Annotated in this window: 53 protein-coding genes (1 of these 53 running past the window's edge); 32 read left to right on the top strand and 21 right to left on the bottom strand. The window is 59.0% G+C overall.

The features are described from left to right. Both AEQ67_RS17845 and AEQ67_RS17840 read left to right on the top strand, forming a co-directional pair. Positions 1-398, top strand: the end of a protein-coding gene (locus AEQ67_RS17845; protein ID WP_010460520.1) for an ABC-F family ATPase. 1192 nt of this gene lie to the left of the window's left edge; 398 of the gene's 1590 nt are visible here — the last part of the coding sequence; its start codon lies off the left edge, out of view; it ends in the stop codon at positions 396-398. A gap of 295 nt (positions 399-693) precedes the next feature. Further along, positions 694-1881 carry an MFS transporter gene (locus AEQ67_RS17840; protein ID WP_059405158.1) on the top strand — a complete coding sequence of 396 codons (1188 nt, stop codon included), beginning with the start codon at positions 694-696 and terminating at the stop codon, positions 1879-1881. A gap of 251 nt (positions 1882-2132) precedes the next feature. Here AEQ67_RS17840 and AEQ67_RS17835 read toward each other — a convergent pair whose 3' ends face one another. Beyond that, complete coding sequence (locus tag AEQ67_RS17835) at positions 2133-3170, bottom strand: alpha/beta hydrolase family protein (RefSeq protein ID WP_059405157.1); 1038 nt, start codon at positions 3168-3170, stop codon at positions 2133-2135. A 257-nt stretch (positions 3171-3427) separates the two neighbouring features. Next, positions 3428-4039 (bottom strand): FMN-dependent NADH-azoreductase, encoded by a 612-nt coding sequence (locus AEQ67_RS17830; RefSeq protein WP_059405156.1) that lies wholly within the window; start codon positions 4037-4039, stop codon positions 3428-3430. A gap of 132 nt (positions 4040-4171) precedes the next feature. Between AEQ67_RS17830 and AEQ67_RS17825 the strand changes: the two genes are divergently transcribed. Then, positions 4172-5080 carry a LysR substrate-binding domain-containing protein gene (locus AEQ67_RS17825; RefSeq protein ID WP_059405155.1) on the top strand — a complete coding sequence of 303 codons (909 nt, stop codon included), beginning with the start codon at positions 4172-4174 and terminating at the stop codon, positions 5078-5080. Next, positions 5077-5436, top strand: coding sequence for an MmcQ/YjbR family DNA-binding protein (locus AEQ67_RS17820; protein WP_059405154.1), 360 nt, complete (start codon positions 5077-5079; stop codon positions 5434-5436). Before AEQ67_RS17825 ends, AEQ67_RS17820 begins: the two co-directional genes overlap by 4 nt. Before the next feature lie 5 nt (positions 5437-5441). Here AEQ67_RS17820 and AEQ67_RS17815 read toward each other — a convergent pair whose 3' ends face one another. Continuing rightward, a complete protein-coding gene (locus tag AEQ67_RS17815) occupies positions 5442-5870 on the bottom strand; it encodes a DUF1294 domain-containing protein (RefSeq protein ID WP_059405153.1) in 429 nt (142 codons plus the stop codon). Beyond that, positions 5867-6697: an undecaprenyl-diphosphate phosphatase gene (locus AEQ67_RS17810; RefSeq protein WP_059405152.1), complete on the bottom strand. Its 831-nt coding sequence runs from the start codon at positions 6695-6697 to the stop codon at positions 5867-5869. Before AEQ67_RS17810 ends, AEQ67_RS17815 begins: the two co-directional genes overlap by 4 nt. Before the next feature lie 293 nt (positions 6698-6990). On the opposite strand from AEQ67_RS17810, the gene AEQ67_RS17805 reads away from it, so the two are divergent. The 9 genes from AEQ67_RS17805 to AEQ67_RS17765 all read left to right on the top strand — a co-directional run bounded on the left by AEQ67_RS17805 (position 6991) and on the right by AEQ67_RS17765 (position 15701). Next, the gene (locus AEQ67_RS17805; protein ID WP_059405151.1) at positions 6991-8625 is read left to right on the top strand and encodes a methyl-accepting chemotaxis protein; all 1635 of its coding nucleotides are present in this window, start codon (positions 6991-6993) and stop codon (positions 8623-8625) included. A gap of 281 nt (positions 8626-8906) precedes the next feature. Continuing rightward, a complete protein-coding gene (gene pnuC, locus AEQ67_RS17800; protein ID WP_059405150.1) occupies positions 8907-9470 on the top strand; it encodes a nicotinamide riboside transporter PnuC in 564 nt (187 codons plus the stop codon). Then, the gene (locus tag AEQ67_RS17795) at positions 9467-9991 is read left to right on the top strand and encodes an AAA family ATPase (protein WP_059405149.1); all 525 of its coding nucleotides are present in this window, start codon (positions 9467-9469) and stop codon (positions 9989-9991) included. The genes pnuC and AEQ67_RS17795 overlap by 4 nt, the downstream gene beginning before the upstream one ends. Positions 9992-10325: 334 nt before the next feature. Continuing rightward, a complete protein-coding gene (locus AEQ67_RS17790) occupies positions 10326-10763 on the top strand; it encodes a hypothetical protein (protein ID WP_059405148.1) in 438 nt (145 codons plus the stop codon). Between the two features lies 1 nt (position 10764). Beyond that, positions 10765-11337, top strand: a complete 573-nt coding sequence (locus AEQ67_RS17785; protein ID WP_059405147.1) for a hypothetical protein — start codon at positions 10765-10767, stop codon at positions 11335-11337. Between the two features lie 52 nt (positions 11338-11389). Further along, positions 11390-12817 carry a hypothetical protein gene (locus AEQ67_RS17780; RefSeq protein WP_059405146.1) on the top strand — a complete coding sequence of 476 codons (1428 nt, stop codon included), beginning with the start codon at positions 11390-11392 and terminating at the stop codon, positions 12815-12817. Positions 12818-12879: 62 nt separating this feature from the next. Further along, positions 12880-13560 carry a C39 family peptidase gene (locus AEQ67_RS17775; protein ID WP_059405145.1) on the top strand — a complete coding sequence of 227 codons (681 nt, stop codon included), beginning with the start codon at positions 12880-12882 and terminating at the stop codon, positions 13558-13560. A 33-nt stretch (positions 13561-13593) separates the two neighbouring features. After that, positions 13594-14373 carry a hypothetical protein gene (locus AEQ67_RS17770; RefSeq protein ID WP_059405144.1) on the top strand — a complete coding sequence of 260 codons (780 nt, stop codon included), beginning with the start codon at positions 13594-13596 and terminating at the stop codon, positions 14371-14373. 47 nt (positions 14374-14420) lie between these two features. Further along, positions 14421-15701 (top strand): hypothetical protein, encoded by a 1281-nt coding sequence (locus tag AEQ67_RS17765; RefSeq protein ID WP_059405143.1) that lies wholly within the window; start codon positions 14421-14423, stop codon positions 15699-15701. Between the two features lie 136 nt (positions 15702-15837). Here AEQ67_RS17765 and AEQ67_RS17760 read toward each other — a convergent pair whose 3' ends face one another. Further along, on the bottom strand, positions 15838-17163 hold the full coding sequence (locus AEQ67_RS17760; protein ID WP_059405142.1) for a sigma-54 dependent transcriptional regulator: 1326 nt from the start codon (positions 17161-17163) through the stop codon (positions 15838-15840). A gap of 343 nt (positions 17164-17506) precedes the next feature. Between AEQ67_RS17760 and AEQ67_RS17755 the strand changes: the two genes are divergently transcribed. The 3 genes from AEQ67_RS17755 (at position 17507) to nhaB (ending at position 20930) form a co-directional block, all read left to right on the top strand. Then, a complete protein-coding gene (locus AEQ67_RS17755; RefSeq protein ID WP_059405141.1) occupies positions 17507-17773 on the top strand; it encodes a hypothetical protein in 267 nt (88 codons plus the stop codon). A 286-nt stretch (positions 17774-18059) separates the two neighbouring features. After that, positions 18060-19349 (top strand): hypothetical protein, encoded by a 1290-nt coding sequence (locus AEQ67_RS17750; protein WP_059405140.1) that lies wholly within the window; start codon positions 18060-18062, stop codon positions 19347-19349. 78 nt (positions 19350-19427) lie between these two features. Then, on the top strand, positions 19428-20930 hold the full coding sequence (gene nhaB / locus AEQ67_RS17745) for a sodium/proton antiporter NhaB (RefSeq protein ID WP_059405139.1): 1503 nt from the start codon (positions 19428-19430) through the stop codon (positions 20928-20930). Positions 20931-21029: 99 nt separating this feature from the next. Here nhaB and AEQ67_RS17740 read toward each other — a convergent pair whose 3' ends face one another. The 3 genes from AEQ67_RS17740 to gnd are packed head-to-tail and all read right to left on the bottom strand — an operon-like array spanning position 21030 to position 24351. Beyond that, a complete protein-coding gene (locus AEQ67_RS17740) occupies positions 21030-21854 on the bottom strand; it encodes a Cof-type HAD-IIB family hydrolase (protein WP_059405138.1) in 825 nt (274 codons plus the stop codon). Continuing rightward, positions 21851-23374, bottom strand: a complete 1524-nt coding sequence (gene zwf / locus AEQ67_RS17735) for a glucose-6-phosphate dehydrogenase (protein WP_059405137.1) — start codon at positions 23372-23374, stop codon at positions 21851-21853. The genes AEQ67_RS17740 and zwf overlap by 4 nt, the downstream gene beginning before the upstream one ends. Beyond that, positions 23371-24351, bottom strand: coding sequence for a phosphogluconate dehydrogenase (NAD(+)-dependent, decarboxylating) (gnd, locus tag AEQ67_RS17730; protein ID WP_059405136.1), 981 nt, complete (start codon positions 24349-24351; stop codon positions 23371-23373). Before gnd ends, zwf begins: the two co-directional genes overlap by 4 nt. 271 nt (positions 24352-24622) lie before the next feature. Here gnd and AEQ67_RS33905 point away from each other — a divergent pair, with 271 nt between their 5' ends. The 4 genes from AEQ67_RS33905 to AEQ67_RS17715 all read left to right on the top strand — a co-directional run bounded on the left by AEQ67_RS33905 (position 24623) and on the right by AEQ67_RS17715 (position 29509). After that, positions 24623-24805: a DUF6026 family protein gene (locus tag AEQ67_RS33905; protein WP_082377874.1), complete on the top strand. Its 183-nt coding sequence runs from the start codon at positions 24623-24625 to the stop codon at positions 24803-24805. Positions 24806-24997: 192 nt separating this feature from the next. Further along, a complete protein-coding gene (locus AEQ67_RS17725) occupies positions 24998-26734 on the top strand; it encodes a phosphoethanolamine transferase CptA (RefSeq protein ID WP_059405135.1) in 1737 nt (578 codons plus the stop codon). 218 nt (positions 26735-26952) lie between these two features. Then, positions 26953-29190, top strand: a complete 2238-nt coding sequence (locus AEQ67_RS17720; protein ID WP_059405134.1) for a TonB-dependent siderophore receptor — start codon at positions 26953-26955, stop codon at positions 29188-29190. Between the two features lie 103 nt (positions 29191-29293). Further along, positions 29294-29509 carry a hypothetical protein gene (locus tag AEQ67_RS17715; protein ID WP_059405133.1) on the top strand — a complete coding sequence of 72 codons (216 nt, stop codon included), beginning with the start codon at positions 29294-29296 and terminating at the stop codon, positions 29507-29509. Positions 29510-29689: 180 nt separating this feature from the next. Here the strand turns inward: AEQ67_RS17715 and AEQ67_RS17710 are convergent, their stop codons facing one another. From AEQ67_RS17710 to AEQ67_RS17690, 5 genes are all read right to left on the bottom strand, one after another. Then, positions 29690-30181, bottom strand: coding sequence for a GNAT family N-acetyltransferase (locus AEQ67_RS17710; RefSeq protein WP_059405132.1), 492 nt, complete (start codon positions 30179-30181; stop codon positions 29690-29692). 122 nt (positions 30182-30303) lie between these two features. Continuing rightward, a complete protein-coding gene (locus tag AEQ67_RS17705) occupies positions 30304-30885 on the bottom strand; it encodes a DinB family protein (protein WP_059405131.1) in 582 nt (193 codons plus the stop codon). A gap of 18 nt (positions 30886-30903) precedes the next feature. After that, the gene (gene zapE, locus AEQ67_RS17700) at positions 30904-32022 is read right to left on the bottom strand and encodes a cell division protein ZapE (RefSeq protein ID WP_059405130.1); all 1119 of its coding nucleotides are present in this window, start codon (positions 32020-32022) and stop codon (positions 30904-30906) included. A gap of 365 nt (positions 32023-32387) precedes the next feature. Next, complete coding sequence (locus tag AEQ67_RS17695) at positions 32388-32729, bottom strand: nuclear transport factor 2 family protein (protein ID WP_059405129.1); 342 nt, start codon at positions 32727-32729, stop codon at positions 32388-32390. Between the two features lie 52 nt (positions 32730-32781). Beyond that, positions 32782-33498 carry a helix-turn-helix transcriptional regulator gene (locus AEQ67_RS17690; protein WP_059405128.1) on the bottom strand — a complete coding sequence of 239 codons (717 nt, stop codon included), beginning with the start codon at positions 33496-33498 and terminating at the stop codon, positions 32782-32784. Positions 33499-33702: 204 nt separating this feature from the next. Between AEQ67_RS17690 and AEQ67_RS17685 the strand changes: the two genes are divergently transcribed. Then, complete coding sequence (locus tag AEQ67_RS17685) at positions 33703-34755, top strand: aldo/keto reductase (RefSeq protein ID WP_059405127.1); 1053 nt, start codon at positions 33703-33705, stop codon at positions 34753-34755. A 99-nt stretch (positions 34756-34854) separates the two neighbouring features. On the opposite strand, the gene speB is transcribed toward AEQ67_RS17685, so the two are convergent. Continuing rightward, on the bottom strand, positions 34855-35814 hold the full coding sequence (gene speB, locus AEQ67_RS17680; protein ID WP_059405126.1) for an agmatinase: 960 nt from the start codon (positions 35812-35814) through the stop codon (positions 34855-34857). Between the two features lie 13 nt (positions 35815-35827). After that, on the bottom strand, positions 35828-36919 hold the full coding sequence (locus AEQ67_RS17675) for a polyamine ABC transporter substrate-binding protein (protein WP_059405125.1): 1092 nt from the start codon (positions 36917-36919) through the stop codon (positions 35828-35830). Positions 36920-37020: 101 nt separating this feature from the next. Between AEQ67_RS17675 and AEQ67_RS17670 the strand changes: the two genes are divergently transcribed. The 4 genes from AEQ67_RS17670 (at position 37021) to AEQ67_RS17655 (ending at position 40699) form a co-directional block, all read left to right on the top strand. Next, positions 37021-37914, top strand: coding sequence for a LysR family transcriptional regulator (locus tag AEQ67_RS17670; protein WP_059405124.1), 894 nt, complete (start codon positions 37021-37023; stop codon positions 37912-37914). 208 nt (positions 37915-38122) lie between these two features. Continuing rightward, positions 38123-39595, top strand: coding sequence for a nucleobase:cation symporter-2 family protein (locus tag AEQ67_RS17665; RefSeq protein WP_059405123.1), 1473 nt, complete (start codon positions 38123-38125; stop codon positions 39593-39595). 58 nt (positions 39596-39653) lie between these two features. Then, complete coding sequence (locus AEQ67_RS17660) at positions 39654-40127, top strand: LEA type 2 family protein (RefSeq protein ID WP_059405122.1); 474 nt, start codon at positions 39654-39656, stop codon at positions 40125-40127. A gap of 26 nt (positions 40128-40153) precedes the next feature. After that, positions 40154-40699 (top strand): GNAT family N-acetyltransferase, encoded by a 546-nt coding sequence (locus AEQ67_RS17655; RefSeq protein WP_059405121.1) that lies wholly within the window; start codon positions 40154-40156, stop codon positions 40697-40699. Between the two features lie 130 nt (positions 40700-40829). Here the strand turns inward: AEQ67_RS17655 and AEQ67_RS17650 are convergent, their stop codons facing one another. Beyond that, the gene (locus AEQ67_RS17650) at positions 40830-41753 is read right to left on the bottom strand and encodes a carbon-nitrogen hydrolase family protein (protein WP_059405120.1); all 924 of its coding nucleotides are present in this window, start codon (positions 41751-41753) and stop codon (positions 40830-40832) included. Between the two features lie 86 nt (positions 41754-41839). On the opposite strand from AEQ67_RS17650, the gene AEQ67_RS17645 reads away from it, so the two are divergent. Continuing rightward, positions 41840-42757 carry a LysR family transcriptional regulator gene (locus tag AEQ67_RS17645; protein WP_059405119.1) on the top strand — a complete coding sequence of 306 codons (918 nt, stop codon included), beginning with the start codon at positions 41840-41842 and terminating at the stop codon, positions 42755-42757. Positions 42758-42867: 110 nt separating this feature from the next. Here AEQ67_RS17645 and AEQ67_RS17640 read toward each other — a convergent pair whose 3' ends face one another. After that, the gene (locus tag AEQ67_RS17640; protein WP_059405118.1) at positions 42868-43119 is read right to left on the bottom strand and encodes a hypothetical protein; all 252 of its coding nucleotides are present in this window, start codon (positions 43117-43119) and stop codon (positions 42868-42870) included. A gap of 165 nt (positions 43120-43284) precedes the next feature. Between AEQ67_RS17640 and AEQ67_RS17635 the strand changes: the two genes are divergently transcribed. Next, positions 43285-43602, top strand: coding sequence for a DUF883 family protein (locus tag AEQ67_RS17635; RefSeq protein ID WP_059405117.1), 318 nt, complete (start codon positions 43285-43287; stop codon positions 43600-43602). 140 nt (positions 43603-43742) lie between these two features. Here AEQ67_RS17635 and AEQ67_RS17630 read toward each other — a convergent pair whose 3' ends face one another. Continuing rightward, entirely contained in the window at positions 43743-44795 is a 1053-nt protein-coding gene (locus tag AEQ67_RS17630) for an Ldh family oxidoreductase (RefSeq protein ID WP_059405116.1), read from the bottom strand. 219 nt (positions 44796-45014) lie between these two features. Here AEQ67_RS17630 and AEQ67_RS17625 point away from each other — a divergent pair, with 219 nt between their 5' ends. Together AEQ67_RS17625 and AEQ67_RS17620 are read left to right on the top strand one after the other, a co-directional pair. After that, complete coding sequence (locus tag AEQ67_RS17625) at positions 45015-49790, top strand: dermonecrotic toxin domain-containing protein (protein WP_059405115.1); 4776 nt, start codon at positions 45015-45017, stop codon at positions 49788-49790. 103 nt (positions 49791-49893) lie between these two features. Continuing rightward, the gene (locus tag AEQ67_RS17620) at positions 49894-50895 is read left to right on the top strand and encodes a FecR family protein (protein WP_059405114.1); all 1002 of its coding nucleotides are present in this window, start codon (positions 49894-49896) and stop codon (positions 50893-50895) included. A gap of 71 nt (positions 50896-50966) precedes the next feature. On the opposite strand, the gene pvdQ is transcribed toward AEQ67_RS17620, so the two are convergent. Next, on the bottom strand, positions 50967-53279 hold the full coding sequence (gene pvdQ / locus AEQ67_RS17615) for a bifunctional acylase PvdQ (RefSeq protein WP_059405113.1): 2313 nt from the start codon (positions 53277-53279) through the stop codon (positions 50967-50969). Between the two features lie 322 nt (positions 53280-53601). On the opposite strand from pvdQ, the gene AEQ67_RS17610 reads away from it, so the two are divergent. Continuing rightward, positions 53602-53973: a hypothetical protein gene (locus tag AEQ67_RS17610; protein WP_059405112.1), complete on the top strand. Its 372-nt coding sequence runs from the start codon at positions 53602-53604 to the stop codon at positions 53971-53973. Between the two features lie 19 nt (positions 53974-53992). Here the strand turns inward: AEQ67_RS17610 and AEQ67_RS17605 are convergent, their stop codons facing one another. Further along, positions 53993-54181, bottom strand: coding sequence for a hypothetical protein (locus tag AEQ67_RS17605; protein ID WP_059405111.1), 189 nt, complete (start codon positions 54179-54181; stop codon positions 53993-53995). A gap of 171 nt (positions 54182-54352) precedes the next feature. On the opposite strand from AEQ67_RS17605, the gene AEQ67_RS35970 reads away from it, so the two are divergent. Then, complete coding sequence (locus AEQ67_RS35970; protein ID WP_177333658.1) at positions 54353-54490, top strand: hypothetical protein; 138 nt, start codon at positions 54353-54355, stop codon at positions 54488-54490. A gap of 68 nt (positions 54491-54558) precedes the next feature. Here AEQ67_RS35970 and AEQ67_RS17595 read toward each other — a convergent pair whose 3' ends face one another. After that, positions 54559-55485: a LysR family transcriptional regulator gene (locus tag AEQ67_RS17595; RefSeq protein WP_059405109.1), complete on the bottom strand. Its 927-nt coding sequence runs from the start codon at positions 55483-55485 to the stop codon at positions 54559-54561. 117 nt (positions 55486-55602) lie between these two features. Between AEQ67_RS17595 and AEQ67_RS17590 the strand changes: the two genes are divergently transcribed. Further along, positions 55603-56598 carry an aldo/keto reductase gene (locus AEQ67_RS17590; RefSeq protein WP_059405108.1) on the top strand — a complete coding sequence of 332 codons (996 nt, stop codon included), beginning with the start codon at positions 55603-55605 and terminating at the stop codon, positions 56596-56598. Positions 56599-56819 lie beyond the last annotated feature (221 nt).

Here is a 56819-nt window from a genome sequence, read left to right as displayed (position 1 = left end):
ACTGCAACCTGTTCGACTGGATGGGCCAATGGACCCAGGGCGGCGAGCAAATCGTTCGCGGCACCCTCGGCCGGATGCTGTTCTCCAACGACGAGATTCTCAAGTCGGTCAAGGTCATCTCCGGTGGTGAGCAAGGTCGCATGCTGTTCGGCAAGCTGATCCTGCAAAAGCCGAACGTGCTGATCATGGACGAACCGACCAACCACTTGGACATGGAATCCATCGAGGCGCTGAACCTGGCGCTGGAAAACTATCCGGGCACGCTGATCTTCGTCAGCCACGACCGTGAGTTCGTATCGTCCCTGGCCACCCGCATCATCGAGTTGAGCCCTAGCGGCGTGATCGACTTCAGCGGCACTTATGACGATTACCTGCGTAGCCAGGGCGTTGTGTTTTAAGAGCAGCGATTAGTTTTAAGCTGCAAGCGGCAAGAAAAAAGCCCTGTCCATGTGACGGGGCTTTTTGCATTTCAGGGCTGAGGAATGTTTTGGTGCTGACACCTTCGCGGGCAAGCCTCGCTCCTACAGGGTTTTGCGGCGTTCGAATAATGTGTGAACGACACAAATCCTGTAGGAGCGAGGCTTGCCCGCGAAGAGGCCATCAAACTCGACGAATATAGTTAGCCTGCTTCCTTTTATCCCCCGCCCTTGCCATGATGCAGGTCTCCTACCGCCGCCCGCGAACGAGCCCTCAATGTCTGTGCAGCAACTGCCACCGCAAAGCTCCATGGCGATCACCCTGCAGATCGTCTCCATCGTTTTCTATACCTTTATCGCCTTCCTCTGCATCGGCCTGCCGATTGCGGTGTTGCCGGGTTATGTCCACGAACAACTCGGGTTCAGCGCCATCGTCGCCGGGCTGACCATCGGCTCCCAGTACCTGGCCACCCTGCTCAGCCGCCCCATGGCCGGGCGCATGTCGGACAACATCGGCACCAAACGGGCGATTGTTTACGGGTTGTCGGGGATTGTGTTGAGCGGGCTTCTGACTTTGCTGTCGACCTTGCTGCAAAGCTTTCCGCTGGTGAGCCTGTTGATTCTGATAGCCGGCCGCTTGTTGCTGGGGATCGCCCAGGGCTTGATCGGGGTCGGTACGATCAGTTGGTGCATGGGCCAGGTCGGCGCTGAACACACCGCGCGTTCGATTTCCTGGAACGGCATTGCGTCCTACGGCGCTATCGCCATCGGTGCGCCGCTGGGGGTGGTGATGGTCGCCGAGTACGGGTTTGAAAGCCTGGGGATTGTCCTGTCACTGCTGGCACTGGCGGCGCTGGTGCTGATTCGCAACAAACCGTCGGTGCCGGTGATTCGCGGCGAGCGCCTGCCGTTCTGGGCGGTGTTCGGGCGCATTGCACCGTTCGGGGCCAGCCTGAGCCTGGCGTCCATCGGCTACGGCACGCTGACCACCTTTATTACCTTGTATTACGTGAATCGTGGCTGGACCGGCGCCGCGTATTGCCTGACGGTGTTCGGGGTTTGTTTCATCCTGTCGCGGCTGTTGTTTATTTCCGCCATCAGTCGTTTTGGCGGTTTCACGTCGGCCATCGCTTGCATGACCATCGAGACCGTCGGCCTGGTGCTGCTGTGGCTGGCACCGTCCACCGGGTATGCGCTGATCGGCGCCGGCCTGACCGGGTTCGGCCTGTCGCTGGTGTACCCGGCATTGGGGGTGGAAGCGATCAAGCAGGTGCCCAACTCCAGTCGCGGCGCGGGGTTGAGTGCTTATGCGGTGTTTTTCGACCTGGCGCTGGCGATTGCCGGGCCGTTGATGGGCGCGGTGGCGTTGAATTTGGGGTATTCGTGGATTTTCTTCAGCGCGGCATTATTGTCGATAACCGGCCTCGGCTTGACCCTGCTGCTGAAACGCCGCGCAATGACCTGACACCCCGCTTCCTCGTGTAGGAGCTGGCTTGCCGGCGAAGGCGCCCCCATCAAGGACCATTCGTCGGCAAGCCGGCTCCTACAACGTTGTGGAGCAATGCAAATCGTCGCCACCACGCCCACCTCTGTAGGAGCTGGCTTGCCAGCGAAGGCGTCCCCAAGATCAGTGCAAGCCTCAAGGAACATTCGCCAGCAAGCCGGCTCCTACAGGGTTGTGGCGCAACGCAAATCGTCGCCGACCACGCCGAGGATTTATTGATCAGCGGTCTGCATTCCGGCCCGGGTCGGTTTGCCCAAGGCGCGGGAGAAGAAGCGCCCGGCTTCGGAAATCATGTTGCGGTGAATGTCTTCGCGGTCGACGCCATCGGCATCGGTACACAGCGCCGGCATGGCGATGATCTGCTCTTCGTTGCACGGCGCCATGAAGACGAAGTGCCCTGCTCCGGCCAGCAACTTGAAGTCCGGCGCGATCGGCAGTTTGCGCGCCAGGGCGGCAGCGTTTTTATCGAAGGCCACCAGTTTGTCGCCATCGCCGCTATACAGCAGCACCGGCACATGCACATCAGCCAGAGTATGGCGGCCGAACTTCAGGCTCAGAGGCGCCATCAGCAGCAACGCATGCACGCGTGGATCCGCCACCGGTTGCAGATCATCACGGTCGGCGATCAGCTCGCCTTGAGTGTTGCAGGCATCGCGGTCGTCCGGGCGTTCCTGGCAATAGCGGCGCAGACGGTCGAGGTCAGGCGTCGCCCCGGACAGAATCAACGCGGTCTCGCCACCCGCCGAGTAACCGATCACGCCAACTTGATCGGCATTGACGAACGGTGCGAGCATGCGGTCGCCCAAGGTCGCGGTAATGGCTTCGGAGATCTGGATCGGCCGGCCGTAAAGATTGCTCAAGGTGCCGAGGCGGCTGTGGTCTTTGGAGTTGTCGCCGGGATGAATCACCGCCACCACTACAAAACCTTTGCGCGCCAGCGACGTCATCAGGTCGTGCAAGGCCAGCGGGGTTCCGGTGTTGCCGTGGGACAGCATCAGCATCGGGAAACGACCGATGGCAACTCGCGTATCCTCGCCGGCTTCGACCGTGTAACCCTCAAGTTTGCTGGTGTGTTCCTTGTCGCTGGAGGGATAAAAGGCGATGGCCCGCATCGGCTGCAGATCCAGCGGATCGAGAAAACTCAGCTCATGGAAGCCGACGCTCCAGTGAGGGTGCGGCGCAGGCGCGGCGTGCACTGAATTCAGGCTGCTGAGCAGGCAAATCAGTAACGTTGCACAAAGACGCATCATGGGATGCCCCACCTTTGTTACTTGACCGGGAAGCCCGTTCTCTTCAGACACCGAAGAAGCGGCCTTGTGCCAGAAATGTGCGGCCACCAAGGTCGTTGCAGAACGGGGACGTTAACCCTCGACTGCATAACCTGGGCCAGAATCTTCAACAAATAGAAATGACCAGAAACAAAAAACTCCGTATCTGGCACTTGCGTGATCAGAATACAGAGTTTTTTGGATGTTGCTTGAGCTGTTTGATTTTTTTTACAGAGGCTTTACGCGGCGGCGAACAATTGCTCGCTGATTTGCGTGTGAGCGTCGCTCATGGCTTTGGTGCGCACTTCGTCACCGTACGCCAGACCATGGGCGCGGACGAATTCGATGTCCGTGACGCCGAGGAAGCCGAACAGCACTTTCAAGTATTCTTCGTGAGCGACGCCAGTCGCCTGGCCGGCATGCAGGCCGCCGGAAGTCGAAACGATCACGACTTTCTTGCCACCGCACAGGCCTTCAGGGCCGGCTTCGGTGTAGCGGAAGGTTTGACCGGCAACCGCGATGCGGTCGATCCAGGCCTTCAATTGAGTCGGGATGGTGAAGTTGTACATTGGCGCTGCAATCACCACGGCATCGGCGGCGATGAATTCGGCCAGCGTCGAAGCGCTCAGTTCAGCTTCGTGCTGTTGCGCGGCGTTGCGCAGTTCAGCGGTGGTGCCGGCAGCGACCAGGGTCGTGGCGGAGAAATGGCTGATCGCGTCAGCGGCCAGGTCGCGGTAGGTCACCACGGCGGTTGGCTCGGCGGTTTGCCAGGCTTTGACGACTTCGCTGCTCAGCTGACGGGAAGCCGAGTTGTCACCAAGAATGCTCGAATCGATATGCAGCAGTTTCATGTGGGATCTCCAGGTGAGGATCGCCACGAGGCGATCTGATGGGGACAATCCTACAGACGAAACCAATAGCTGATTAGTCGGTAACAATGCGATAGTTTGTCCTACTGATAGAACAATCACGCTGAGACTCACATGCAAGACCTCAATGATCTCTACTATTTTGCCAAGGTCGTGGAAGCCGGTGGTTTCGCGGCGGCCGGGCGTTTGCTCGGGATTCCCAAGTCGCGACTGTCACGACGCATTGCCGAACTGGAAGAACGCCTGGGCGCACGCCTGCTGCAACGCACCACCCGGCAACTGAAGCTGACCGCTGTGGGCGAGCGTTACTTGCGCCATTGTCAGGCGATGCTGCTGGAAGCCGAGATGGCCGATGAAGCGGTGCTAAGCATGTCCAGCGAACCTCGCGGGCGCTTGCGGGTGTCCTGCCCCGTCGGGCTGGCCCACGAAATGCTGCCGAGCGTGATCAGCAAATTTCTCGAAAAACACCCTCAGGTTCAACTGGAAGTCATGCTGCTCAATCGCCGCGTCGATCTGGTGACCGAGGGCGTCGACGTCGCGCTGCGGGTCCGGGAGTTGGGGGATGAAGACCCATTGTTGGTGACCCGGCGTCTGCGTCAGGCGCAGATGCTGATGGTGGCCAGCCCGGCTTTCCTCCACGGTCGGGAAATCGGTCATCCGGATGACCTCAAGGGCTTGCCGGTGCTGGGTGCCCTGGAAGCCGATCGCATGGTGCACATCCGCATGATCGACCGACAGGGTAAAAGCTGCGACCTGGCACTGGAAGCGCGGTTGGGCATCGACGACTTCATCGTGCGTCGGGCCTGCACGCTCGCCGGACAGGGCTTTACGATGCTGCCGATGATGTATTGCGAACAGGAACTGGAAGACGGCTCGCTGGTGCAGTTGCTGCCCGAATGGTCGCTGCCTGGCGGCTGGCTGCAAGCGGTCTACCCTCATCGTCGCGGTGTGATGCCAGCCGTGCGCGCCTGGATCGACCATTTGATCGAATCATTCAATGCCTGTGGGGACCGACTGATATGAAGGCTGGACGCATGAGCGAAGAGGACGTCGCGGCATTCTGCCTCGCACTGCCCGGTGCGCGGGAAGACTACAAGTGGGGTGGCGTGCGGGTGTTTTCGATCGCCGGGAACAAGATGTTCGCCTTGCAGAACCTGCGTGGTGCGTCCCTGGCGTTCAAGGTCGACAAGGATTTGTTTCTCGGTCATTGCGACCGTCCGGGCATTCACCCGGCGCCTTATCTGGCGCGGGCCCAGTGGATCATCATGGAAACGCCCTACCCTCTGGGGTCCGAAGAGCTACAAGGGTTGTTGCAACGCTCCCATCAACTGGTGGTGAGCAAGCTGCCCAAGCGTACTCAGGTCGGCTTGCTGCTTTAGAACCTTTAGAACAATGCAAACAGATGTGCACCGAGGAACAGTTGGTCGATCCAGAAAACCTGGTGCATCAGCACGATCACCCAGAACACCAACTGAAACGAGAGCTTGCGCGTCTTGTGCCGAAACACCTGCTGCGCCAGTAAAGCACCCGGCCAGCCACCGGCGAGTTCCAGTGCATGCAACACGTTTTCCGGGGTGCGCCAACTGTCGGCGCGCGCCTTGCGCTTGTCGCTCCAGTACAGGAAAAACGCCAGCACGCTGACGATGCCATAGGCCGCCAGGGGAATCACCGAGACCCCACGCAGCCATAACGACATGGAACCAGACAGAGGCAGCGCGCATAGAATCGCGAACACCAGCAGTTTCAAGCGCAGATGCTGGATCTCGCCCCCGGACGGACGCCCGGGGTTGTGGCGCGCGCTGGAGTCGCTCATGGCTTGGCCGCTGCCCAATCGACCCAGCCAAACTGCCAGGTCGCCAGGATGACCAGGCCGAACGCGATCCGATACCAGGCGAACGCCGCATAGCTGTGGCTGGCGATGAACTTCAGCAGGCCCCTGACAGCAATCATCGCGAAGATGAACGCAGTCACGAAGCCGATGGCGAACACCGGAAAATCCGCTGGCACGAACAAGTGACGGTATTTAAAACCCGAGTACACCGCGGCAGCGACCATGGTCGGCATGGCCAGGAAGAACGAAAACTCGGTCGCAGTCTTGCGCGACAGGCCAAACAGCAAACCGCCGATGATGGTCGAGCCAGAACGCGAAGTGCCCGGAATCATCGCCAGGCACTGGGCGAAACCGACTTTGAGGGCGTCTTTCCAGGTGATCTCGTCAACGGTTTCAGCGTGCACTTCATGCTGACGTTGTTCGGCCCACAACATGATGATCCCGCCCACGACCAAGGCCGCTGCCACGGTAATCGGGTTGAACAGGTAGTGGTGGATCAAATCGGAAAAAATCACCCCCAGCACCACGGCCGGCATGAAGGCAATCAGCAAGTTCGCGGTGAAACGTCGAGCGCTGGGCTGTGTCGGCAAGCCGATGACCACATCGAGGATCTTGCGGCGAAACTCCCACACCACCGCCAGGATGGCACCCAGCTGAATGATGATGTTGAAAGCGATGGCCCGCTCGCCACCGAAGTCGAGCAAGTCGGCCACAATGATCTGGTGCCCGGTACTGGAAATCGGCAAAAACTCCGTCAGCCCTTCTACAACCCCAAGTATCAATGCCTGAAAGGCGGTCCAAAGATCCATCAATCCCCCAAGAAGCGATGCGCCACGGCATGCCCCGTTAATATTTTTCAGAGCGTTTGACTGCAACCAGCGTAGTTGAAAACCCGCGAGCGCAAGATCCACGCACAGCCGTAAAAATCCTGTGAAAAATCAACCTGGATTCAGGTTTTTCCGTGCGGGGCCGAAATCCTATCAGACAAGTCCGTTTTACGCTGCCGCGTATTGGACTTAGGCCTTGTAGGCCCGGTTGGCAAAGTGTGGTTGGATGCTGGCGATCATTTATTACAAGAAAAAGAACCCGGAGTGACAGCGTTATGAACAGCTTGCGCAATATGTCGATCAGCCGCCGTTTGTGGCTCATCTTGATCGTGGCCGTCATGATGCTATTGACCTTGGGCGTGTTGATGCTCAAGCAGATACACGATGACCTCTACCACGCCAAGGTGCAGAAAACCCAGCACGTGGTGCAGACTGCCAGTGGCATCCTGACTTATTATCACGATCTGGAAACCGCCGGCACGCTCACCCGTGACGCCGCGCAAAAGCAGGCGCTGACGGCTGTTCGCGGCCTGCGTTATGACCAGAACGATTACTTCTGGATCAACGACCTGACGCCGGTGATGGTCATGCACCCGGCCAACCCGAAACTCGAAGGCCAGAACCTCTCGACGATCCGCGACCCGGACGGTTTTGCGCTGTTCAATGAAATGGTTGCCATCGCCAAGTCCAAGGGTGCCGGCACGGTTGACTACCGCTGGCCGAAACCGGGCGCCAATGCCCCCGTCGAGAAAACCTCCTACGTCAAACTGTTCGAACCCTGGGGTTGGGTGCTTGGCTCGGGCGTGTACGTCGACGACGTTCAGGCCGAGTTTTATGGCCAGGTCTGGAAGGCTTCTTTCGTCGGGCTGGTGATTGCCCTGATCATGGCGCTGCTGGTGATTCTGATTGCCCGCAGCATCGTGCGGCCGCTCCAGGAAACCGTGACGGCCATGGCCAACATCGCCAGCGGCGAGAGCGACCTGACCCGCAGCCTCGATACCCATGGCCAGGATGAAGTCACGCAACTGGCACGCCACTTCAATGCATTTACTACCAAGTTGCGGCTGGTGATCAGTGAATTGCAAGTGTCTGCCAGCGCCCTTGGCCAGTCTTCCAGCGAGTTGGGCAACGACGCTGCCCAGGCCCAGCAACGCAGCCAGCAGCAATCGCAACAGATGGAACTGGTGGCCACGGCTATCAACGAAGTGACGTATGGCGTGCAGGACGTGGCGAAAAACGCCGAACACGCCGCCAGCGAAATGCGCGATGCCGAGTCTCAGGCGCAGCAAGGCCAAGTCAATATTGATGGCAGCCTGCAGCAGATCGACAAGTTGTCTTCGACCATCGATCAAGCGGTGGAAGTTATTCGCACCCTCGCCGCCGAAAGCACGCAGATCGGCAGCGTTCTGGAAGTGATCCGCTCCATTGCCGAACAGACCAACCTGCTGGCGCTCAATGCGGCCATCGAAGCGGCCCGTGCCGGTGAACAGGGCCGCGGTTTTGCGGTGGTGGCCGATGAAGTGCGGCTGCTGGCCCAGCGCACCCAGAAGTCCACGGCCGAAATCCAGTCGATGATCGAGCGCCTGCAGAGCCACTCCGAAGCGGCGGTGAAGGTGATCAGCGACAGCAGCCGTGCATCGCAATTGACCATCGAGCAGGCCGGCCTCGCCGGTGCGAGCCTGAACGCCATCGGCCAGGCGCTGCGCAACCTCAACGGGCTGAACGCCTCGATTGCCAGCGCGACCTTGCAACAGGCGCATGTGGTCGAGGACATCAACCAGAACGTCACCCAAGCGGCCGGTTTGTCCCATAGCACGGCACTGGCGGCGGAACAGTCAAGCCTGGCCAGTGTTCGACTGAAGGAATTGAGTGAACAGTTGAACGGGTTGCTCAAGCAGTTCCGGGTGTAGGAAATGCGATCTCTGTAGCAGCTTGCGTTCTTTGTAGCAGCTGTCGAGCCTGCGAGGCTGCGTTCGGCTGCGAAGCAGTCGTGAAACCAGGCACCGCGGTGTGCCAGACAAAAATCGTATGCTGGATTGACGACTGCTTCGCAGCCGAACGCAGCCTCGCAGGCTCGACAGCTGCTACAGAGCCCAACGCAGGCCCGATGAGGGATGGCGCTTGCTGGTTTTACTTGGCAGCGCCTGCCGGTACAATCCGTCCCCCTCTTTGCTTCCCCCAAGGAACATTCATGTCCGGGCTTGAACTGTTTGCCGCCGCCCTCGGTGTGATTGCCGTGTGGTTGACCGTCAAACAGAACCCCTGGTGCTGGCCGATCGGCCTGGTCATGGTGCTGCTATATAGCTGGATCTTTTTTGAAGTGAAACTGTACTCGGACATGCTGCTTCAGGTGGTCTACGCCGCGTTTCAGCTCTATGGCTGGTGGCAATGGACCCGTGCCGGTGAAGCGCATCAGGGGCGCCGGGTCAGCCAGCTCGATGGCAAATCGGTCGCATTCGGTCTGGCCATCGGCGCGATCGGCAGCCTGTTGTTGGGCGCTGCCATGGCGCACTGGACCGATGCTGCCCAACCCTGGCTGGATGCGGCGCTGACCGGCTTCAGCCTGGTGGCGCAATTGTGGATGGCGCAAAAACGCGTGCAGTGCTGGCCGTTGTGGATCGCTCTGGATGTGGTCTTCGTCGGGCTGTTTATGTACAAAGGCATGTACCTGACCGCTGGCCTCTATGCACTGTTCACTCTGATTGCCGTGCAAGGCTGGCGAGAATGGCGTACCGACCCGGCGTTGCGCACATGAAGGTGTTGGTGCTGGCGGGGCCGGAATCGAGCGGCAAAAGCTGGCTTTCGAGCGAGATTCACGCCAATTTTGGTGGCATATTGGTCGGCGAGTACGTCCGGCATTTCATCGAAAGGGAAGCCCGCGTAACGTGCTATGACGACATTCCAGCCATCGCACAAGGTCAGTTGGCTTGGGAAGATGAAGCACGCGCCAAACAACCGTCACTGCTGATTCTCGACACGCACCTCTTAAGCAATATCCTTTGGAGTCGCACCTTGTTTGGCGCTTGCCCGACGTGGATCGAGCAAGCATTGCTGGCACGGCACTACGACCTGCATTTGCTGCTGAGCCCTGAAGCCGTGGCCTGGCATGACGACGGCCAGCGTTGCCAACCACAACTCGCAGAACGCCAGGCGTTTTTCCAGGCCAGCCACCAATGGCTTGACCTGCACCACCAGCCTTGCCAGGTACTGCAAGGTGATTGGAAACAGCGCAAGGACGCGGCATTCAAGGCTGTGATGCGCTTGCTCAAGGCCTGACCGGGTCACCCCGCCCTCCCCCGAAAATGTCCATTTTTGAAACACCCATCCCTGCGCAAACCCGCGAACTAAAGCGGCCCAAGCGCGCTTGCCAGAAAATGTTAAGCCACTGATACAACCTGCCTTCAGCGCCCTTAGCGAGCAACGCCGCCAGCATGGACGGCGCTTTTTGCGTGGTTCTGTCTCACCGGCGTTACAAATTTTTTTGACCAGCTCGACTATTAAAGCCAACCAGCTGTTTTTAAAAGAAAAACGAAAACCGGCACACCTTCTGCTCTCTTCCTCGCAACGCTGATAAGGGCCCAGCGTTCCACTTACAGAAGGAATTGCCGCCGTGGGGAAATTTGATAAAAGCATCTATAGCCTTCTTCTGATCGGATGCGCACTGGGCTCGACCATCTGCCTGCCTGTACAGGCTGACAACGGCATCATTACCATCAAACGCGATGTCCAGACGCGCAACGCAACGATTCCACCGCTCATCCCCGACCCAAGTCCTACGACCGTCAATGCCAACCCGTCCAAACAGATTCTCAGTCAAACGAACGAGTTGAGCGACGGCGACTTCGCCAGTGTCGCCAGTGGTGCAAGCATCTCCCGCCTGGTCACTCAAAACACCGACAACCTGGGCGGCAATATCAGCAACCAGACCCAGCTTTCCAACCTCCCTGCCGGACGTTCGGGAAATTCGGGCAGCGGCATTGCCAACATGGTCAATTCAAACATCCAGCAAGGCCTGGGTGCTCTGAAAATCATAACGGGAGACCGTTAAGATGAATCGTACGTTGCTGATTATCGCGATGTTTTGCAGTGCTCCGACCTTTGCCCAACCTCCCGTCATCAATAACGCCGACATCGACGGTTCGGGCATGCAATACCAAGGCAACCTCTCGGTCAACCAGGCTGCGGGCGATCAGCAGCAGCAGGCCAACGCCCGAGCCATCGCCATTGGTCATGGCGCCAACGCGACCACACAGATTCGCCAACGGTTGCGTGGCCAAGTCGACCCCACGATCGATGCTCAGTCCAGCATCCAGGGCAACTCCTTCAGTCATGGCAACGGCGTACTGGGTGTCAACCAGAGCGCGGGCGCCAGCAACCAGCAAGCCAATGCCCTGCGGATAAGCATTGGTTCGCAGCCGCAAAGTATCGATGACAGCGTCCTCAGGCAACAGAACGTGGCGCTGATCAACAACTCCGATCCAACTGACTCTGCACCAGGCTATCGCCAGGTCGCTACCAGCGACCAGGCCTTCACCGGTAGCCGCGGGGTGATCCAGTTGAATCAGAGCGCCGGGGTGGGAAACCGAACGGCCAACACCCTGAGCGTACGGGTCACGGATTGACCCAAAAAAGGTAGAAACAACACTTAACCTAAAATAAGTACGGAGAATCACCATGAAACCTTCGATGGCAATCAAGCCTCTGGTTTTCGCAATTGCTGCGGTCATGGCTGTTGCTGTACAAGCTGGGCAGCGTGACGACCACCATAATGGCCACCACAATGGCCATAATAATAACGGTCAGCACACCCCTCCTCCAACCAGGATCCCTACCTACGCCACGGCGAATGCGTGGGACACCCAAAGCAGCACCAACAACCGCATCGGCAATGCCGGGACGGTCAACGAAGCGGAGATGAACAACTCTGCCACAGGCACCAGCGGCAACGTCGGCGTCAACGTGGCCGCAGGCGACGGCAACCAACAAGACAACGCGGCGGCCATTGCCAACGCCGCAGCTGCTGCTCCCGATAACGCCTTCGTATTCGGCACTGCCAGCGCCACCGCTTCCGTCACTCAAACCAGCAACAATAACCGGGTCGACAACTACGGCAGCACTGCTTCTGCTGTGATGAGCGGATCGGCTAATGGCGGCAGCGGCAACATGGGTGTCAACGTTGCTGGCGGCGACCTTAACCAGCAGAAAAACACCATGGCCATTGCCAATACCAATGCTCCACTGGGTAACGCAACAGCCACCGCCTCTGCAAATCAACAAGGCCCTGGCCTGACCGTGAACAACAACGCCGATCGTACTTATCGCGTGGATACAATCACCGTTACCAACACGGCTAGCGGTAGTTTCTCTAAAGATAAGTCGTTTGAGGCCAGCGGCAGTCAAAGCGCTTCTTCAAGCTGGGATAAGAGCGGTTCCAAAAGCTATGACGCCAGCTCTACAAAAAGCGTTGATATAAGCGGTTCTAGCGCCAGTAATGCGAGCGGTTCCAACAGCAGTAATGCCAGCGGTTCCAACAGCAGCAGTGCAAGCGGTTCTTCGAGCGCTTCTTTGAGTGCTTCCTTGAACGCTTCGCTGGACGCTGCTGCGGCGGCTTCCCACTCCACTACCGTCAATAACGGCTGGGGCGATCGCACTCGCAGCAGTTCTTCCGACGCATCGCTTAGCGCATCGCTCGATGCATCGCTTGATGCATCGGTAAACAAATCGTTCGACAGATCGCACGACTCCTCGTACGACAAATCGCGCGACTCTTCGTACGACAAATCGCGCGATTCGTCGTTCGCAAAATCGTTCGATAAATCGGTCACGAAGTCGTCTGACTCCTCGTTCGAAAAATCGGGTAGCAAATCGTCCGAGTCTGCGTACGACAAAGCGAAAAGCTTCAGCGAAAGCAGCTCATTTGATTTGAGCAACACCTACTCTTATCAAGTGCTGACTCCAACTGGCTGGGCCAACCCTGTGACCAACACTGCAACCCTGAGCGGTTCGGTGAATGGCGGCAGCGGCAACCTGGGCGTCAACGTAGCTGCCGGTGTGGGCAACCAACAAAGCAACTCGCTGGCCATTTCCAACAACTCGTTCTAATGGCTGTCTCTTGAGGCCCCCTTATGGGGGCCTTTTTCAACACAACCAGAAGGCGTCCCACTATGCGCATTATCGCCTTGGCATTTTTGCTTTGCGTGGCCAGTGTGATCGAGGCTGCACAAATGCCGCTTTCCGTCCTCCCGGGCGGCGCGGTGATATACAAGCCGATCCAGAGCATACGTGAGCGTAAATTTGCCGACCTGGTGCAACAGAAAACCGACTTCAGTTGCGGCGCTGCTGCGCTGGCAACCATATTGCGCCAGGCCTATTGGCTGGACGTGAATGAAGAACAGATTATCGAAGGCATGCTGGAACACTCCGATCAAAATCTTGTCCGCGTCCAGGGCTTCTCCATGCTCGACATGAAGCGTTACGTGGAAAGTATCGGCATGCGGGCCCGTGGCTACCGGGTAGCGCAAGAAACCCTGAGCGACATCAGGATTCCGGTTGTGGTGCTCTTGGATATCCGTGGCTACAAACATTTTGTGGTGATGCAAAGAGTCAATAAGGGCTGGGTCTATATAGGAGACCCTGTACTCGGTCATAAACGTTTGAAAGTCGAAGACTTTGTCAAAGGCTGGAACGGCATCATCTTTGCCGTCATCGGCCAGGGCTACGACAAAACCAACGCGTTGCTCGACCCACCCATGCCATTGACCGCCAAGAATCGCATCAACACCTTCAACCCGGTGCAAGACGCAGAATTGATGGATTTCGGATTCATCAAAAGCGACTTCTTCTAATAACAAGGGAGCACGACGCTCCGGGAGTATCCAATGAAGACTCCAATCTGGCTGGCCGTGGTTTGCCTGGCCGCCAGCCTGCCGACCCAGGCACAGACGTTCAAACCCATTGAACTGAAGGATCAGGAATTGGCGAACTTGCGAGGTCGCTTTGTCATGCCGGGACGGATTATCAGTTTTGGCGTTGTCATGACCAGCACTTGGCAAAATGCCAAGGGTGACGTGATCGGGGCAACTTCCTCGATGCAAATTCAACAATCGACGGCCAAGCCACAGTTCTATGTGTCGATGATCAACGAAAAAGGTAATGACTCATCGCGTTCGCAAGGAACTAACACCAACACCAGCACCGGCACCGGCACCGTCACTGGCGGCAGCGGTCTCAACAGCACCGAAGGCGTCACGCAGGTCGTGCGTGCTGCCGGCGACAATAACACTGCCTACAACAACGTTGATATCAACGTCACGAAGGCCAGCCAAGCACCCGCAACGCCAGCGCCAGCAACGCAACAGCAGGGCCAGGCATTGGCCGCAGGCTCGACATTGGTCGGCTCCAATGACGCGGGCTCGCTGAGCATTTCCTCAACCGGTACAGGAGTGCAACTCAACATCATCGCCAACAACAACCAGGGCAGCACCCTACAACGCCTGGCCCAAGGTGGGCTGATGCAGAACACGACTTTGCTCGGCGGTAGCAACCAGGTCAGAAACCTTACATCCCTCAATGTCGTACTGCGTGACAGTGCGCCGACAACCGGATCGCTGAACGGCAACCTGGATCAGCTCAGAGGCCTGCGCACTATCGGATTCTGATCTACGCTCAGTCTCATTCAGATGTAGTCAGAAGGGACGGCTAACCCATGCAACGATCTTTAACGTTCAGAGCTATCGTTTGTTTGAGTAGCTTGGCTCCGGCCTCATTGCTCTACGCAGCACCGGATCCCCAGGTCGAAATACTAAAACAAGAACTCATGGAGTTGAAACAGCGTTACGAAGCACAACAGAACGCGCTGATGGTACTCGAGCAGCGCGTTCGCCAAGTCGAAGAAACACCTGCGTCCCCTGCTCCCAAACGCCTGACCAAATCCCCCGCCGAACCGGCCAGGGGTGGCGCAACCGTGGCCGCCGCTGCGCCGGGAACCACCGGCAGTTCATATGGCCAATCGCTCAAGGACGATTCGGAGCCTGCGCAAAGCGTCTCCAACTTGTACGACGAAGCCAGCGGCTTCTTCGGTGGCGGCAAGTTCAGCGTCGAAACCGGCCTGACCTACACGCACTACGATACCCGCGCATTAACGCTCAATGGCTTCCTGGCACTGGACTCGATTTTTCTCGGCAACATCAACCTCGACCGCATCAAGGCCGACAACTGGACCCTGGACCTGACCGCCCGCTACAACGTGGCGCAACGCTGGCAGTTCGACATTAACGTCCCCGTGGTTTATCGCGAATCCACGTATTCCTCCGGTGGCGCCGGTGGCGCAGGCCCAGTGACGTCGGACGCAACCGTTACCCGCGACCCGACCATCGGCGATGTGAACGTTGGCGTTGCTTACAAGTTTCTGGATGAGTCACCCAACCTGCCCGACGCGGTCGTTACACTGCGCGTCAAGGCCCCAACCGGTAAAGACCCTTACGGCATCAAGCTAGTCAATGACCCGACCAACGATAACCTATCGGTACCCGAAAGCTTGCCTACCGGCAATGGTGTCTGGTCGATCACCCCGGGGCTCTCACTGGTCAAGACCTTCGACCCGGCCGTGCTGTTCGGCAGCCTGTCCTACACCTACAACATGGAAGACTCTTTCAGCGACATCAGCCCTCAGGTCAACTCCAAGGTGCCCGGGGACGTGAAACTGGGCGATTCCTGGCAGGTCGGAGCCGGCATTGCATTCGCCTTGAACGAGAAGATGAGTATGTCGTTCTCGTTCAGCGATCAGTTCGCCCGCAAGAGCAAGATCAAACCCGACGGTGGCGATTGGCAATCGATTTCCAACAGCGATTACAACTCGGCTAACTTCAACATCGGCATGACCCTGGCCGCCACCGATAACCTGACGATCGTGCCCAACTTGTCCATTGGACTGACCGACGACTCGCCGGACTTTTCCTTCAGCCTGAAATTCCCGTACTACTTCTAATCCACCACGACAAAACCCCGCTGCGACTTCAATCGAAGCGGGGCTTTAAATCAAAAGATCGCAGCCTTCGGCAGTTCCTGCAGGGTTAACGGACCTGCGCAGGAGCTGCCGAAGGCTGCGATCCTTTGATCTGCGTTTAGCGTATCTGATGTTTGTGCAACAAACGGTAGAAGGTCGGCCTGGATATCCCCAATACCTTGGCGGCGATGCTCAAATTATCGCTGTGGCGGTTAAGTACATCGCACAAGGCCTGGCGCTCTGCCCGGTGCTTGTAGTCTTCCAGCGTGCCCATGGGAGCGGCGAAGGCGTGCTGACTGATCAGCCCCAGGTCTCGCGCTTCGATCTGCCGGCCTTCGGCTAACACCAGCCCGCGGCGAACCCGGTTAGCCAACTCGCGGACATTGCCCGGCCAGTCATGTTTACCCATGGCAATCAGCGCATCTTCGCTAAAGCTGCGAGGACGGCGACCGGTTTCATGGCTGTAGAAATGGGAGAAGTGGTTGGCCAGCATCGACAAATCACCGTGTCGCTCACGCAAAGGTGCGGTGACGACTTGCAGTACGTTCAAGCGGTAGTACAAATCTTCGCGAAAGCGTTTCTTCTCAATGGCCGCCTCAAGGTCAACGTGGGTGGCCGCCAACACCCGCACATCCACCGGAATCGGTTGACTGCCGCCCACCCGCTCGATGTGTTTTTCTTGCAGGAAGCGCAGCAGATTGGCTTGCAGCTCCAGGGGTAGATCGCCGATTTCATCGAGAAACAGGGTCCCGCCGTTAGCCGCCTCGATCCGTCCGACCTTACGTTGATGAGCGCCGGTAAAGGCTCCCTTCTCGTGGCCAAACAGTTCGGACTGGATCAAGTGTTCGGGAATTGCGCCGCAATTGATCGCGACAAAGGGTTTGCTGTGACGCTGGGATTGTCGATGCAATGTGCGGGCGACCAGTTCTTTACCGGTCCCGCTTTCGCCCCGAATCAATACCGGTGATTCGGTGGGCGCCAGTTTGCTCAGCAACTTGCGTAATTCGCGGATCGGTTTGCTGTCACCGAGCAGCTCGTGCTCAGGCTGATCGATGTGAACCGTGCCCTGCCCGCGCAAACGGGCCATGCCGAATGCTCGGCCCAGCGTCACCTGAACCCGCGACACATCGAATGGCAAGGTATGAAAATCGAAAAACCATTCACAGACAAAGTCCCCGACATTCTGCAGCCGCAGGACTTCCTGATTGAGTACGGCGATCCATTCGGTGCCGCTACGGCTGATCAGCTCTTTGACAGCCTCCGGGCGCTCCAGGTGAAAGGGTTGCAATCGCAACAGGCCTACGTCGCAGGTTTTATCGCCGGCGTTTTCCAGCGTGCAGCTGTCAACGTCCCAACCCACAGTGCGCAAACCCGGTAACAGACGATGGCAGTCGTCGCAAGGGTCCACTACTAACAGACGTCGTAACGCAGGCGCTTCGATCATGACTGTTCCTTGGCGCCAAATTTTAGGAAATATTATTAAAAACAGTCATTTGGCGGACCTGGCTGTAACATTAGCAAGAATTTGACATGTCCTTGTATCGTTTGACTATAGGGCTGCTACGTAATTAGTTATAAGAAGTAAATTTGTTAGTTGCCTAACGACTCCTTCCTTTCATTCAGCTTTCAAAACCTGTCTGAACCTTTAACCGATGAAATAAAATTGAAAATTCCTTTAATTGTATGTGACCCGCTCCCCGGTTGAGGGCATCAGTACAAGTAACCAGCCGAACGGTAAGCCCAACCGACGGCACATCACTTGATTGGGCATACAGAGAGAAAATCCCATGAACGCCCCGCTCCGTATCAACGAAGCTCTTTTGATTGCCAACCGCGCATTTCAACCGTTCCAATGCGTGGCCTGGGCTCCACAAGACGGTAATGGCGAACTCTGCCTTTCCGTTATCGATCGCACCAATACCCGCATCGGCCGCGCACAGATTCCAAGCAGTGCGTATTCCGATCCCGCACAACTCGAACACCTGCTGGAACAGGCCCGTGCCGAATTGAGCCAGGAAGGCTACAAACTCCAGTCGTGGTTGATGCCACACTAAGCTTTTTGCGGATTACTTCGCGGTAATCCGCCCCCTCTCCCCCGTTTGTTAGTTAGCTGGCTTTTCCAGGCCAACTGCACTTACAACGCTCGTTTATTCGAACTTGCAGCCTCAATTACTTGGCAGGCTTGCCATTGGTTCGAAAAGACACTCTTCTGGCACATAGCGACTCTCCACCTGTTAGTTTCGACAGTTGTGCACCTGTTCATTCAGGGATTGAATGCTTTTCTTAATACAGTCGCCGCCCCCACTCCTGGATCAGGACGACTCGCAAGGAGATGCGTGCATGTCAATCCAGACGGCTATTGCCTTACCTGCAACCCTGAACGACGCCGGAAACCTCGATACATCTTTTGCTGCCAATGGCAAAACCCAGGTGTATTTCGCCGGCAGCACGTCAAGCATGGCCAACGGCATCGCTGTTGATGCGCGCGGCAGGCTGCTGGTCGCGGCGAAGGTCGGAACGCCAGGCGGCAGCAGCTTTGGCCTGGCTCGCTTGCTGGAAGACGGTTCGGCAGATCTGGCATTCGGCAATCAAGGCAGCGTGATCGGCCAATTTGAACAGCGCTTCGAGGCTATGGCCGGAAGCGTCCATGTACTGCCCGACGGGCATATTCTGGTGGCTGGCCTGCACTACGAAAATGCGCACCGGACTCTGCCCGGCCTCGCTCTGTTTAATCCTCAGGGCCGGCCAGTGCAGGGGTTTGGCGACAATGGACGTTGCGTCGTGCGCTTGCCGGGCGGTCTGTCCCTGGGCATGCGCGATGCCTGGCTCCCGCCCGGTGTACCGGGTGCCGAAGCCTGTGGTGTTTGCGTGCAGGAAGACGGTCGAATCCTGTTGCTGGCCAATCATCACTTCGAGCTGGCAGATCATGTCGGCCTGCTGATACGGCTCAACGCCGATGGCTCGCTGGACAGCTCTTTCAACGGTCGCGGTTTCGTGATCATCAGGCACTTGCTGATGAACACCTGGATCGGCAGCCTGTCGGTGCAACGAGACGGTCGGATCCTGGTCGGTGGTTCGATCAACTTCCCTGAAGAGGGTCTATTGGCCCGTTATCACCCCGATGGCAGGCTGGACGACAGTTTCGCCGTGGATGGTTTCATGTCCTTTGACGCACAGGGGCGCGGCGCTCAGGTGAACCAGATTGTCGAGCATAAAAATGGCGACTTGCATTGCTTTGGCAGCAGCCGCGAACCGATGCACTGCATGGCGCTGAAAGTCCACCCTAACGGTCGCCCGGACAGTCATTGCAACGGTGGCCAAACGCGGCTGCTGAAAATCGGTCACAGCGGCTGCCATTGGACCGCTGCCCTGGCACTGCCGGGTGATTGTGTATTGACCGTCGGGGCAACGATTGGTGGCGTCGAAGCCGACTTCATCGTCGCGCGGCATCTGCCTGACGGACAGCTCGATTACAGCTTCGGTGATGGCATCGGTTGGGTTCGCACCCGTCTGGGTCGCAGCCTAGACACCGCCACCTCGCTGGCCGTGCAGGCCGATGGCGCCATTGTGGTGGCAGGCTATTCGCTGGACGGCAACTACCGGGCCGTTGTGGTGCGTTATCTCGACTGAAACGATGTATTTTTCCTACGCTTGATCTTCCCTTCCGCTTACGGCAAGTTGCGCGCTTCTTAATACAAGGAGTAGCCGATGTCCGGTTCTATGGCCCAGGCGTTCGCGCACAATTTTCTCGGGCAGTCACCTCGCTGGTACAAGGCGAGTATCGTCGGTTTCCTGATTCTCAACGCTCTGGTGTTATGGACGGCCGGCCCGGTAGCGGCCGGTTGGCTGCTGGTGCTTGAGTTCATCTTCACCCTGGCCATGGCGCTCAAGTGTTATCCATTGATGCCCGGCGGCTTGTTGCTGATTGAAGCGCTGCTGCTGAAGATGACCACGCCCCAGGCGCTCTATGATGAACTGGTGCACAACTTTCCGGTGATCCTGCTGCTGATGTTCATGGTGGCCGGCATCTACTTCATGAAAGACCTGCTGTTGTTTTTGTTCTCGCGCCTGCTGCTGGGGGTGCGCTCCAAGGCGCTGCTGGCGTTGATGTTCTGCTTTTTGTCGGCGTTTTTGTCGGCGTTTCTCGATGCCTTGACCGTCACTGCCGTGATCATCAGTGCGGCCGTGGGGTTCTACTCGGTGTATCACCGTGTCGCCTCGGGCACCGATCCACGTCAGGACAGCTCATTCGGTGATGACCAGCACCTGCCCACCCTTCATCATGACGACCTCGATCAGTTCCGCGCCTTCCTGCGCAGCCTGCTGATGCACGGCGCCGTCGGCACTGCGTTGGGCGGGGTCTGCACGCTGGTCGGCGAGCCGCAGAACCTGCTGATCGGCCACGAGATGGGCTGGCACTTCGCGGAGTTCTTTCTGAAAGTCGCTCCGGTGTCGTTGCCGGTGCTGGTGGCGGGCCTGGTGACCTGCGTACTGCTGGAGAAACTGCGCTGGTTCGGTTACGGCACGCTACTGCCGGACAACGTGCGCGCAGTGCTGGCCAACTACGCCGCCGAAGACAATGCCGAACGCACCTCGCGCCAACGCGCAGCGCTGATCGTTCAGGGCGTCGCGGCGTTGATTCTGATTGCCGGGTTGGCGTTTCACATCGCGGAAGTCGGCCTGATCGGCTTGATGGTGATCGTGCTGATCACTGCCTTCACCGGCATCACCGACGAGCACCGCATCGGTAATGCGTTCAAGGACGCCATGCCATTCACTGCGCTGCTGGTGGTGTTCTTCGCCGTGGTGGCGGTGATTCACGATCAGCAATTGTTCACGCCGTTGATCCAGTGGGTGCTGGCGCTGCCGGCGGAGCAACAACCCGGGATGTTGTTCATTGCCAACGGCTTGCTGTCGGCCATCAGCGATAACGTGTTCGTCGCGACCATTTACATCACCGAAGTGAAACAGGCGTTCGTCTCCGGCCACATGAGCCGGGAACACTTCGAGACACTGGCCATTGCGATCAACACCGGCACCAACCTGCCGAGCGTGGCGACGCCCAACGGCCAGGCCGCATTCCTGTTTCTGCTGACGTCGGCGATTGCACCGCTGATTCGCTTGTCGTACGGGCGGATGGTGTGGATGGCGCTGCCGTACACGGTGGTGATGGGTGTGTTGGGGTGGTATGCCGTGAGTTTCTGGCTTTGAGGTGGCAGCTCTGACGTCTTCGCGGGCAAGCCTCGCTCCTACAAGGACAGCGTGCAACCTGTAGGAGCGAGGCTTGCCCGCGAAGAACGATAACGCGGTTCAACCTGCGTTAAGGATATACCGCTCAATTGCCTGGGCGGCGCCGTCTTCGGTGTTGGCGCCGGTGACCACATCAGCCTGACGCTTGACCGCCTCTTCCGCCTGCCCCATGGCAATCGACAACCCGGCGCGATGAAACATCGCCGGGTCGTTGCCGCCATCGCCCAGGGCTGCAGTTTGCGCCAATGGCACGCCGAGAAATTCGGCCAGTGTCGCCAGTGCGTCGCCCTTGTTGGCTTGCATCGCAGTCACGTCCAGATACACCGGCTGCGAACGGGAGACCTGCGCCTGGCCCTCGACGCTGGGCAGCAACTGCGCCTCTAACTCAATCAGCAACGCGGTGTTGTTGCTGGCAGCGACAATCTTGTCGATGCGCTCCAGATACGGTTCGAAACTTTCCACCACCACGGGCGGATAGCCGAGTCCATGCTGCTCGCGCGGCACCATGGGTCCGCTCGGGTCCTTCAACAACCAATCGCCGCCACTGAACACCCAAACCTCGATGTCCGGCTGATCGGCAAACAGCGTCAACGTGGTCAACGCGGCGGTCGCCGGCAAGTAATGCGCGACCAGCAAACTGCCGTCCGGGTTGACGATCGTGCCGCCGTTAAAAGCCGCTGTCGGCAGATCGACACCCAGGGCTTCAATCTGCTGCAACATGGCTTTGGGTGGACGCCCGGTCGCCAGGCTGAACAACACGCCGGCCTCACGCAAGGAGCGGACCGCATCAATGGTGCGCTGACTGAGGCTGTGATCAGGCAGCAACAATGTGCCGTCCATGTCGCTGAGCAAAAACCGCACGGGATGTTGCGTCACATCACTCATCCGAGACCGTGCCAGACGCGACCGTCGCGGGTCAGCAATTCTTCTGCAGACTTCGGCCCGTCTTCGCCAGCCGGATAGCTTTGCACACTCGAGTCCTGCTGCCAGGCATCGAGGAATGGCTGTACGGCGCGCCAGCCGTTCTCGATGTTGTCGGCACGCTGGAACAGCGTCTGATCACCGGTCAGGCAATCGTAGATCAGGGTTTCGTAGCCGGTGGACGGCTGCATTTCAAAGAAATCCTTGTAGGCAAAACCCAATTCGATATTGGCCATTTTCAACGCCGGACCTGGCCGTTTGGCCAGCAGATCGAACCACATGCCTTCGTTGGGTTGAATCTGGATTCGCAGATAAGTCGGCTGCAACTCATCAACTTCGGTGTCGCGGAACTGCGCATAGGGTGCCGGTTTGAAGCAGATGACGATCTCGGTGTCGCGCACGCTCATGCGCTTGCCGGTACGCAGGTAGAACGGCACGCCGACCCAGCGCCAATTGTCGATCATGACTTTGAGCGCGACGTAGGTTTCGGTATTGCTGTCGGGCGCCACGTTGTTTTCCTGGCGATACCCCGGCAACGACTTGCTGTCGACTTCGCCGGCGGCGTATTGACCGCGAACCGAATTGGCCCGCGCCTCCTCGACCGACCAGGGACGAATCGCGCCGACCACCTTGGCTTTCTCGCCACGGACCGCGTCGGCGCCAAAAGCGGCCGGCGGTTCCATTGCCACCATCGCCAGCAACTGGAACAGGTGATTGGGCACCATGTCCCGCAGGGCGCCGGTGTGTTCATAAAAACTGCCACGGGTTTCCACGCCGACGGTTTCAGCGGCGGTGATTTGTACGTGGTCGATGTAGTGATTGTTCCTGAACGCTTCGAACAGGCTGTTGGAGAACCGGCTGATCAGAATGTTCTGCACGGTTTCCTTGCCCAGATAGTGGTCGATCCGGTAGATCTGGTTTTCCGTCATGACCTTGAGCAAGCAAGCGTTCAAGGCTTCAGCGGTAGGCAGATCAGAGCCGAACGGTTTTTCGATCACTACCCTTCTGAACGCTTCGGGCGTTTCCTGCAGCAACCCGGCGGCACCGAGACGGCGCACCACTTCACTGAAAAAACGCGGCGCGGTGGCCAGGTAAAAGACCGCGTTGCCGGTGCCGCTGGCGGCGATTTTCGCCGCCAGTGCTTGATAGGTGCTGTCGTCCAGGAAGTCGCCCTGGACGTAGCTGATGCCTTTGGCCAATTTGGCCCACAAGTCCGGGTCAAGAGCTTGATCGCTCTTGCCGACCTTGGCGGCCACTTCAGTGCGAATGAAGTCTTCGAGTTTTTTCGCGAAGGCTTCATCGCTGATGGCGTTATGGTCAACGCCGATGATCCGCAATCCATCCCCGAGCAGACCGTCACGACTCAGGTTGTACAGCGCCGGCATCAGCAGACGCTTGACCAGGTCACCATGGGCACCGAACAGGAACAGCGTGGTCGGTGGAGCGGGTTCTGCCTTGGATTTGTTGCGGATCAAACGAGTCATTTTTTCGAAGTCTCCACGTGGCCGCCGAAGCCGAAGCGCTGGGCCGAGAGAATCTTGTCACCAAAGGTGCCTTGTCCGCGCGAACGGTAGCGGGAGAACAGCGAGTTCGACAACACCGGTACGGGCACCGATTGCTCCATGGCGGCTTCGATGGTCCAGCGACCTTCACCGCTGTCAGCCACGGACCCGGAGTAACCGTCGAGCTTCGGATCGGCGGCCAGTGCATCGGCCGTCAGATCGAGCAGCCAGGAGGACACCACGCTGCCACGACGCCAGACTTCGGCGATGTCGCCGACGTTCAGGTCGAAACGCTGATCTTCCGGCAGGTTGGTGCTGGCCTTGGTCTTGAGAATATCGAAGCCTTCCGCGAAGGCCTGCATCATTCCGTATTCGATGCCATTGTGGATCATCTTCACAAAATGGCCCGAGCCTGCGGGGCCTGCGTGGATGTAGCCACGTTCGGCACGATCGTCGTCCGACTTGCGGTCCTTGGTGCGCGGGATGTCACCCAGGCCCGGTGCGAGGCTAGCGAACAACGGGTCGAGGCGCTTCACGACATCGGCTTCACCGCCGATCATCATGCAGTAACCGCGCTCCAGGCCCCAGACGCCGCCCGAGGTGCCGACGTCGATGTAGTGCAGGCCTTTTGCCGACAAGGTTTTCGCCCGGCGGATATCGTCCTTATAGAAGGTGTTGCCGCCGTCGATGATGGTATCGCCGGCTTCGAGCAAGGTGCTCAGGGTGTCGATGGTGTCTTCGGTCGGTGCGCCTGCCGGCAGCATGACCCACACCGCTCGCGGCTTGGCCAGGCCTGCAACCAGCGCTGGCAGGTCGGCAACGCCGGTGGAGCCTTCTTCACTCAAGGTTTCGACGAAGGCGGTATTGCGGTCGTAAACAACGGTGGTATGCCCGTTGAGCATCAGGCGCCGCGCAATATTGCCGCCCATGCGGCCCAGTCCAATAATCCCGAGTTGCATGTGCTGATGCTCCCTACTACAAATAAAGTGTGTCAAAGGTTATAGCCCAACGCGACTAATGTGGGTTAGTCCAGAGCGCTGGCACATAGTTTCCGGGCATTGTGCCCGATCCTGATTGATAACGTCGGTAATCGCGCCGAAGACACAACGACCATGAAAAATAAAAAAGTTCCCTTCGTGAGCAAAAGAAATCAAAATCAGCGCCGATAGTAAATCAGCATCCGATGTCGGAGCCGATTTACAGTTGAGTCAGCCATTTGCGAGGTGAGCAATGGGCACAGTATACAAAGCAGGGCCTGCACAAACTCTCTACGTTACGATTCGTCGGGATGAATTGCGCCAATTGAAAGACGAGTGCGAGCAGTTGAAGCGGGAGCTGGCGCAATTGCGCATGCTCACGCAAGGCCATCAGGCCCAACCCTTACCCGTCGCCCATCGCGCCCCTCACGCCTGATCCCTCGCCTGAATCGGAAACAGCCAGTCAACCGCTGTTTCCGACACGTCACGCCCCTGGCCAATCCTGGCAACTCACGAATTTTTCACATTTGCTTGTAGATACTTGAGGTCATTATGGCCGCTCGGTATCCGCGCGGCACCCGTTCGTCGGCGACCCGGCGATGTAAGTGATTTCTGGCTGGAGTGCTGAATGGCTTTGTTTAAACGCAGCGGTACGTCTGCGAAAGGTTTCGATTGGACAGGTTTTCTCTGGTTGTTCCTGTTCTTCTGGTATTTTTCCGGCATCACCCAACTGCTGATCCAACTGACAGGCACCTCCGGTTTTACCGGGTTCCGCCAGGCCTTTGTGATGAGTGCCATCTGGCTGGCGCCGATGCTGCTGTTCCCTAGACAAACACGGGTAATGGCCGCGCTGATCGGCGTGGTGCTGTGGGCCTGCTCGATGGCCAGCCTGGGTTACTTCTTCATTTATCAGCAAGAATTTTCCCAAAGCGTCATCTTCATCATGTTCGAGTCGAACGTGTCAGAAGCCGGCGAATACATGACGCAGTATTTTGCCTGGTGGATGGTGGCGGCGTTCGTCGCTCATACGCTGTTTGCTTATTTCCTGTGGACGCGCTTGCGCCCGGTGTACCTGCCCCGTGGGCAAGCGCTGGTTGCAGCAACGGCGATTCTGGTGGCTGTGATCGGTTATCCGATGGTCAAGCAAACCCTGCGCACAGGTAGCCTGGCCGAGGGTTTCGAGAAATTCGAAACCCGCATCGAGCCCGCGGTGCCTTGGCAAATGGCCGTGGCGTATCACCGTTACCTGGACACCCTGGCCGGCATGCAAGACATGCTCAATAGCGCCAGCAAGATTCCACCGCTGCACAATCTGAAAGACACGATGGCCAATCAACCGGCGACGCTGGTCCTGGTCATCGGCGAGTCCACCAACCGTCAGCGCATGAGCCTGTACGGCTACCCTCGGGAAACCACCCCGGAGCTGGACAAGCTCAAGGATCAACTGGCGGTCTTCAATAACGTCATCACCCCGCGCCCTTACACCATCGAGGCGTTGCAGCAGGTGCTGACCTTCGCCGACGAGGAAAACCCGGACCTGTACCTGTCGACCCCGTCGCTGGTCAGCATGATGAAACAGGCCGGCTACAAGACCTTCTGGATCACCAACCAGCAGACCATGACCAAGCGCAACACCATGCTGACAACCTTCTCCGAGCAGGCTGACGAGCAGGTGTACCTGAACAACAATCGCAACCAGAACGCTGCTCAGTACGATGGCGATGTGATTGAGCCGTTCAACAAGGCCTTGGCCGACGCTGCGCCGCGCAAGCTGATCGTCGTGCATTTGCTCGGCACGCACATGAGCTATCAGTACCGTTATCCGTCGACCTACGACAAGTTCAAGGATCGCAAAGGCGTCCCGGACGGCGTGCGCGACGATCAGGTGCCGACGTACAACAGCTACGACAACGCGGTGCTGTACAACGACTTCGTGGTCTCGAGCCTGATCAAGGACTACGCCAAGTCTGACCCGAACGGCTTCCTGCTGTACCTCTCCGACCATGGCGAAGACGTGTTCGATTCCCCCGGTCATAGCACCCTGGGCCGCAACGAAAACAAGCCGACGGCGCCGATGTACACCATTCCGTTCATGGCCTGGGCTTCGCCGAAATGGCGCGAGACCCATGATTGGAGCTTTGCCGGTGATTTGTCGCGCCCATACAGCAGCTCGCACCTGATCCATACCTGGGCCGATCTCGCCGGTCTGAGTTTTGATGAACTGGACCGCAGCAAGAGCCTGGTCAGCGACAGCTTCAAGCCCCGGCCATTGATGATCGGCAACCCTTACGAGCGCGAGCAAAAGGCGTTGATCGACTTCAGCCTGATGAAACCCAAGGCAGTACCGGAAGTTGTTCAGAAGTAATTGGTTGCGCCTGAATTTGCTCGCGATGGACTTGAGGACAACGCGTTTATCCAGTGGATACGCGTTTTCGTTGACGTCCATCGCGAGCAAGCTCGCTCCTACAGAGCTTTCGAAACATCCTGAAATAGCAATTATTCTCGTTTATTACTAAATCCCCCCGCCCTCCTTCGTCTTTGAGCAAACGGAATTTTTCCCTCGACGACAAGGAGTCGGCTGCGATGTTCGCGCCTATCACCCGTTCCATGACTTTTACCCTGGGCCTTTGCAGTGCCGCCCTGAGCCCCGATTTGCTGGCTGACACCGATCCTGACAAAGCACCCAGCCGTACCCTCGAACTGGGTGCCACCAACGTGACCGCCCAAGGCCTGGGCAGCACCACCGAAAACACCGACTCGTACACCACCGGCGCCATGAGCACCGCCACTCGCCTGAACCTGTCGATCAAGGAAACACCGCAATCGGTCTCGGTGGTCACCCGCCAGCAAATGGACGATTTCAAACTCAACTCGCTCTCCAAAGCCATGAGCCAGACCACCGGCGTAGTGGTTCAGCACAACGACTCCGACCGGGTCAGCTATTCGTCGCGCGGCTACTCGATCAACAATTTCCAGGTCGATGGCATGCTGAACACCTTCAGCTACATGAAGTCCGATTCGGACACCATCATCTACGACCGCATCGAAGTGGTTCGCGGCGCGACGGGCCTGACGACGGGTGCAGGCGACCCTTCCGCCACCATCAACATGGTGCGTAAACGGCCGACGGCGCAGTGGGAAGCCAAGACCGGTGTGAGCGGCGGCAGCTACGACGATTACTACAGTTACATGGACGTTGGCGGTCCTCTGGCCTTCGACGGACGCCTGCGCGGACGCGGCGTGGTGGCCTATCGCGACAGCGATTCATTCCGCGATAAATATCAGCAGCAACGGGAAGTCGGCTACGGGGTTCTCGAAGCCGATCTGACGGATGACACCCTGGTGGCGGTGGGTTACGACTATCAGAACAAACACGTCCAGGGCACGTCCTGGGGCACCGTGCCTTACTGGAATTCCGACGGCGGCAAAGCCAACCTGGGACGCTCCACCAACATGGCCCCGTCCTGGAGTTCCTGGCCGATCAAGGACAAAACCGCGTTTGCCAATCTTGACCATCAACTGGGCGCCGGCTGGCAGCTCAAAGCCGCCTACACCCACCGGGAAAGCGACACCGACGGCAAGATCTACTACGGCGGTGGCGGCTTCCCGAACGCGGACCGCAGCGGCATGTTCGCCAACGTCAGCCACATGATCGGCACGCAAAAAATGAAAGCCTATGATCTCAACATCTCCGGTCCCTATTCACTGCTGGGCCGGGAACACGAATTGATGGTGGGTTATGGCGAGGCTGAGCGCAGCGAGGATAATCCCTACACGGTGGACGGCCCCAGGGCTGATGATTACGAAAGCATCCGCGACTGGAAATACATGGGCGACATCGCCAAGTTTCCCGACACGGTCACCAGCCTCCCGGCTTCGAAAGACAGTACCCGCCAGAAGGCAGGTTATCTCGCCACTCGCCTGAGCCTGACGGATGACCTGCACGCGGTGCTCGGCAGCCGCTATGGCAGCTGGAAAGCCTCGAGCACGATCAATAGCTATGACGCCAATCTGCAATTGAGCAAGTCCGAACACACCCGCCAGCAGCACAACGACATGTTGACGCCCTACGCGGGCCTGCTCTACGACATCACCCCGGAGTACACCGTTTACGTCAGTTACACCGACATCTTCAAACCGCAATCCGACCGCGACAGCCAACGCAAATACCTCGAGCCGGTGGTCGGCAGCAACTATGAACTGGGGCTCAAGGGCAGCCTGATGGAAGAGCGCCTGAACCTTGCCACCGCGCTGTTCTGGAGCAAACAGGACAACGTCGCAGAGCTTGACGACTCGGTGCCACCGGACCCGGTGACCGGCGAGGAGTTCTTCAAGTCCGGCGGTAAAGGCAGCAAGGTCCAGGGCTTCGAAGCCGAAGTCTCGGGCGAGGTCATGACGGGCTGGAACATGACGGCCGGTTACACCTACACCCATTCGCTGAATGGCGAAAAACAGCGCAGCAACACCAACCAGCCGCTGAATATGTTGCGGTTGTCTACGGCCTACCACCTGCCTGGCGACTGGCAGGCACTGACCGTGGGTGGCGCGGTGAACTGGCAGAGCGACATCTTCCGTGCAGCCAGGCGCCCGGTTGGACGCGACGCCGATGGCGAGCTGATCACCGAAAAAACCAACATCCGTCAGGAGGCGTACACCGTGGTCAACCTGATGTCGCGCTACGCGTTCGACAGGCACCTGTCGGCCTCGTTGAACGTCGATAATCTGTTCGATAAGAAGTATTACGAGAACGTCGGGTTCTACAACGGCAACTATTGGGGCGCCCCGCGCACCGTGACCCTGAGCCTGGACTGGACGCTCTAGGCGTTATTAATTCCCACGTAACGAAATCGGCGGATAATGGGCTTTCGAGATTGCATTGGATCATGGACGAAAGGCACCCAACTTACGTAGTGGGAGGCAAACCATGAAACCTGTACCCCTGATTGTCGCCGGCCTGATGACATTCGTCTCAGCCAGCGCCTTTGCCGAAGGTGGCGCGGAACGCATGAGGTATTACTTCGAAACCCTGCGGTACAACCAGCAGCAGGCGCTGGGTAATACCACCGAGGGCAAAAGCACTGAACTGCGGGTTCCGGACGATCAAACCGCACAAGTGACCGAGACCTACAAACCGAAATGACCGGGACCGGTTAAGCCGCAACGCAATCTGTAGCAGCTGGCGCAGCCTGCGTTCGGCTGCGTAGCAGTCGCAAAACCTAAGTATCCGGTGGTTCTGACACACCGCGCCGGATGGATTTACGACTGCTGCGCAGCCGGACGCAGCCTTCGGCAGCTGCTACAGGGCAGGCGTCGTTACAACCTACAGCGGCTTGGTCCAGAACAGCATCCGCCCATGGGACGGGTCGAACATGCCCGGGGAAAAACCGAACTTGCCATAGGACGCCTGGGCGACCGCATTGCCTTCCAATACTTCCAGGGTGATTTTGCAGCAGCCACGCTGACGGGCGATGTCCTCGACCTTTTGCAGCATCTTCTGGCTCAACCCCAACCCGCGAAACTTCTTCACCACGACCACATCGTGCACGTTGACCAACGGTCGACAGGCAAACGTCGAGAAACCTTCAAAGCAATTGACCAGCCCGGCCGGCTCTCCCCCTACAAACGCCAGCACGCTGAATGCATAGGGACGCTTGGCCAGTTCCCCAGGCAATTGTTGCAGCACATCGGCGGGCAAGGAGTGGCCGCCTCCCATCGGGTCTTCGGCGTAATGGTTCAACACCAGGCCAATCGCCTCGGCATGCACCGCATTGGTGTAGCTGGCCTGAAGCACAAGAATATCTGCGGATTCCATTTCCACCCTCGTTTACACATGAAGTAGCCCCAGCACGCAGCTCGCACTGGAAAGCCGAGTGACCATATCGCGGGCACAGGGGTGCCGACAATAGATCAACGAGGCTGCGATCTGTTGATCTTTCAGTGCCCCCAAATCAACGCCTCGGTCCACCCCAATTCGGCAAAATCCTCAGCCCTCAACCCCGCCTCACCGGCGCAGAAAAATTCGTCGAGTTGCGGCGGTTTGACCGAGGTGCCGCTGAGCATGGCGTGGACCTGCCCGCGATGATGGAGCTGGTGTTCGAACAGATGGGACAGCATGCGCAAGCGGCTTTCATGTTGCGGTGTGTCCCGGGCGATGGTGACAATTTTCCCAAGCTCGGCGTCGCGCATTTGCTCGCAATAGGCGATCAGACGCCGGTCCACCAGGGCTTGCTCGTGCTTGAGGTCCGGGGCTTGCGTGAACGGCTCGTCTTTTTTGAAAAACACATAGCAATCGGGATGCGGGTCATCCCCACGCAACTCTCGCTCCAGCGCATCCACGTAAAACCAGTCGCACGTCAGGATGTGGTTGAGCGTCGCGCACAGGCTGGGGAAGAAACTGACCCGAGGCGCCACCAACTCAGCCGGGCTCAACTGGCTCCAGGCCTTGGCGAGTCGATGATTGGCCCAGGCATTCTGATAGGCCATGGTCAGCAAATGGTGCGACAAAGGCTGATTCATGTTCGCGGCTCCTTGGGTTCAAGCTTCGGCGAAACGTTGCAGCTGCATTTCCTGTAAACGGCTTAGGGTGCGACGGAACGGGAACTCCAGATAACCCTCGGTGTAGAGCGACTCCATGGCGACCTGCGCTTCGAGGTAGAGCGGCACCTTGCGGTCGTAGCACTCGTCGACCAGGGCGATGAAACGTCGCACACCGTCGTCATGCACCGACAATTGCGGCAAATCCCGATCACCCGCCACCACTCGCTCGACACCGTCTTCAGTCCCGCGAGCGATGCGTCCTTCGCGTTTCTGCGCGCTGAGGTTGGGCACGTCACTCAAAAGAATAGCCTTGAAGGTGTCGCACAGGGCCATGAAATCCATGGCGGCAAAAGGCTGTTCGCAGAGATCGGCATAACGACTCCAGAGCACCGTTTCACTGGCCTGCACCACATTGAGAGAACGGTAACCGACCTTGATCGGCTCGCTGGACACCGACTGGCCGAGCGTCAACGCCTTGAACACTTCCTCCAGCGCACCGGGCTGCCCGGGCGCCGCCACCCAGTAACGCTGCAAACCCTGGCCGGGGTGCAAGCGATGATCTTCGCCACCGTCCACCGCAATCACCTGCATGTGCTGCTTGATCGCCGTGATGGCGGGCACGAAGCGGTCGCGGTTGAAGCCGTCCGCGTACAGTTGATCCGGCGGCTGGTTGGAGGTGCAAACCACCACCACGCCTTGCTCGAACATCACCTGGAACAGGCGACCGAGAATGATTGCATCGCCGATGTCGTTGACGAACAGTTCATCGAAGCACAGCACCCGCACTTCCTCGCTCAACTCGCGAGCCAGCGCCTTCAACGGGTCGGCAGTGCCGGTCAGCTGGAACGAACGCTGATGCACCCAACCCATGAAGTGATGAAAGTGTTGACGCCGCGCCGGGACCTTCAGGCTTTGGTAAAACTGGTCCATCAACCAGGTTTTACCACGCCCGACCGGGCCCCAGAGGTACACGCCGGTGATCGGCGTGCGACCTTCATGCAAGGCTTCGTAGCATTTTTGCAGCGCCCAGACGGCATGTTCCTGGGCTTCGTCCTGGACGAAGCCCTTCTGTTCGATCGCGCGCTGCCAGGCGCTGAGGGGAGAGTCGACATTCATGCGCAGCAGTATACGGCCCCGATGTAGCCGCTGGCGAAGCCTGCATTCGGCGTTGTAGCAGCTGTCGACGTTGCATTCGGCGTTGTGGTTGCTGTCGACGTTGCATTCGGCTCTGTAGCAGCTGTCGAGCTTGCGAGGCTGCGTTCTGCGTTGTAGCAGCTGTCGAGCTTGCGAGGCTGCGTTCGGCTGCGTAGCAGTCGTGAAATCAGGCAATGCGGTGTGTCAGGCAAACCGCGTCAGCAGGGTTTACGACTGCTTCGCAGCCGAACGCAGCCTCGCAAGCTCGACAGCTGCTACAGAGCCGAATGCAACGTCGACAGCTGCTACAGCCGAACTCCGGCTTCGACAGCGGCTACAGGGGGCAGTTATAGCGAGATGTCCAGCCGGGAGATTTTGCCCTGTTCATTCAGGCGAAACATGTAGCGCAGTTCCAGCGGGCTGCCGGGGAATGTGCCGGAGATCAGATTATGCACCAGCACTTTGCCCGTGCGCAGTTGCACGTCGAGCACTTCGACCCGTGGCTGGTAACGCTGAGCGGTGTCTTCCATCCATTGGGCGATGGCCTGGGTGCCGATCCGGTGCTGACCTTCATCGAACACATTGGCATCCTCAGCGAAAAAACTGGTGACTCTGGAGGTGTCGCGGGCATTGGCAGCAGTAATGTACGCGGCGATGGCGGGCGCCAGTGAAGAGGCGGGATTGGACATGGTTGCGGCTCCTTGTTTGTTGATTCTGCAGCCATGCTAAAACAAGCCTGTGTCAGTTCTTGTCAGGAGTGAAACGCCCCGAATCATCCAGTTGCATCTGCTTGCGCCAGGTGCGCAACAGGTCGCTGCGCCGCCCCGGATAGCGCTCGCCCTGCTCGCTGGCGACCGAGATCCGGTCGGTGCGAAACGTCCGATAGGCGCTGCGCAACTCACACCAGGCGACGATGATTCGCACCTCATTGAGAAACCCCAGGGCCAGCGGCCAGATCAGCCGTTGACTGGGCACCTGTTGGGCGTCCGCGTAGTCGATGTGCAGCTTGGCCTGATCGCGGATGGCCTGACGAAACACATTCAATGGCACCGCGTTGGGTGCAAAGCCATAACCGGGTGGCCCCGGCAGAACCGTCGGGTTGCGTAGCGCCTCCAGCGCTTCAGGTGCCAACCCCGCAGCAATCTTCGCCAGCGCATCCGCCGCGGCTTTGCTCAAGACCTCATCCCCACGCTGATCGACGTAACGCAAGCCGAGCACGATGGCTTCGGTTTCGTCGGCGTTGAGCATCAAGGGCGGCAGAAACAAGCCGCTACGCAGCACATAGCCGATGCCCGCCTCGCCATAGATCGGCGCGCCAAGGGCGGTGAGTTCGGCGATGTCGCGGTACAGCGTGCGCTCGGAAATTTGCAGTTCGCCAGCCAGCGTCGCCGCCGTCACCGGGCGGCTTTTGCCGCGCAGCACTTGCAACAAGGTGAGTAAACGAGTGGTTCGCGACACGATGGGCAGGCTCTACAGTAAAAGTTGTCGGAGCTTAGCAGAGGCCCCTGTCAGAAAGTGGCAGTAGCCAATGAGTCCCTTGGTCGGTCCTTTTGCGGCGAATGAAAATGCACCTTGACGTGGAATATTACTCAAATCATATTAAATACATGTCACTAGACATTTATATTCAGACCCAGCGCCCTTTCCTTCAGGAGTCATCCCATGCACTACAAAGTCTTTGGCCGTAAAACCGGCTTGCGGGTTTCCGAACTGGCGTTGGGCGCCGGTAATTTCGGCACCGGCTGGGGTCATGGCGCCGAACGCGACGAAGCCAAGCGCATTTTCGATGGCTACCTGGAGGCCGGCGGCAATTTCATCGACACCGCCAACGGCTATCAAGCCGGCCAGTCGGAAGCCATGCTCAGCGAGTTCATCGCCGCAGAACGGGATCGCCTGGTCATCGCCACCAAATACACGCTAGGCACTACACCGGCGGCGGGCATTTCCCACACCGGCAACAACCGCAAGAACATGGTTCGCGCCGTGGAAGAAAGCCTGACGCGATTGAAGACCGACCACCTCGACCTGTTCTGGGCGCACATGAGCGATGGCGTGACGCCGATGGAAGAGATCCTGCGCGGTTTCGATGATCTGGTTCGCGCCGGCAAGATCCACTACGCCGGGCTGTCGAACTTCCCGGCGTGGCGCATCGCCAGGGCTGATCTGTTGGCGGAAATTCGTGGTTTCGCACCGATTGCGGCCATCCAGGTCGAGTACAGCCTCGCCGAACGCACAGCCGAACGGGAACAACTGCCGATGGCCGAAGCCCTGGGTTTGGCCGCGACGTTGTGGTCGCCGCTGGGTGGCGGGTTCCTGACCGGCAAGTACCGCACCAGCGAAGCAGACAATCGCGCGACCAAACTTGGCATGCTGGTCCACGCTGAAAAGAGCGCTCGGGAAACTGCCCTGCTCGACACCTTGCTGGCCGTCGCTGCGGAACTGGCGAGCAGCCCGACTCACGTGGCCATTGCCTGGCTGCGGGAAAAAGCCAAGCGCTCGACCACGGCGCTGATTCCGATTCTCGGCTCACGCACCCGCGAACAGCTGGATGCGACATTGGGCGCGCTGGAGGTGCAGTTAAGTGCGGATCAGTTGGCGCGGCTTGATGGCGTGAGTGATGTGGCGAAGGGTGTGCCGCATGAATCCATTGCCGGGTCGGTGGCGCGTTTTAGCGGGGCCGAAACATTGGACCTGCCAATCATCCCGGTCGCCTGAAAAAGCATCGCGGGCAAGCCCGCTCCCACAGGAACTGCGTTGTACTTGTGGGAGCGGGCTTGCCCGCGATGGCGTCGTCACAGCCAACAAAAATCCTTGCTACCGGTCAACCTTATGTTTGGCCGCATACAAACACAGCATCTCCATCGCCAACGTCGCCGCCGCCAGTGAGGTAATGTCCGCGCTGTCGTAGGCCGGGGCCACTTCCACCACGTCCATCCCCACCAGATTGATCCCGCGCAAGCCGCCGAGGATTTCCAGCGCCTGCACCGTGCTCAAGCCGCCGCACACCGGCGTTCCGGTGCCGGGAGCGAAGGCCGGGTCGAGGCAGTCGATGTCAAACGTCAGATACACCGGGTTATCACCAACCCGCGCCCGAATGGCTTCGACAATCGCATCAACCCCACGGCGGTGCACTTGCCGCGCGTCCAGCACCTGAAAGCCCTGATGATCGTCATTGGTGGTGCGCAAACCGATCTGTACCGAACGCGATGGATCGACCAAACCTTCCTTGGCCGCGTGCCAGAACATGGTCCCGTGGTCGATGCGCTTGCCCTCTTCGTCCGGCCAGGTATCGCTATGCGCATCAAAGTGAATCAGTGACAGCGCGCCATGTTTGCGCGCATGCGCCTTGAGCAGCGGATAGGTGATGAAGTGATCGCCACCGAACGTCAGCATCGCGCTGCCGGCGTTGAGAATGTGCTCGGCATGCGCCTCGATGCTTTCCGGCACCGACTGTGGCGAACCGTAATCGAAGTCGCAATCACCGTAGTCGATCACCGCCACATGATCGAACGGATCAAAGGTCCACGGCCAGTGGCGTTCCCAGGCAATCCCGGTGGACGCGGCACGAATGCCGCGCGGCCCGAAACGCGCACCGGGGCGGTTGCTGGTGGCGGTGTCGAACGGGACACCGCTGACCGCTACGTCGACACCGCGCAAGTCGCGACTGTAGCGACGACGCATGAAACTGGTGATGCCGGCGTAGGTGCTTTCGGCGGCAGTGCCATAGAGGCTGTCGCGGGTCATGGCCTGATCGTTTTGCATCGGGACGTCCATCAGGTATTCCTTTTTATTGGCGGCTACGGAAAGTGGTCCACAAGCGGGTGCGCTGACGCATGTCCTTGAGGCTCATGCTGCGGTCGGCATACAACCGGCCACGCACATCGGACGGCGGGTAGATATCGGGATCGGTGCGCACCGCCTCGTCCACCAGCGGCGTCGCGGCCTGGTTGGCGGTGGCATAGAACAGCGTGTTGGTCAGCGCCGCGACGGATTCGGGGCGCAACATGAACTCGATGAACTGGCGGGCGGCTTCCGGGTGTGGCGCGTCCTTGGGAATCGCCAGGTTGTCCTGCCACACGAGGGTGCCTTCCTTGGGAATCCGGTAGGCGATTTCGTAGGGTTTGTTGGCCTTGCGCGCCTGATCGGCGGCCATGCTGGCGTCGCCGTTGTAAGCCAGGGCCAGGCAGACGCTGCCGTTGGCCAAATCGTTGATCTGCCGGCCGCTGGCGACGTACAGCACGTTGGGCTGCAATTGATGCAACAACGCTTGGGCCGCGTCGAGATCGTTTTTGTCGGTGCTGTAGGGATCTTTGCCCAGATAGTGCAACGCCAGGCCGATCACTTCCTGCGGCGAATCAATGATCGCGATGCCACAGTCCTTCAGTTTGCTGGCGTACTCGGGTTTGAACAGCAAGTCCAGGCTGTTCAGCGACACGTTCGGCAAGCGTTTCTGCACCGCTTCGACATTCATCCCCAGCCCCAGCGTGCCCCAGGTATAAGGCACGCCATACTGATTGCCGGGGTCGACCGCCGCGAGTTTCGCCAGCATATCCGGATCAAGGTTGGCGTAGCCCTTCAGGCCTTCGTGAGGAATAGCTTTCAGCGCACCCGCCGCCAACCCACGGGCCAGGACGCTGGACGACGGCACCACCACGTCATAACCGCTGCCACCGGTGAGCAATTTGGTTTCGAGCACTTCCGGCGCGTCGAACGTGTCGTAGCGCACGTGAATCCCGGTTTCCTGCTCGAAACGCTGCAAAGTTTCGGGGGCGACGTAATCGGCCCCACTGGAGAGGTTGACGACCTTGTCCTCGGCTTGGGCCGACGCGGCCATGGCCAGGAACAGCGCGGGGAAGCACAACTTGAACATGGGAGCCATGACGAACACCTGACCAGAGGAAGTGGCTGCAGCATGCTTCGTCGGATACATTGACGAAATATCAAGTTTGTTATCCTGACTTTATTCCGGAGTAATGTTTGATGCTCGGCCAACTGCATGATCTGGACCTGCAACTGCTGAGACTTTTCGTCAATGTCGTGGAATGCGGCGGTTTTAGCGCGGCGCAGGGTGACTTGGGGTTGAGCCAGTCGAGCATCAGCCAGCAAATGGCCAAGCTCGAAACCCGCCTCGGCTATCGGCTGTGCAGTCGCGGCAAGGGTGGCTTCAAGGTCACTCCCAAGGGCGAACAACTGCTCAGCGCGACGCGCGGATTGTTCGAATCCATCGAAGCGTTCCGCCATCAATCCAACGGCGTGGCCGGGCGGCTGATTGGGGAGGTGCGCCTGGGGTTGTCCGAAGCGCTGGATCAATCGGTGCTGCAACGAGTAGCGGACGCGATCCGGCGCTTTCGCGAACGGGACGAATCGGTGCGCATCGAGTTGATCAGCGCCATGCCTGGCGAAATGGAGCGGTTGCTGTTGCAACAACGGCTGGACTTGGCGATCGGCTATTTCTCACAAGTGCAAAGCGCGTTTGACTACCGCGAACTGTTCACCGAAACCCAGCACCTGTATTGCGCACCCGGGCATCCGCTGTTCAGCAATGACGCGCCTGACGATCAAGCACTTCAGGCCTGCGACCGGGTCGATCACCCCTACCGCTTCTTGCGCAGCGATGAGCCGTTCCAGGGCAAACTGTGTTCCGCGCGTTCGGAGCAAGTCGAAGGCACCCTCGCCTTCATTCTGTCCGGGAAACACGTCGGTTACTTGCCCAGTCACTTCGCCCGCAGTTGGGAAGACAAAAAATTGCTGCGGGCTGTGCGTCGTAAGGACATGAGTTTTGATGTGGCGTTTCATCTAGCGCGGCATCGTGCGCAAGTGCCGGGAGATGCGCAGAAGGCATTCGAAGAAGATTTGCTCGCGGCGTTCGCCTGAAACGCCAATCCTGTAGGAGCGAGGCTTGCCCGCGAAGGCGGTGTATCAGGCAGCATCAATGTCGCCCGACATTCCGCCTTCGCGGGCAAGCCTCGCTCCTACAGGATTGCGCCAGTTACTGGGCTCATCGCTCGCCACTCAATAGTCTTTCTGGCATCCTGCGCCTCCATTTTCTGACCCGGCCCGCCTTCTGGCACACACAAACCCCATGACCGCCTCTGAAAAAGCCCCTGCCCCGCGCCACAATGACCTGATTTACGGCCTCGACGACCGCCCGCACCTGACCGCGACCGTCTTCGCCGCCCTGCAACACGTACTCGCCAGTTTCGTCGGCATCATCACCCCGACGTTGATCATGGGCAGTGCCCTGGGCCTGCAAAGTGAAGTGCCGTACCTGATCAGCATGGCGCTGTTCGTTTCCGGCCTGGGCACCTTCGTCCAGGCGCGTCGGTTCGGCCCGGTCGGTTCCGGGTTGCTGTGTCTGCAAGGCACGAGTTTTTCGTTTATCAGCGTGATTCTCAGCACCGGCTTCATGGTCAAGGCCCGTGGCGGTGGCACTGATGAAATCCTCTCGACGATCTTCGGCGTGTGCTTTTTTGCAGCGTTCATCGAAGTGGTGTTGAGCCAGTTCATCGGCAAACTGCGGATGCTGATCACCCCGGTGGTGACCGGCACGATCATCACGCTGATGGGCCTTTCGCTGATCAAGGTCGCCATGACGGACATTGCCGGAGGCTTCGGCGCCGGGGACCTCGGCGCAGCCAGCCATTTGGCCCTGGCGGCACTGGTGCTCGGCACCATCGTGGTGTTGAACCGGGTGGACGTGCCCTTCCTGCGCCTCGGTGCGATCGTGATCGGTCTGACCCTCGGCTATGTCGTCGCCTGGCTCATGGGCGACGTCAACTTTTCGAGCATGCCCGATGTACCGCTGATGAGCGTGCCGGTGCCGTTCAAATACGGGTTCAACTTCGACTGGGTCGCGTTCGTGCCGGTCGCAGTGATTTTCCTGGTGTCGCCGCTGGAAGCCGCCGGTGACCTGACCGCCAACTCGATGATTTCCCGGCAGCCGGTCAAAGGCCCGATCTACATCCGCCGGATCAAGTCCGGGCTGCTGGCCGACGGTCTCAATTCAGCCATGGCGGCGGTGTTCAACAGCATGCCGATGGTGACCTTCGCGCAGAACAACGGCGTGATCCAGCTCACCGGCGTGGCCAGTCGCTACGTCGCGTTCTTCATTGCCGGGCTGTTGGTGGTGCTGGGGTTGTTCCCGATGATTGGCGCGGTGCTGCAACTGATGCCCAAACCGGTGCTCGGCGGCGCGGAACTGGTGATGTTCGGCACCGTCGCCGTGGCGGGGATCAAGATCCTCGCCGAAGCCGGCCTGCATCGGCGCAACATGCTGATCGTGGCAATTTCCCTCGGCATGGGTCTGGGTGTTGCGGCGGTCCCTGAAGTATTGCGCGAGCTGCCCAAGGCGCTGCATAACATCTTCGAATCGCCGATCACCGTCGGGGCGTTGTGCGCTATCGTGCTGAACATCTTCCTGCCCGAGGAATTCATCGAGCTGGAAGAAGACGATTTCGATCCGGAAGCTTCTATTCTTCAGGTCATGGAAAATCCGGATGTCCCGGCCAAGGGTGAACCCGCCTCGCTCGGGGCTGTCGCACAGGTGAACCGCTAGACATGCTCAAGGGTTGAGCCTCTGTTGGTTCAACCCTTTTTTATACGAGAGCACATCAATGCGCAGTGTCCACGCCGTCATTCTTTCCGTTCTTTTGCTCTCTCTGAGCGCCTGCGCCCTGTTCCCCAACCGCGATCCGCTGAACATCAACGTGGTGGGTTTCGAGCCGCTGCAAAGCCAGGACATGGAAGTACGCTTTGCGGTGAAAATCCGCGTGCAGAATCCCAATGAAACGCCCATCGACTACAACGGCGTTGCCCTGGATTTGGAGGTCAACGGGCAGCCACTCGCCTCTGGCGTCAGTGATCAATCGGGCTCGATTGCGCGCTTTTCCGAGACCGTGCTGACTGTACCGGTGAGCGTTTCGGCGTTTTCGGTGCTGCGCCAGACCCTGGGCCTGAGCCAGATACAAACGCTGAACAACCTGCCTTACGTGCTGCACGGCAAACTGGCGGGAGGCTTGTTTGGTACGATGCGTTTCGTCGACAGTGGCAAACTCAGCCTGCCAACGTCGACGACTGGGACCTGGTAACGCCGACTCAAGGAGCTTTGAAGAACATGGACGCCACACCGACGCTCTATACCGAACGCTTGATCCTGCGCCCGCTGGAACTGGCCGATGCCGAGGCCATCCAGCAACAATTCCCGCACTGGGAAGTGGTGCGTTATCTGAATGCCTTGGTGCCTTGGCCGTATCCTGCGGACGGTGCACTGACCTATCTGCGTGACATTGCCCTGCCGGCGGTTGCCCGTGGCGAAGAATGGCACTGGTCGATCCGGTTGAAGTCCGCACCCGACCAATTGATTGGCAATATCAGCCTGATGAACGAACAGGACAACAACCGTGGTTTCTGGCTCGGGCCGAAGTGGCAAGGCCAGGGGTTGATGACCGAAGCCTGTGCCGCTGTGACCGAATATGGGTTCCAGACTCTCGGCTGGTCAGTGCTGCGTGTACCGAAAGCGGCGCCCAACATCGGTTCGCGCAAACTCTCGGAGCGCACCGGCATGCGCCTGATCCGCACCGACGAGGGCAACTTTGTCAGTGGGCGATTCCCAAGAGAAATCTGGGAAATCACCCGCGAAGAGTGGCTGCGACAACGCTGAAAATCCCTTGTGGGAGCGGGCTTGCTCACGAAGGCGGACTGCCAGTCGACATGGATGCTGAATGTACCGGCCTCTTCGCCGGCAAGCCGGCTCCTACAGGGGTGGTGCGACACCAATCCAATGTAGGAGGTCAGGTGTTGAATTGGACGCCGGGTTTGGCGCGTTCATCGACTGTCAACTCAAACACGTCGGGGCGTGCGTAGTGGCCGACCACGTCGTAGTCGTAACGGGCGCGGACCAGGTCGTCGGTATCGATTTGTGCGGTGAGTAAACCGGCGCGGTCGCGCAGTGGACCCGCCAGAATATCGCCCATCGGTCCGACGATGATGCTGCCGCCCGCAATCAATGGTCGGTCCGCTGGCCAGTTGGCGATCTCCACGCCCAAGGCTTGCGGTGAGTCTTGCACCTGACAGGCGCTGACCACGAAGCAGCGGCCTTCATGGGCGATATGGCGCATGCTGACCTGCCACATCTCGCGCTCGTCCACCGTTGGCGCGCACCAGACCTCCACGCCTTTGGCGTACATCGCGGTGCGCAGCAGCGGCATCATGTTTTCCCAGCAGATCACCGCGCCGATCTTCCCGACCTGACTGTCGATCACCGGCAGCGTCGAACCATCGCCCTTGCCCCAGATCAGCCGTTCAGTGCCGGTCGGCATCAGTTTGCGGTGCTTGGCCACCAATCCGGCCTGCGGATCGAAGTGCAACGCGGTGCAGAACAAGGTGCTGCCAGCGCGCTCAATAACGCCGATCACCAGGTTCGCACCCGTGCGCGCCGACAACCCGGCCAAGGCTTCGGTTTCCGCGCCGGGCACGTCAATGGCGTTGGCAAAATACCGGGCAAAAGCTTCACGCCCTTCCGGCAGTCGATAACCCAGCTGCGTGCCGAAACCCTCGCCTTTGGGATATCCGCCGAGCAACGCCTCAGGCATCACCACCAGCGCGGCGCCCGACTCAAGAATGGCATTTTCATACGACAGAATCTGTTCCAGTGTCTCGGCTTTACCGCCCGGTAGAGCGCCGATTTGCAGTGCAGCAACGATTGACTTGGGCATGGCAGTCACTCCGAAAAGCAATGAGGTGTTGCTCATTCTCGGACGCCACGGGATCATCAATAAAGCCCGATTCACTGCTGAATGATATGAATCAAATGAATATCGCCACCGTCGACCTCAACCTGCTCAAAGTCTTCGAAGCCTTGCATGAAGAATCCAGTGCGAGCCGCGCCGCGTTACGTCTGGGCGTAACACAATCGGCGGTCAGCGCCGCGTTGCGTCGGCTGCGCGAGGTGTATGGCGATCAGCTATTCGTGCGCACCGGCCGCGGATTCGCCCCGACGCTCAAGGCCAATCAGTTGAAACCGGTGGTCAGCGATGCCCTGAATAAATGCCGCCAGAGCCTGGCGATGGTCGATCCCGCTGCCAATCACTACGACGGACGCTCGGTCACCGTGGGCTTGTCGGATGATTTTGAAATCGCCTACGGGCGACGCTTGATCGAGCATATTGCGATCAGTGCGCCGCAGCTGCGGCTGATCTTTCGCCAGACCCACAGCCAGATCGTCGCCCACGCATTGATGGATCGCAGCATCGACCTGGCGATTACCGCCGGTGGGTTTGCCGAGCGGTTACTCAGCCGTCAGGTGCTGGGTGAAGGCGGTTATCTGTGCCTGGTGGATCCGTTGAGCCTCGCTGAGGGACAGCAGACGCTGAGTCTTGAGGAATTCGTCGCCCGTGAGCACATTCTGGTGTCGTCAGGCGGTTTTATCGGGATTACCGATGAGGGGCTGGCGGCGCTTGGGTTGAGCCGGCGGGTGTGTGCCTCGACCACGCACTTTGCGGCGTTACCCTATTTGCTGAAAGGCAGTCAGGCGGTGGCGACCATTCCGGCTCATGCGGCGCAAAGCATCGCGGCGCTCAGCGGCCTGGCGCTGCTGCCCTGCCCGCTGGCGTTACCGCGTTACCCGATCGAACTGGGCTGGCGCACCAATACGCAGCTCGATCCGGTGGTGGTGAGAGTGCGCGAGGCGATTGTCGCGAGCTTTGCGAGCGCTCAATAACGGTACAAAACCCTGTAGGAGCTGCCGAAGGCTGCGATCTTTTGATTTTTCTTCTTTGAAAACAAGATCAAAAGATCGCAGCCTTCGGCAGCTCCTACAGCGATCGCGGCTTACTTGGCGGCCATCAGGCGGTTTACTTCACTGCGCACCATATTGGCGTATTCCGGCGGCGACATGCCGTCCAGTTCGGAACGGACCCATTCGGCCCATTTGCCTTTGCGCTTGGCGCGTTCGCCGAACAACCGTGCGGCCTCGCCCTTGGATTTGCCCAGGTTGGTTTGCCAAAGATCGAACAGACGGGATTTCTCATCTTCCAGCGCAGCGCGCTCGGCGAGGGGTTTGTCGGCCAGATTGAAGCTCATGGGAATTACCTGCTGCGTAAAATAGGCGACATCTTACACTGTAGGCGGAAATGTCCTGCGCTGGATTTTTCATCAGGATCGAGTCCCGGCGCAAATTCGCTGCAACTTTTTCACTCGCGCAGGACTCCATTGTTCACTGTCCATTCACCTGCAAGGAGAACTTCAATGGCCCGGAAAACCGCCGCGCAAACCGCCTCGGATCAAATCAAGGATCAGGCCTTCAGCGAACTTCAGTCTTTGATCGAAGAGTCGGAAAAACTGCTGAAAAGCAGTGCCTCACTGGTCGGTGAGGACGCTGAGACACTTCGTGGGCAAATCGCCCAGAAACTCCAGCAGGCCCGGGACTCGGTCACCAGCGTTCGCGACCGGACCTTGCCCGCGGTCGAAGCCACGCAAACCTACATCGGTGGTCATCCATGGCAAACTGTGGCGGTCTCCGCCGGTTTCGGTTTGGTGGTCGGGTTGCTGCTAGCCCGCCGCTAAGCACCGCGAAAAAACCACCATTGCAATTGACGTACAAAACCTGTGGGAGCGGGCTTGCCCGCGAAGAGGGAGCATCAGGCGACATTAATGTTGCCTGACACACCGCCTTCGCGGGCAAGCCCGCTCCCACATTTATTGCATTAACTGCCCGACAATTGTCCTGCGAGCTCCTGCAATTCGGCCAGCGTCTGTGGGTCGAGGTGAATGCCGTCAGCGTTCGACTTGGCGCGCTGATAATGGCGTCGATCACCCGGCAAACGCTTGAGCCCCACACCATGCATCTGCCGCACCAGCTCCTGACTGCGCTCGGCAAAATTCTGCCCGGCCGCCTTGCTCGGATCGATCACGATCAGCAACTGGCCAGTCCACGGCGTTTTCGCACCGGGATGGTTGGACCAGTCAAACTCGAACGAAAAATTCCCCCCAGTCAACGCCGCCGCCAACAGTTCAACCATCATCGACAGCGCCGAACCCTTGTGCCCGCCGAACGGCAGCAATGCGCCGCCCTCAAGTATGGCTTTCGGGTCTTGCGTCGGCTGGCCGAGGCTGTCAACGCCCATGCCCGGCGACAAGCGTTCGCCCTTGCGTGCAGCAATCTGCACATCGCCATGGGCAATGGCGCTGGTCGCCAGGTCGAAGACAATCGGCTCACCGTCGGCACGCGGGGCGGCGAAAGCAATCGGGTTGGTCCCGAACAGCGGGCGATCGGCACCGTGCGGCACCACGCAGGTCATGCTATTGACCACACTCAGCGCCACCAGCCCTTCATAGGCAAACGGCTCGACATCCGGCCACAACGCGGCGAAATGGTGGGAGTTACGGATCGCCAGCACCGCAATGCCGGCACTGCGGGCCTTTTCCACCAGCAAGGCACGGGCCGCCGCGAGGGCTGGCTGGGCGAAACCGTTACCGGCGTCGACCCGGACAAAACCCGAAGCCACGTCCTCGACCACCGGCACGGCCTGGCCATTGACCCAGCCGCTCTTGAGCGTCGACACGTAACCCGGAATACGGAACACGCCGTGGCTGTGCGCGCCATCGCGCTCGGCACCGGCGCAGTTTTCGGCCAGCACCCGCGCGACATCGGCCGATGTGCCATGACGCAGGAATATCTTCTCAAGCAAGGCTGTCAGCTCATCAAGGGACAGGTTTTGCGAGACAACAGTAGACACATGATCGTGTGGGGCAGACATCTGAAGCTCCAGACTAATTATTGGAGGGGGCAACAGCGTACGAAGACGAACGATTAACAACGCGCGGCGAGTGACCTGTCAACCCTTCGATAGCGCCCACCTACACGAACACCGACAGCGCATGTGTTAACTATCTACCACCTGCGACACGCCAGCGACTTTTAGTCTCGAGTCTCCAACCACAGGCGCACACCGCGGCGCCCTGAACGAGACTCGACGATGCCCACCTCTCCTGCTCCCTTGTTTTTCCCCCAGGTCTTCCAGCAGCCCGGCCTGTGGAATGACCTTGGCAACACCCACGGGCTCACGCAAAAGGATTTCGAATGGTTCAGTCATCTGCAACTGGCCAGCCAGACGTTGCGCAGCCAACAAAGTCCGCCGATGCTCGCCGAAAAAATCCTGGTCAGCACAGGCCATCTGGTCCCGATCCCGTTGGCCGGCAGCTTCGTGCTCAGCGCGACCCCGGATGACCACGGCGAGATTCTCTACACGCCGTACGGCGGCATCCAGAAATTCGACAGCCGCGCAGCCCTGACCGAGCACCTGAAAAGCCAACTGAAGCGTGCCACCGAGGACGACGACCTGCTGGCCTTCATGGCGTTGGCCCCGCGAAAAACACTGGCGGCGGCCACCAGCGTCCAAGTCACCTTTGAAGTCATTGAGGGCGATGTGTTCGATGACCAGCGCGCGGTCATTACCCATCAACAGCAAAGCAACCACCAGGCGCTGCTCGACGAACTGCTCAAGCTGCCGACGCTCACCTCACTACTCAACCAGGCGCTGGATGAGGCGCTGTCGCCGGTCTTTGCCGGGCTGGATCAACGCCAGACCCAGGTCAATGTTTACGCCGGGCAGCGCTGGATCAATGCCATGTCCCTGAGTGATGCCGTGTTGCTGCACTACCGTCACCGGCGCTGGCCGACCGGGCAGCGCCTTGAGTTTTCCCATCCGAAGCAACGTCCCGCCGACGGCGACCGGCAACGCAGGGAAAACGCAGTCATCGGCGTGTCCGGCAAACTCGCCAGTCTGCTGAGCGCCCAACTGCAGAGCTTCTGGAACACGGCGAGTGCCGATGGCGCGTCACGGCGCGATTTTTTCAGCCGGGCCCTGCGTGAAATGGCCCGAGCCAATCTGTTGCTCAACCGCGAGGCCGACATCATCAGCGCGGAGCAAAGCCAGGCGCTGCACGCGTTGATCGAGCCATCGACCCGCGCGGCCCGCTCGATCACACTTGAGACCGTGCGGCTTTGGGAACACGAGGCCAATTATGTCGAGCTCGCGGGCTCCCTGATGATCAGTCACGCCAACGCCTTTCTCTACACCCCGACGCTGGGGTTACAGGTATTGAAGGACTATCCGGACCTGAAACAGACCTTGCTGAGTAAATTCAGCGCGGCCGGGCATGAGGATGAGCTGTACGGCCTTCTGAGCCTGGAGGAACGTAACCGCTTCATCGGTTTCGATCAGCCGCATGTCACCGGTGAAGTGATTTCAGGTTCGATTTTTACAACGTTGTTCGAATCGATCATCAGCAAACAACTGCGCAACATTGATCACGCGCTTCAGGTGTTTTGTCACAGTGACGGCGCCGTCAACCTCCATGCCTTATTCGACAAGGCGCTGGATATACGCAGCATGATCAGCGAACGCTTGCTGCCGCTGGATGCCCAAGGGCGCTGGAGTACGAGGCCGGTGCTGACGGGCAATCAACAGCCCTCCATTGTGCGAGCGGACACTGCGGCGGCCTTCGCGAAAACCTTCAGCGATGTCGAGTCACTGATCAGCGCCGACTTCGCCGCCCAACCTGTCGCTTCGCTGGCCCTGCAACGGGTCTATCTGGAGAAGATGAAGCCGCAACTGGCTCATGCGCTGTCCGTCGGGATACGCGGGGAAGCCAGCCTGCGGGTGCTCGACGCCTCGTTACGCAGCGCCGAACAGGCCATTGTCGACACGGTGCTCAACCCGGACAAACCGGATCGCAACAGCCGTCTTGCGCTCAATGGTTTCCGGCCTGATGCCTATTCGCTGATCCTTGAGTGTTCCGGCCAAAGGGATGTACTGCCCTTGGCCAATTGCCTGGTGTTGACCGAGCGCGGCGGAATCGACGCCGGGAATTCCGGACGTGCCGTCCTGTGGACGCCCGCAGCGGGGCTGGAGGTCTTTGATTCGATCAGCAACGCCAAGCTGGAATTGAACCGGCGCCTGCTTGATCCGCGCAGGCGCCTGGCACTGCTGGAAAACCTCAACCCCGCCCAGCGCCATTTCCACCAGCGCTACTCGCTCAATGCGTTGCGACTGATCGAGGGCAACGTGCTACACCACCTTTCACAGACGTCTATCGAACATTTTCTGGCGGCCAGCGAACACTTACGCTCGCAGGACCTGACTGATGCCAAAAAGCACAAAGCGCTGAGAGAACTGACGAAGACGGTCATCGATACCAACTTGCGCAGGGCCACGCTGATCTCGAAAGCGATCGCCCGACAGCAGTCCCTGCCCGCCTGGCTCGGCATGGCCCCCGTCGAAGAGCAGCAGTTGCACCTTGAATTGCTCGAGCAATACCGCAACAACGTGACGGATGACAAAGACTACCTGCACGGCATCCAAACGCTGGCATCCTTCGTCCATGACCGATTGGAATCACTGCTCAACAGCCGATTTCCCGGTGCGCGGCTTGACCCCGACCACATCGAAATCATTCCCAACCTGGCCCTGGCCGGGCCTTCCCGGACCTTGACCGAGTTTGCCCTCAACCACGTCAACATTGCCCAGGGCACAGGGTTCACGATTGCGTCGACCACCACCCAAACCCTGCCTGAGCGTCTGAACCAAGAGGCCGTCCAACAGCTTCTGCAATCACTGAACATCCACAGTGACTACGCCAGGTTGGTGACGGATAAGTTGACCCAGGCCGGCGCCGACGCGAACAGTCGAACGCGGCGTTTTGTGCAGCAACTGCCGTGGCAATTATTGCAACATGCCCATGCGTTGAAACTGCAGCAACGTCTTTCCGCCAATGCTTTCGACCTGATCCAGCAAGTGCTGGACATGCCGGACGCGATGGCCCGGGCGGCCGTGCAAGGCGCTCATGCGATCGTCCGTCCGCTGGAGCTGATCAAGACCGCAGGTGCCGCCGCCGTGAAAACCCTGGGTTTGTACCTGATCGGCCCAGGCGCCGGGCATGAAGGGCCGCAAATCCTGTATGCGCCTTACCACGCGGGTTCCGTGTTCACTGAATTCGAGAACGAGGCCAGCGTTGTCGCAGCGCTCAATGTGCCTGGCCCGCTTCAAGACTTGATTATTCGACGCTTACCCGAAAATCAGCAGTCAGCGTTCAGCAACCTGTTCAAGTCCGCTGTCGGACAACCGAGCGATATCACCCTCGCCTCCTCCCCCATCGACGGCAACCTGCTGGCCCGGTTGTTCAGCGACAACGCCAGCCTCCTGGCGCGGATGCTCGGCAGTCAGTCCAAAATCACCGGCCAGGCAGACTGGGAAGCCGCTAAAAACCTGTTCACCTCCGGCGTCAAAATGATCGGGGGCCTGTTGCCGGGCAAACTCGCCTATGGACTGTTTTTGTGGCAAAGCTTCAAAGACTTTGAAGGCTCCGCCGAAGCACTGCAGGACCATCACTGGAAACGGGCCTTGCAGGCGTTTATTGCCGGCGCCGTGCAAATGGTGTCGATGGGCCGCTTGTCGCTGGAGGCCTCGACCGCTACCGAGCAGGTGGCTGCCGAAGCGGCACCTGTCGAGAGCGCCGTGGTCGAGCCGAAATGGTCGGCTATAAAGCCGACAGCGCCGCAGCGTACAGCCTTGCAGGCGCTCGAAGCGCCGACCGTGGCATTGAAGGACCTGACAAAAAATCCGGCCGATGGCACTTACCTCGAGCCGGTCAGCGAACACCCGTACGCGCCCATCGCTGGAAAGGTCTACCGCGTCGACAAACCCGGTGCTGTCTGGCAGATCCGCGATGCCGAACAGGCCGGGCCTTCGCTGCAGACAACGCCGATGCGGCAAATGGTGATCGATCCGGACGTGCATACCGTGCACTACGGCAAAGCCTTGTCGAAAATGCACAATCAATACGCGACCAGCTACGAGGTCAGCCAGGTACTGAATATCGAAGCGCGGGGTATGCAGGCCATTCGCACGAATCACCCGGAAAAAGCCCGCATGATCGTGCAGGCCATCGACATGGCTCGCTATTACGCGTTCAACAGTTTGCATAACATGGCGCAGCTCAGGCACCGCGTCCCCGGTACGCGACTGGATACCTTCCTCAAAGGCTTTTTTGATGTCGACAATGTTGATAGCGTCCTTCTGGATAAAATCAAACAGGCCATCGTTCCCATCTGCACGGCGCTGGTCGATCCTGACGAAGATTTGATGAACACCGAACGCTTTGTCGTCGGCTCAAACAAACACGCGGCTGCCGATTTGATCGCGTTTGTGGTGGACCAGGACTCCCAGAAGACGGTGCATTTCACCGAGAAATTTTTCGACCAGCAACTCGATTGGTACAAGTCCTGCCTGACTGAACCTTTCAACGTCGATGGGCATAGCCAGGCCGCCACGTTGATACACGAATTTTCTCACCTGTTTTCAAAGACGGTGGACGTGGCGTCACTTGAGGCCAGGCGACCCTTCAGTGATCTCGTTGCGCCAATCACCGGTTATGGTCGAGCCATGAAGCAAACCCAAGTGATTTTCCAGCGAGAAGCCCTGTCCCTGGCGACACCCAGGGAAGAACTGTTCGCCCGCTGGAATAACACGTTGCAATCATGGATCAGTCTTGATTCGATTCCGGGGGCCGCTCACGTGGGCGAGGAAGTCCTGAAAATCGCTGGCACCAAGACCATGGAGGCCGCGCGCGACGCTTTTTTCAACCGACAGAACCCTGACACGCGGGTGGATATCATTTTACGCAATGCCGATTCAATCGCATTTTTGATCTGCGAAATGGGACGACAACTGGATCCGATGCCGGTTTTTTAGGGCCCTGACGTGAAAAATCCTTCACTTTGATGGGTAATTGCCATGACGGCTGTTCTCGCAGACTTCCCCTCAAGGTTAGAATGCACGAAATCAGGATGAGTCAATGACCGACAACCCTCTCTCGCAAGCCCAATATGATGCGATCACCGATGCCGCTGCGCACTGGTGCATGCGTCTGCACGCCACTGACTGCACCGTTGAAGAACGGCTGGCGTTCGAACAGTGGCGTGACGCTCATCCGCTTCATGCGTTCGAGTACGAGGCCATGCTGGAGATCTGGGATGTGGCCGGTGATCTCCCTCGCCCGGAAGCCGTCGTGCCGGTTGCTCGCCTCAAGCCGCAAACGCCTTGGCGCACGTTCGGCATCGCCGCCGCGGTGTGTGCCCTGGCGTTGCCACTGGCGGCGTATAGCGGCTGGAACCTGGGTTGGCTGCCCAATTCATATCAACACTTCGAGGCGAGCGACAATGTCCGCCACGTTACGCTGAGTGATGGCAGCCAGATTGAACTCAACCTGGGTACGGAGTTGACGTTCAGCAACTACAAGGATCAACGTCGGGTCACGCTGGAAAAAGGCGAAGCCTTCTTCAGTGTCAGCCACGACACTCGCCACCCTTTCGTCGTCAAAGCGGCAGAAGGCAGGATTCGGGTCACCGGCACCAAATTCAACGTCTGGATGTATGAAGATCAGGTGAAAGTGAACCTGATTGAAGGTTCGGTGCTGGTCACCAGTAACGATGACCTTTCGGGTGATGGCTTGCGTCTCGGACCTGCGATGCAGGCGAGTTACGGCCACGGCGACTTGATTCCACGGATCAGTCAGACCTACGACCATGACAACGCATTGGCCTGGCGCAGCGGCAAACTGGTGCTGGATGATTTGGCGTTGACCGAAGCGCTGCCACTGATCAATCGCTACCTGAACAAACCGCTGATGGTTGCCGACAACAGCACCGGTTCGATCCGCATTGGCGGCATCTACAACATCAAAGAACTCAACGGTCTGGTGTCGTCCCTGCCCAAGGTGTTGCCGGTCTACCTGACCCGCAACAAGGACGGCAACCCGGTCCTCAACTCCATTCCGCAGAAAGCCCCAAAAAGCTGAAGGCCGCGACCCTTTTGGGGTGCGGCCTTCATTCTTGCGTAACGCCGATTTCTGTAGGAGCGAGCTCGCTCCTACTCGCGGATCGTCCGCGTCTGGTACTGCGGATCGGACGTGATCTGCTGTTCGGTGAAGGGCAACACACTCAACTGCTTCTTCGAAAACGCCAGCGTCTGGTCTCGCGAATGTTTCGAGGCCGGGTCACTGGACAGCGAGAACGCCAACAGCCCCTGGGCGTGCGGTCCCTTGTCGTCGAAGGTCACGACCTGCAAGTAGCTGGTGCCACTGACGACTTCAAGTTTGCCGTCGGTTCCGGGCACGCTCTGAATCGCGTTATACACCCCCAGCGTGCCCGGCCCGCCGTGAATCGGCGTCTGTTCGCCGCCACTGCTGACCACCTGAATATCGCCCCAGCGGCTATCCGCCTTGAGCCCCATTTTGTTGACCTGCTCGACTGACGCCAGCATCGCCTCCCGAACCGCCTTGGCGACTTCCAAGCGATCGACCGCCAGGCCACGAGGCGTGTGTTGCGGGTCTTTCGGATCGAAGCCGACTCGCCACACATCCGGTGCTGACTGCAGCGATTCCATGACGTTTTGAAAATGCACAAACCCCAAACCGCTGTCCAGGTTCGCACTGCGATCCCAGGCCTTGAGACTGGCACACAGCGGCGTGAGCGTTGGCGCATCGGCGCCCAGATCGGCCGCGCAGAATTGCAGCAGGTCCGGCATCACTTGGGTCGCTTGATACACCTGGTCGTCCATCACCATGTGTTGCAAATCTGTCGCTGCAATCGGACCGGCCTTGGCCAGCGTGCTCAGGCGATCCAGGGCAAACCGCGAGCGCAAGCCCAATGGCTGGCTGTCCTGGCTGATCAGCGGTGAAAACCCGGTCAGCGGTTGCGCCGGGTTGGCCATCCACGCCGAGTCGTTGGAGTGCTGCACGAAGTCTTTGCGCGACAGTTGCGGCAACTGGTCTGACGCATAGATTCCTTTTTGCGCCGCCTGCGGATCGATGTCCCAGGCACAGGCACTGTTGGAGCCGTCGAGCACGATCATCTGCAACCCGGCGCGCGGGTCGCTGCACTTGGCGAGTTTGTCGGCACTGACGTTCGGCACCACCGAAAGGTTCATGTACAGCGTCTGGCCTTGATCGTCCGCCGCCAGGGTGTTGACCCACGGGATGCCCTGGATCGTGTGCACCGAGGCCTGCAATTCCTTGAGGCTGACCGCCCGGTTCATCGCGTACCACTGCTGCAGCACCCGGTCGTTTTCCAGATTGGCATCGCGCAAGCTGTAAGCGAACTGGTTGTCCCAGTCGAGCTTGCCGGGCCACTGCACGATCGGGCCGAATTGCGAACTGTAGACCACATGGCTAACCGCTTTGCTCTGGCCATCCGCTTGTTTCACGTTAACCGTCACGGTCTGTTTTTTCATCGGCAAGGACTTGCCGTCGAGCAGGTAGCGGGTCGAATCCTTGGGATCGAGTTGCAGGCGATACAAGGTGAAATGCTTGGACGAGTCCACGGTGTGGGTCCAGGCGAGGTGCTGGTTGAAACCGATGTTGATCATCGGCAAACCGGGCAATGCCGCGCCCATCACGTCCAGCTTGCCGGGAATGGTCAGGTGCATTTGATAGAAACGCATGCCGCCCACCCACGGGAAATGCGGGTTGGCCAGCAACATGCCGCGACCGTTGAAGGAGCGCTCGCTGCCGACGGCAACCGCGTTGCTGCCACGATCCAGGGCAAAACGCTGCAGGCGCGAAGCGGCCACCTGGAACGTCGTCGGGGCGGCGGTTTTTGCTGCGGCGGCTTTGGGTGGCGTGGCGCCGGCCAACGCTTCGGCAAACTGCCCTACTCCGCCTGCGACCAACAGACGACGGGTCAACTTGACCAGATCCTGAGGCGTAATCTCGCGCACCCAGGCGTCCTGGCATTGCTGCGGCAAACCCTGGGCGCGACGTTCTGTCAGCAAGCGGTTGTAGCCCGCCACATACCCTTCAATAAGGTCGCGAACCTGTGGGGTTTGCGCCTGCCAGAAAGCGGAGACGGCCTGCGGGTTGTTCAGCCAGTTGAAAAACACATCGCTGACCAGGTTCTCGCGCTCTTCGACCGTGAACTGATCCGGGCCGAAATACCGCGAACGCTCGCCGTTCACCGTGGTGATCTCATTGGCCAGCAGGCACAGGTTGTCCTGCGCGTAGGCATAGCCAATTCCGTAGCCGAGCCCACGCTCGTTCTCGGCACGAATGTGCGGCACGCCGAAACTGGTGCGGCGGATATCGGCAGTCGCCTGCTCCGGCTGGCTGCGCGCGTTTGCCGCAAGACTCAAGCCCACCAACACGCCGGCAAGGCTCAACCTGGTTAACTGCCTGGAAATAATCACGCTCGCTCCTGATCGAAAAACGAAAATCCCCAGTGCCCCTATAGGAGCGAGGCTCGCCCGCGAAGGCCATCACGCGGTCCAACAGGTGGACCGCGTTATCGTTCTTCGCGGGCAAGCCTCGCTCCTACAAGGGATTGAGGTCATCCTTTCAGGAACGAAGCAAACGACAAAAAATTAGGGGGATTGGGCGGTCTCTGACGGCTTGATCACGCGGCGTCGACAAAATTTCTACATATGAGCCTTCATGATTTGCCGAGCTCATACGTCTTATTGATTGAGAGCACCCATTTTTCCTGATCAGGCTCTGAAAAGGAGTTTTTGCATGTACAACTCGCAACTGCCAACGGACGGTAGCACTGCGCCAACGGGCACTTCCATGAGCTCTGGCGTTTTCGATCAACGCACCGAACGTCACGGCAACGAGCGGATCAGATTCCTGCTCAAGCGCTATGGCCTGCGCACCAGTCTGATTCGCCTGAAAGTCATCGATGCCTTGCTTTCCGCCGCCGAAAGCGAGCGCAGCCTGGGGGTTCGCGGCGTCCACACGTACTTGCTGGACCTGGACATTCCCCTGTCCTTTCTGAGTGTGCGCGAAGTGTTGAAACGCTTGTGCATCGAAGGCGTGATAATCCTGAACCCGGACAAAAGCTACAGCCTGCACCCACAGGCGCTCGCCGCTCTCCACGGCGAATAACCCGCCCCCGACGCGTCGCTCAGGGCTTGACCTTGCGGCGCATCACGCCATTGACCACCACCACGATCACCGCCACGCCAATGGCGATGTACTGGAACAGCTTTTCGCTGATAACGCCGGTGTTCTGCAGATACGAAAGGCCAAACATGATCCCCAGCACCACCAGGGAGATCAGAATCGAGTATTTCAAACGTTGCGACTGGGTCATTGCCATTTCCTGAATGTGAGCTTGGAGCTGAAAAAATTGTATCCGGTTTGTATCGGAACCCATGCCAAGCCCCTACCGTTTTTTGGGGATGAGGCGCAGCAAACGGGGTCTCATGTTACAGCCGATGAAGAGTTTTGGCTTCATTGCGGCGATAACCATGAGGATTTTCAAATGCTCCGTCGAATCACGCTGCTGATTCCCCTGCTGGCCATACTTTCCTTGAGCGGCTGTATTATTTTCCCCCACGGCGGCTGGCACCACGACCGCTATTACGACCATGGCGGACCGGGTTACTACCAGCATCGCTAATCCCTTGTAGGAGCACGGCTTGCCGGCGAAGGCGTCCTTGAAATCGCCTTCGCGAGCAAGCTTTGCTCCTACAGTACGGTTTGGGTTTCTCGGGAAAAACCATTCCCCGGCTGCGCGCAAAGCTCCACCATCCAGTCAACGAACACCCGCACCCGCCGTGACAACTGGCGGTGAGGAGGATAGAGCGCCGTCAGCGGCATGCCCGGTGGCGGCTCCTCCCTCAAGACCTCGATCAAACGCCCTTCCTTCAACTGCCGTGCCACGTGGTAGTACGGCGTCTGCACCAGACCATACCCGGCCTCGCACGCCGCCAGATAACCATCGGCGCTGTTCACCGAGACGTGCTTGGGCAGGTTGATCGGCTGAACCTGGCCATCGACGACAAACTCCAGGCCAAAGCGCTTGCCGCTACTGGACACATACTCGACCATTTGATGCTCAGGCAGATCCGCCAAACAGCGTGGCGTCCCTTGGCGTTGCAAATAGTCGGGGCTGGCGCAGGTGACCTGATCGAGCATGACCAGCGGCCGCGCCACCAGCGAATCGTCCAGTGACGAGCCACCCCGCAGCACGCAATCGACCCCTTCGCGAATCAAGTCGACAGGCCGGTCATTCAGGCCGATTTCCAGTTCGATCAACGGATAGCGAGCGGTGAATTGCGGCAACGCCGGGATCACGACCAAACGCCCTCCCCCCGCCGGCATGTCCACTCGCAGCAAACCCTTGGGGTTATGGCGGGCAGCGGAGAATACCGCCTCGGTTTCCTCAAGGTCCGCCAGCAAACGCACGCAGCGGGGGTAATACGCTGCGCCGTCGAGCGTCAGGCTGATTTGCCGCGTCGTGCGTTGCAGCAGTTGCACCCCGAGGTGGCCCTCCAGTTGCTTGATCAGAATGGTCACCGAGGCGCGGGGCAATTGCAGGCTGTCCGCGGCCTTGGCAAAGCCACCCAGTTCGACGATTCGGGTGAACACGCGCATGGCGTTGAAACGGTCCATTGGTTTGGCGTACCGACTGATTATTTAGAAATGACGAACAGTGATAGCAGTTTTAGCCGGTTTATCTTGTTTCTGTCGAGATCAACAATGGGTTTCAATTCACAGGGAGCTGATTTCATGCAAACACGTCAACTGGGCAAAAACGGTCCGCAGGTGAGCGCGATCGGTCTGGGCTGCATGGGCATGACCGATTTCTACACCACAGGCGTCGATACCAAAGAAGCCACCGCCACCCTGCATCGCGCACTGGAGCTGGGCATCAACCTGCTCGACACCGCCGACATGTACGGCCCGCACACCAACGAAGCACTGATCGGCAAAGCCATCGTCGGCAAGCGCGACCAGGTGTTTCTGGCCAGCAAGTTCGGCATCGTCCGCGACCCGGCGAACCCGACTGCGCGCGGCGTCAACGGGCGACCGGAGTACATTCGCGCCTCCATCGACGGCACCCTCAAGCGCCTCGGCGTCGAAACCCTGGATTTGTACTACCAGCATCGCATCGACCCGCAGGTGGCCATCGAGGAAACCGTCGGCGCCATGGCTGAACTGGTCGCGGCTGGCAAGGTGCGTTATCTGGGGTTGAGTGAGGCTTCCGTCTCGACGCTGGAACGGGCACACAAGGTTCATCCGATCAGTGCGCTGCAAAGCGAATACTCGCTGTGGAGCCGCGATCAGGAGGAGAACGGTTGCCTCGCGGCGTGTCAGCGTCTGGGCGTTGCGTTTGTGCCTTACAGCCCGCTGGGCCGGGGCTTCCTGACTGGCGCGCTGAAAAGTCCGGATGATTTCGCCGCAGACGACTACCGTCGCTTTAGCCCGCGTTTCCAGGGTGAAAACTTCGCGAAAAACCTGAAGCTGGTGCAGCAAGTGCAGGACCTCGCCGCAGAAAAAGGCGTGACCGCCGGCCAACTCGCGCTGGCGTGGGTGCTGGCCCAGGGTGATTACCTGATTCCGATTCCGGGGACCAAGCAGCGCAAATACCTGGAAGAGAATGTCGCGGCGCTGGACGTAAAGCTGAGTCGCGAAGAGTTGCACGCCCTGGAAGCGATATTCCCGGCGCATGCCACCGCCGGTTTGCGTTATCCGGAAGAGGTGATGAAGTTGCTGGATCGTTAACCATTTATTCAGCCATACGATACCCCTTGTGGGAGCGGGCTTGCCCGCGAAGGCGGCGTGCCAGGCAACAGTAATGTCGACTGACACGCCCTCATCGCGGGCAAGCCCGCTTGTATGGTAGGACTTGAAGGGAGGAGGAGGGACAAAGCCCGATTCTGACTGTTGACGCAGTACAGATCCGTGGGAGATTTCGCCTCTCCTCCTTTCACCCAAGCGCCGAT

Origin of the sequence: Pseudomonas sp. RIT-PI-q (genome assembly GCF_001297125.1) — a bacterium.
In the GTDB taxonomy this organism is placed as follows: Bacteria; Pseudomonadota; Gammaproteobacteria; order Pseudomonadales; family Pseudomonadaceae; genus Aquipseudomonas.
This window is presented reverse-complemented; position numbering and strand designations above follow the sequence as displayed.

Excerpts from the sequence above, each read along its gene's own strand:
- AEQ67_RS17605 (WP_059405111.1), bottom strand. The coding sequence starts at position 54,181 with ATGACCCAGTCGCAACGTTTGAAATACTCGATTCTGATCTCCCTGGTG.
- AEQ67_RS17665 (WP_059405123.1), top strand. The coding sequence starts at position 38,123 with ATGACCGCCTCTGAAAAAGCCCCTGCCCCGCGCCACAATGACCTGATT.
- AEQ67_RS17815 (WP_059405153.1), bottom strand. The coding sequence starts at position 5,870 with ATGAGCGACTCCAGCGCGCGCCACAACCCCGGGCGTCCGTCCGGGGGC.
- AEQ67_RS17645 (WP_059405119.1), top strand. The coding sequence starts at position 41,840 with ATGAATCAAATGAATATCGCCACCGTCGACCTCAACCTGCTCAAAGTC.
- AEQ67_RS17630 (WP_059405116.1), bottom strand. The coding sequence starts at position 44,795 with ATGTCTGCCCCACACGATCATGTGTCTACTGTTGTCTCGCAAAACCTG.
- zapE (WP_059405130.1), bottom strand. The coding sequence starts at position 32,022 with ATGAATGTCGACTCTCCCCTCAGCGCCTGGCAGCGCGCGATCGAACAG.
- AEQ67_RS17685 (WP_059405127.1), top strand. The coding sequence starts at position 33,703 with ATGCACTACAAAGTCTTTGGCCGTAAAACCGGCTTGCGGGTTTCCGAA.
- AEQ67_RS35970 (WP_177333658.1), top strand. The coding sequence starts at position 54,353 with ATGCTCCGTCGAATCACGCTGCTGATTCCCCTGCTGGCCATACTTTCC.
- AEQ67_RS17705 (WP_059405131.1), bottom strand. The coding sequence starts at position 30,885 with ATGAATCAGCCTTTGTCGCACCATTTGCTGACCATGGCCTATCAGAAT.
- pnuC (WP_059405150.1), top strand. The coding sequence starts at position 8,907 with ATGTCCGGGCTTGAACTGTTTGCCGCCGCCCTCGGTGTGATTGCCGTG.
- AEQ67_RS17610 (WP_059405112.1), top strand. The coding sequence starts at position 53,602 with ATGTACAACTCGCAACTGCCAACGGACGGTAGCACTGCGCCAACGGGC.
- nhaB (WP_059405139.1), top strand. The coding sequence starts at position 19,428 with ATGTCCGGTTCTATGGCCCAGGCGTTCGCGCACAATTTTCTCGGGCAG.
- speB (WP_059405126.1), bottom strand. The coding sequence starts at position 35,814 with ATGGACGTCCCGATGCAAAACGATCAGGCCATGACCCGCGACAGCCTC.
- AEQ67_RS17825 (WP_059405155.1), top strand. The coding sequence starts at position 4,172 with ATGCAAGACCTCAATGATCTCTACTATTTTGCCAAGGTCGTGGAAGCC.
- AEQ67_RS17810 (WP_059405152.1), bottom strand. The coding sequence starts at position 6,697 with ATGGATCTTTGGACCGCCTTTCAGGCATTGATACTTGGGGTTGTAGAA.
- AEQ67_RS17820 (WP_059405154.1), top strand. The coding sequence starts at position 5,077 with ATGAAGGCTGGACGCATGAGCGAAGAGGACGTCGCGGCATTCTGCCTC.
- AEQ67_RS33905 (WP_082377874.1), top strand. The coding sequence starts at position 24,623 with ATGGGCACAGTATACAAAGCAGGGCCTGCACAAACTCTCTACGTTACG.
- AEQ67_RS17590 (WP_059405108.1), top strand. The coding sequence starts at position 55,603 with ATGCAAACACGTCAACTGGGCAAAAACGGTCCGCAGGTGAGCGCGATC.
- zwf (WP_059405137.1), bottom strand. The coding sequence starts at position 23,374 with ATGACTCGTTTGATCCGCAACAAATCCAAGGCAGAACCCGCTCCACCG.
- AEQ67_RS17675 (WP_059405125.1), bottom strand. The coding sequence starts at position 36,919 with ATGGCTCCCATGTTCAAGTTGTGCTTCCCCGCGCTGTTCCTGGCCATG.
- AEQ67_RS17640 (WP_059405118.1), bottom strand. The coding sequence starts at position 43,119 with ATGAGCTTCAATCTGGCCGACAAACCCCTCGCCGAGCGCGCTGCGCTG.
- AEQ67_RS17770 (WP_059405144.1), top strand. The coding sequence starts at position 13,594 with ATGAAGACTCCAATCTGGCTGGCCGTGGTTTGCCTGGCCGCCAGCCTG.
- AEQ67_RS17660 (WP_059405122.1), top strand. The coding sequence starts at position 39,654 with ATGCGCAGTGTCCACGCCGTCATTCTTTCCGTTCTTTTGCTCTCTCTG.
- AEQ67_RS17695 (WP_059405129.1), bottom strand. The coding sequence starts at position 32,729 with ATGTCCAATCCCGCCTCTTCACTGGCGCCCGCCATCGCCGCGTACATT.
- AEQ67_RS17595 (WP_059405109.1), bottom strand. The coding sequence starts at position 55,485 with ATGGACCGTTTCAACGCCATGCGCGTGTTCACCCGAATCGTCGAACTG.
- AEQ67_RS17710 (WP_059405132.1), bottom strand. The coding sequence starts at position 30,181 with ATGGAATCCGCAGATATTCTTGTGCTTCAGGCCAGCTACACCAATGCG.
- AEQ67_RS17655 (WP_059405121.1), top strand. The coding sequence starts at position 40,154 with ATGGACGCCACACCGACGCTCTATACCGAACGCTTGATCCTGCGCCCG.
- AEQ67_RS17650 (WP_059405120.1), bottom strand. The coding sequence starts at position 41,753 with ATGCCCAAGTCAATCGTTGCTGCACTGCAAATCGGCGCTCTACCGGGC.
- AEQ67_RS17740 (WP_059405138.1), bottom strand. The coding sequence starts at position 21,854 with ATGAGTGATGTGACGCAACATCCCGTGCGGTTTTTGCTCAGCGACATG.
- AEQ67_RS17785 (WP_059405147.1), top strand. The coding sequence starts at position 10,765 with ATGAATCGTACGTTGCTGATTATCGCGATGTTTTGCAGTGCTCCGACC.
- gnd (WP_059405136.1), bottom strand. The coding sequence starts at position 24,351 with ATGCAACTCGGGATTATTGGACTGGGCCGCATGGGCGGCAATATTGCG.
- AEQ67_RS17795 (WP_059405149.1), top strand. The coding sequence starts at position 9,467 with ATGAAGGTGTTGGTGCTGGCGGGGCCGGAATCGAGCGGCAAAAGCTGG.
- AEQ67_RS17760 (WP_059405142.1), bottom strand. The coding sequence starts at position 17,163 with ATGATCGAAGCGCCTGCGTTACGACGTCTGTTAGTAGTGGACCCTTGC.
- AEQ67_RS17840 (WP_059405158.1), top strand. The coding sequence starts at position 694 with ATGTCTGTGCAGCAACTGCCACCGCAAAGCTCCATGGCGATCACCCTG.
- AEQ67_RS17765 (WP_059405143.1), top strand. The coding sequence starts at position 14,421 with ATGCAACGATCTTTAACGTTCAGAGCTATCGTTTGTTTGAGTAGCTTG.
- AEQ67_RS17780 (WP_059405146.1), top strand. The coding sequence starts at position 11,390 with ATGAAACCTTCGATGGCAATCAAGCCTCTGGTTTTCGCAATTGCTGCG.
- AEQ67_RS17725 (WP_059405135.1), top strand. The coding sequence starts at position 24,998 with ATGGCTTTGTTTAAACGCAGCGGTACGTCTGCGAAAGGTTTCGATTGG.
- AEQ67_RS17750 (WP_059405140.1), top strand. The coding sequence starts at position 18,060 with ATGTCAATCCAGACGGCTATTGCCTTACCTGCAACCCTGAACGACGCC.
- AEQ67_RS17805 (WP_059405151.1), top strand. The coding sequence starts at position 6,991 with ATGAACAGCTTGCGCAATATGTCGATCAGCCGCCGTTTGTGGCTCATC.
- AEQ67_RS17720 (WP_059405134.1), top strand. The coding sequence starts at position 26,953 with ATGTTCGCGCCTATCACCCGTTCCATGACTTTTACCCTGGGCCTTTGC.
- AEQ67_RS17775 (WP_059405145.1), top strand. The coding sequence starts at position 12,880 with ATGCGCATTATCGCCTTGGCATTTTTGCTTTGCGTGGCCAGTGTGATC.
- AEQ67_RS17755 (WP_059405141.1), top strand. The coding sequence starts at position 17,507 with ATGAACGCCCCGCTCCGTATCAACGAAGCTCTTTTGATTGCCAACCGC.
- AEQ67_RS17830 (WP_059405156.1), bottom strand. The coding sequence starts at position 4,039 with ATGAAACTGCTGCATATCGATTCGAGCATTCTTGGTGACAACTCGGCT.
- AEQ67_RS17715 (WP_059405133.1), top strand. The coding sequence starts at position 29,294 with ATGAAACCTGTACCCCTGATTGTCGCCGGCCTGATGACATTCGTCTCA.
- AEQ67_RS17835 (WP_059405157.1), bottom strand. The coding sequence starts at position 3,170 with ATGATGCGTCTTTGTGCAACGTTACTGATTTGCCTGCTCAGCAGCCTG.
- AEQ67_RS17635 (WP_059405117.1), top strand. The coding sequence starts at position 43,285 with ATGGCCCGGAAAACCGCCGCGCAAACCGCCTCGGATCAAATCAAGGAT.
- AEQ67_RS17670 (WP_059405124.1), top strand. The coding sequence starts at position 37,021 with ATGCTCGGCCAACTGCATGATCTGGACCTGCAACTGCTGAGACTTTTC.
- AEQ67_RS17620 (WP_059405114.1), top strand. The coding sequence starts at position 49,894 with ATGACCGACAACCCTCTCTCGCAAGCCCAATATGATGCGATCACCGAT.
- AEQ67_RS17625 (WP_059405115.1), top strand. The coding sequence starts at position 45,015 with ATGCCCACCTCTCCTGCTCCCTTGTTTTTCCCCCAGGTCTTCCAGCAG.